Genomic DNA, 57,048 nt, shown 5'->3' on the forward strand with positions numbered 1-57,048 from the left:
CGTGGAGACGCTGATCGACGAGGCGATGAAGATCGCGGAGCAGATGGAGAAGGACGGCATCGCCTCGGGCGAGCCGCAGGTGTCGGTGGCGGGCTGAATTCCCCCACCCCACCCCACCCCGCCCCTTCCCGAAACCCTCCGGGGGGTCGTGCGGGAGGGGCGGATCTTTGTCGGCTGCGGGCTGGGGGGTGGCCGGTCGCTCCCCCAAGTTCTCGGCTTCGCTCGAACAGGGGGGACCCCCATCGGGGCGGGGCCGCACATGTCACAGCCCCGCGCCCCTGGCAGGGCCGAGCATTTTCAGCCCGTCATGGGGGTCCCCCGTGGCCCTTGAGGCCTTGGGGGAGTTTGAGGACGAGCCCCGCTCAGGCGCGATGGGGGTCCGGGGCGCAGCCCCAGGCAGCCCCCCGCCCCCCACCGGCGGAGTCAGGGTCTGGGGGCGGCCGCGGCAGGGTGGCAGGTACAGTGCGGAGATCAGCAGACCGTACCGTGAGGCCCCCTCGTGTTGATGCAGACCACCACCCGGGTCCTCGAACCCGGCGACCTCGGCGCGGCGCTCGCCATCCTGGAGAGCGACCCGGTAGCCAACGCGTTCGTGACTTCGCGCGTACAGATCGCCGGCCTCGACCCCTGGCGCCTCGGCGGCGAGATGTGGGGCTGGTACGCCGACGGCCACCTGCGCTCCCTCTGCTACTCCGGCGCCAACCTCGTACCGATCTGCGCGACGCCCGAGGCGGTACGTTCCTTCGCCGACCGCGCCCGCCGCACCGGCCGCCGCTGCTCCTCGATCGTCGGCCCCGCCGAACCTACCGCCCAGCTCTGGCGCCTCCTCGAACCGCACTGGGGCCCCGCCCGCGACGTACGCCCGCATCAGCCGCTGATGGTCGCCGAGAAGATGCCCGAGGACATCGCGCCGGACCCGTACGTCCGCCGGATCCGCAAGGACGAGATGGACGTGATCATGCCGGCCTGTGTCGCCATGTTCACCGAGGAGGTCGGCGTCTCCCCGCTCGCGGGCGACGGCGGACTGCTCTACCAGGCCCGCGTCGCCGAACTCGTGGGTTCTGGGCGCTCGTTCGCCCGTATCGAGGACGGCAAGGTCGTCTTCAAGGCCGAGATCGGCGCCGCCACCAGCCAGGCCTGCCAGATCCAGGGCGTCTGGGTCGCCCCCGAACATCGGGGCAAGGGCCTGTCGGCCACCGGCATGGCCGCAGTCCTGCGCTACGCGCTCGCGGACGTCGCCCCCGTCGTGAGCCTGTACGTGAACGACTTCAACGCCCCCGCCCGCGCCTGCTACCGCCGGGTCGGCTTCCGTGAGACCGGGGCGTTCATGAGCGTCCTGTTCTGAGAGCCCGGGTCTGAGGTTAGGGTGCGCCCATGCCTGCTGACTCTGACGTACTGGTCGGACCGCTCGACCTCGCGGCCCGCGTGGACGAGGCCCTCGCCGTACAGGCGGTCGCCTTCGGACTCAGTGCCGAAGAGGTCGGGGTGCGCCGCCACATCGTGCTGCGGCACCTGTCCTACCCAGGCGCCAGGGCGCTCGGCGCCACGACCGTCGACGGGCGCCTCGCGGGCTTCGTGTACGGGATGCCCAACGACCGGGCCCACTGGTGGTCCACCGTCGTCGAACCGTATCTGCGCAACAACGGCGCCGAGTGGTGGCTCGACGACTCCTTCGTGATCACCGAGCTGCACGTCCACCCCGCCTTCCAGGGCCGGGGCCTGGGCCGCGCGCTCATCACCACCATCACCGACACCGCCACCGAGCCCCGCTCGATCCTCTCCGCGATCGACACGGAGAGCCCCGCCCGCGCCCTGTACCGAGGGCTCGGTTACGTCGATCTGGCCGGCCAGGTGCACTTCCCGAGCGCGGCCCGGCCGTACGCCGTGATGGGCGCGCCTCTCCCCTTGCTGAGGCACGGCCAAACGGAATTCCGCTAAACGGATTTCCGCGCACTCGGGCCGCCCGGCTAACCTCCAGGCATCACCCCGTGCACGTACAGGAGAGAAATCCATGGCAGCCGCCCAGGTTCAGCGCATGTCCCGTCTGATGGCCAAGACATTGCGCGACGACCCGGCGGACGCCGAGACGCTCAGCCACAAGCTCCTGGTCCGCGCCGGATACGTGCGCCGCAACGCCGCCGGCATCTGGACCTGGCTGCCGCTCGGCAAGAAGGTCCTGGACAACATCACCACCGTCGTACGCGAGGAAATGGACGCCATCGGCGCGCAGGAGGTCCTGCTGCCCGCGCTGCTGCCCAAGGACGCGTACGAGGCGAGCGGCCGCTGGGAGGAGTACGGCGACCTGCTGTTCCGCCTCAAGGACCGCAAGGGCGGCGAGTACCTGCTCGGCCCGACGCACGAAGAGATCTTCACGCAGACGGTCAAGGACCAGTGCACGTCCTACAAGGACCTGCCGGTGATGCTCTACCAGATCCAGACCAAGTACCGCGACGAGGCCCGCCCGCGCTCCGGCGTGCTGCGCGGCCGCGAGTTCCAGATGAAGGACTCGTACTCCTTCGACACCACCGACGAGGGCCTCGCCGAGTCGTACGCGCTGCACCGCGCCGCCTACCAGAAGATCTTCGCGCGCCTGGGCCTGGACTACCGCATCGTGTCCGCCGTCTCCGGCGCCATGGGCGGCTCCGCGTCCGAGGAGTTCCTGGCCCCGGCCGCCGCGGGCGAGGACACCTTCGTGGACTGCCCGGCCTGCGAGTACGCGGCCAACACCGAGGCCGTGACGTTCGTCGCCGCCCCGGTCGACGGCTCCGCGCACGGGCCCGTCGAGGAGCTCGACACCCCCGACACCCCCACCATCGAGACCCTCGCCGCGCACCTGGGCGTCCCGGCCTCGGCCACCCTGAAGAACCTCCTGGTCAAGGTGGACGGCGAGATCGTCGCCGTCGGCGTGCCCGGCGACCGCGAGGTGGACCTCGGCAAGCTCGGCGAGCACCTGGCGCCCGCCGTGGTGGAGCTCGTGACCGCCGAGGACTTCGCGGACCGCCCCGACCTCGTACGCGGCTACGTCGGCCCGCAGGGCCTGGAGAAGGTCCGCTACATCGCCGACCCGCGGGTGGCGAACGGCACGGCCTGGGTCACCGGCGCCAACAAGGCCGACACCCACGCCCGCAACGTGGTCTGCGGCCGTGACTTCGAGGTCGACGACTACCTCGACGTCGTCGTGGTCGAGGAGGGCGACCCCTGCCCGTCCTGCGGCGCTGGCCTGAAGCTCGACCGCGCGATCGAGATCGGCCACATCTTCCAGCTCGGCCGCAAGTACGCCGACACCTTCCAGCTCGACGTCCTCGGCAAGGAGGGCAAGCCGGTGCGGGTCACGATGGGCTCGTACGGCATCGGTGTCTCGCGCGCGGTCGCGGCCCTCGCCGAGCAGAGCGCGGACGACAAGGGGCTGTGCTGGCCCGCCGAGATCGCCCCGGCCGATGTGCACGTCGTCGCGGCGGGCAAGGCGGTGCAGACCGAGGCGGCCCTGGACGCGGCCGAGCAGCTGCGTGCCGCGGGGTTGCGGGTTCTGGTCGACGATCGGGCCGGGGTTTCGCCGGGCGTGAAGTTCACGGACGCGGAGCTGATCGGGGTGCCGAAGATCCTGGTGGCGGGGCGTCGTGTGGGTGAGGGCGTCTTCGAGCTGAAGGACCGCCGGACGGGGGAGCGCGAGGAACTCCCCCTGGCCGAGGCAATCACCCGCCTGACCGCGTGACGGCCTGACCCTCCCCCTCCGGGGGTGCGGTGCGGTTCGAGCGGGGGTGCGCCGGGGCCTCGCCCCGCCGCACCCCCGCCGCCGGGCGGGGCGGTTACAGCCAGCCCGCGAATTCCAGGAGGAGTTCCGCGTCCCGGTCGCGGCCCGCCGCACGGGCGCGCAAGCCCGATTCCACCGCCCGGAACAGCGTCCAGCCGTGCAGCCGCGCAGGGTCGACATCCAGCGAGTCGGCGAGCCTGTTGACGCGGCGGCGGGCCGAGGACGCCCCGCTCGGCGCCGCGATCAGGTCCTCGACGCGGTCGCGCACCAACCGGGCCAGGTCATAGGCCCGTTCGCCGACCAGCGGCTCGGGCCCCACCGTCAGCCACGGCGCCCGCTCGCCCGAAAGCACCTTGCTCTGGCGGAAGTTGCCGTGCAGCAACACCAACTCCGGTGCGGACGCGGTCAGTTCGTCGCGGGCGGCCAGCGCGGCCGTCACGAGCGGAGCGAGGTCGGCGTCCTGCTGGGCCCGCATCGGCACGCTCTGCCGCTCCGTGCGGTCGGCCACCGTTTCGAAGGCGTGGCCGGCCGGTGGCTCGACCCACAGGCGCCGCACCGTACCGGCCGCTTCGAGCAGGGCCTTCGCCTCGGGCAGCGAGCGCAGCGACACCTCGGGGTGCAGCCGCTCCAGGAGCAGCGCGTCGTCGACGGCCTCGTCCTCCAGCAGCTGGGCCGCGCCCCAGCCGTTCCAGTGCGACAGGGCCGCGCGCTCCAGGTCCGGCCGGGCGAAGGCGGGGGCGACCTTGAGGGCGGCCGGGGTGCCGTCCGGACGGCGTACGAGGGCGACCAGACTGGAGCGGCCGCCCGGCGCCTGCACCCGGTCGACGGCGAGCCCGCGCCGGGCCGCCGACTCCTCGGCCAGCTCCGGCAACCGGTCGAGCCAGGGCCCGGCCAGCGTGTCCCCGTACGTCTCGCCGAGCGCGCGTACCAGCCGCTCAGGCGGTTCGAAAGCCATGCGTGTATTGCCCCTTGCTCAGGTACTAGCCGGTGGAACTCAGGTACTGGCCGGTGGAACCGGTGCGCTCGGGCGTTCCGCGAGCCCAGGAAAGGCTACGCTGCCGCCCCGCCAGCGAACGGCCCGCACCGCTGCCTCCCGCAGGGCGCCGGCCGCCTCCTGGCGCAGCGGGCCCGCTGCGGCCCGTACGAGGTCCGAGTAGACGCCGGCGACCCGGTCCTCCAGGTCCGCCGCGAGCCGCAGCGCCGAGGCGGCGTCCGGCACGGCGAACGGCAGGGCGTAAGCAGCGGCCGCCGCCACCGGCGATCCGCCCAGGTCACGCACCGTACGGGCCAGGGAGTCGCGGCGGGAGCGGTGCGCGGTGTAGGCCTCGCGAGCCTCGGCGGCGCGGGCATCGGAGAGCCGGCCGCCGAGCACCCCGTACCCGTACACCGCCGCGTGTTCGGCGGCCAGCGCGGCCTGCGCCGCCTCCAGGGTCTTGGCCATCACTCACCCCCGCCGAGGAGGAAGGCGTGTCCCGCGTTGGACGCCGCGACCGAGGCGAGCAACCGGGCGAGCTCGGGCGGCGCCGTCGCGAGGGCCGCCAACTGGGCGTCGGAGGTGCGCCGTTCGGCGTCCGCGAGCTGCTTGAGGGCCTCGTCGGCGTCGGACGCGACCGTCGAGACCCCCGCCGGGGCTGCGGGCGAGGCCGTGGTCGAGGGCCTGGGGGAAGGGGTGGTGGCCGAAGCCGGTGCGAGGGCCGACGTGTGCTGGGCGGCCTGATCGCGCAGCGGCGCGAGCCGGGGCCGCAGGGTCGGATGCATCGCGAGAACCGCGTCGTACTGGGTGACGAGCGCCCGGCTCGTGGCCGAGGTCCGGGCGCGCAGTGCCGCCTCCGCGCGGGCGGCCGCCTCGCGCGCCCCGGTCTCGGAAGCGCGCCGACCGGCGCCGGAGCCCTCGCCCGAGCAGCCGGTCAGCAGGCCTGTGGCCGCCGCTCCCGTCACGGCCAGCACACGCCTTCGCGTGGTCCCCGGGTGCCCCACGTGTCTCTCCCTGCGTGCCAGGTCCGCCGGTGACCGAGTGATCACCGCAGGCGAGCGTACCCGCGGGCCCCGGGCCGTGGACGGCAACACCCTCCGGGACCGGATACCCTTTGATCTGACGGCGGCGGTCCGATGACGGCCGCCGTACGCGACGACGATCCCCACAACAGCAGACGCGGCCGAGGAGTCACCCGGATGAGCACGACCCAGAGCGACAGGCTGCGCGGTCTCCTTGAACCGCTCGTCAGCGCGAAGGATCTGGACCTCGAGGAGATCGAGGTGTCCCGGGCGGGCCGCCGGCGCGTGCTGCGGATCGTGGTCGACTCCGACGAGGGCGTGGAGCTGGACGCCTGTGCCGAGCTGAGCCGGGCCGTCTCCGAGCTGCTCGACGAAAGCGACGCGATGGGCGAGGAGGAGTACGTCCTCGAAGTGACGTCTCCCGGCGCCGAGCGCCCGCTCACCGAGCTCCGCCACTACCTGCGCGCCACCGGCCGGCTCGCCCGGCTCCAGCTGCACGACGGCGGTGAGCTGGTCGCGCGGATCATCGAGGCCGACGAAGAAGGCATCGACGCCGAGATCCCGGGTGTGAAGGGGCGCAGGCCCACCGCCCGCCGGATCGCGTTCACCGAGATCGCCAAGGCGCGGGTCGAGATCGAGTTCAGCCGCAAGGACGGCAAGAACGAGATCGCCGAAGACAACAAGAACGACATCCTGAACGACATTCGACACGAAGAGGAGGCGTAGCCGTGGACATCGACATGAGTGCCCTGCGGGGTCTGGTCCGGGAGAAGGAGATCTCCTTCGACCTGCTGGTCGAGGCGATCGAGTCGGCGCTCCTCATCGCCTACCACCGCACCGAGGGCAGCTTCCGGCGTGCGCGCGTGAAGCTCGACCGTGAGAACGGTCATGTCACGGTGTGGGCGAAGGAAGACCCGGCCGACCTCGAAGAGGGCCAGGAGGCCAAGGAGTTCGACGACACCCCGTCGGACTTCGGCCGCATCGCGGCGAGCACCGCCAAGCAGGTCATCCTGCAGCGGCTGCGCGACGCGGAGGACGACATCACGTTCGGCGAGTTCGCCGGCCGCGAGGGCGACGTCATCACCGGCGTCGTCCAGCAGGGCAAGGACCCGAAGAACGTACTGGTCGACATCGGCAAGATGGAGGCCATGCTGCCGGTGCAGGAGCAGGTGCCGGGCGAGGAGTACACGCACGGACTGCGCCTTCGTACGTACGTCGTACGGGTGGCGAAGGGTGTGCGCGGTCCCTCGGTGACCCTGTCGCGCACCCATCCGAACCTGGTCAAGAAGCTGTTCGCGCTCGAGGTCCCGGAGATCGCCGACGGTTCGGTGGAGATCTCGGCGATCGCCCGCGAGGCCGGTCACCGTACGAAGATCGCGGTGCGCTCGACGCGCAGTGGCCTCAACGCCAAGGGCGCCTGCATCGGCCCGATGGGCGGCCGGGTGCGCAACGTCATGGCCGAGCTGCACGGCGAGAAGATCGACATCGTCGACTGGTCGGACGACCCGGCCGAGATGGTGGCCAACGCGCTCTCCCCGGCCCGGGTCTCCAAGGTCGAGGTCGTGGACCTCGCGGCCCGCTCCGCCCGGGTGACCGTGCCGGACTACCAGCTCTCGCTCGCCATCGGCAAGGAAGGGCAGAACGCCCGCCTCGCCGCCCGCCTCACCGGCTGGCGCATCGACATCCGCCCGGACACCGAGCAGCCGGCCGAGGACTGACCGGCCCCACGGGAATAACAAGTGGCCCTGCCCCTGTTCTGGGGGGCAGGGTGAGCTTTCTGGACAACAACCGTTCGATTTTTGCCCCAAAGGGGTGAGGTCGGTGCGGGGAGGTAGACTTAAACGTGTCTGGCCGGACGCACGCCCGCGCCTGCCCTGAGCGAACCTGCGTGGGATGCCGGGAGCGAGCGGCCAAGAACGAACTGCTGCGCATCGTGGCGGTCGAGGGTGCTTGCGCCCCTGATCCTCGCGGTACGCTGCCCGGCCGGGGTGCGTATGTACACCCCGCCTCGGTCTGTCTCGACCAGGCGGTCCGCCGCCGGGCGTTCTCCAGGGCCTTCAAGGTCAAGGAAGCGCTCGACACCGCGGCACTGCGGGATTACGTCGAGCAGGCAGCAACGTAAGAAGAAGTACGGCACGGAATCCCGTGCGGTCAGGTACCTCGCGAGTTGGAAGTAGGTCGAGATTGCGATGAGCACTCGATGAGTACGCGATGAGTACGCCCATGAAGTAGCGACGGTCCGGCGGTAACCCGGACCTAAAAGGAGCGAAGTGGCTAAGGTCCGGGTATACGAACTCGCCAAGGAGTTCGGGGTTGAGAGCAAGGTCGTCATGGCCAAGCTCCAAGAACTCGGTGAATTCGTCCGTTCGGCGTCCTCGACGATCGAGGCGCCGGTTGTACGCAAGTTGACTGACGCACTGCAGGGGCCCGGCGGCAACGCCGGCAAGTCCGCTGCCAAGCCCGGCGCGCCCCGCAAGGCCGCGCCCGCCAAGCCCGCGGCGCCCTCCCCGGCCGCTGCGGCACGTCCCGCTGCCCCGAAGCCCGGCGCCCCGGCCCCCAAGCCGGCTCCCGCCGCGCCTGCGGCTCCGGCCGCCCCGGTGAGCAGCACCCCCTCCCAGGCTCCGGCCGCCTCGGGCCCGCGCCCGGGTCCGAAGCCCGCCCCGGCCAAGCCGGCCCCGGTCACCCCGGTGCCCGCCGCCGAGTTCTCGGCTCCGGCTCCGGCCCAGCCCGCGGCGCCCCAGGCCCCGCGTCCCGCCGGTGCCACCCCCGGCCCGCGTCCCGCCCGTCCGGCCCCGGCCGGTCAGCGTGACGGTGGCCAGCGCGATGGCGGCCAGCGTGGCGGCGACCGTCCGGCCCGTCCCGCGGGTCAGGGTGCCCCCCGTCCGGGCGGTGCCCGTCCGGCCGGTCCGCGCCCCGGTAACAACCCCTTCACCTCGGGTGGCTCCACCGGCATGGCGCGGCCGCAGTCGCCCCGTCCCGGTGGCGGCGCTCCGCGTCCCGGCGGTGCCGGTGCCCCCGGTGGTGCCCCGCGTCCGCAGGGCGGCCCCGGCGGCGCTCCGCGTCCGCAGGGTCAGGGCGGCGCCCGTCCGAGCCCGGGCGGCATGCCCCGTCCGCAGGGCGGCGCCTCGCGCCCGGGTGGTGCTCCGGGCGGTAACCGTCCGAACCCCGGCATGATGCCGCAGCGTCCGGCCGCGAGCCCGCGTCCCGGCGGTGGCCCCGGTGGCCGTGGTCCCGGTGGCCCCGGCGGTCGTCCGGGTGGCGGCGGCGGTGCCGGTCGTCCCGGTGGCGGCGGCGGCTTCGCCGGCCGTCCGGCGGGTCCCGGTGGCGGCGGTCGTCCCGGTGGCGGCGGCGGCTTCGGCGGCCCCCGTCCGGGTGGCGGCGCTCCCGGTGGTGGCGGCGGCTTCGGCGGTCGTCCCGGCTTCCAGGGCCGTCCCGGTGGCCCGGGTGGCCGCGGTGGCACACAGGGTGCCTTCGGCCGTCCCGGCGGGCCCGCCCGTCGTGGTCGCAAGTCGAAGCGTCAGAGGCGCCAGGAGTACGAGGCCATGCAGGCCCCGTCGGTGGGCGGCGTCATGCTGCCCCGCGGCAACGGACAGTCCGTCCGCCTGTCGCGCGGTGCTTCGCTGACCGACTTCGCCGAGAAGATCGGCGCCAACCCGGCGTCGCTCGTCGGCGTGATGATGAACCTCGGCGAGATGGTCACCGCCACGCAGTCGGTCTCCGACGAGACGCTGAAGCTCCTCGCGGACGAGATGAACTTCGTCCTCGAGATCGTCAGCCCGGAGGAGGAGGACCGCGAGCTGCTCGAGTCCTTCGACATCGAGTTCGGCGAGGACGAGGGTGGCGAGGAGTTCCTCGTCGCGCGTCCGCCGGTCGTGACCGTCATGGGTCACGTCGACCACGGTAAGACCCGCCTTCTGGACGCGATCCGCAAGACGAACGTCGTTGCGGGCGAGGCCGGTGGCATCACGCAGCACATCGGTGCGTACCAGGTCGCCACCGAGGTCAACGGTGATGAGCGCAAGATCACCTTCATCGACACCCCGGGTCACGAGGCGTTCACCGCCATGCGTGCCCGTGGTGCGAAGTCGACCGACATCGCGATCCTCGTGGTGGCGGCCAACGACGGTGTGATGCCCCAGACGATCGAGGCGCTGAACCACGCCAAGGCGGCCGACGTGCCGATCGTGGTCGCGGTCAACAAGATCGACGTCGAGGGCGCGGACCCGACCAAGGTGCGCGGTCAGCTCACCGAGTTCGGTCTGGTGGCCGAGGAGTACGGCGGCGACACGATGTTCGTCGACATCTCCGCCAAGCAGGGCCTCAACATCGAGTCCCTCCTGGAGGCCGTCGTCCTCACCGCCGACGCCTCGCTCGACCTGCGGGCCAACCCGGAGCAGGACGCGCAGGGCATCGCGATCGAGTCGCACCTCGACCGCGGCCGCGGCGCCGTCGCGACCGTCCTGGTCCAGCGAGGCACCCTGCGGGTCGGCGACACGATGGTGGTCGGCGACGCGTACGGCCGAGTCCGCGCGATGCTCGACGACAAGGGCGAGAACGTGGAAGAGGCGGGTCCCTCGACTCCGGTCCTCGTCCTCGGTCTCACCAACGTCCCGGGCGCCGGCGACAACTTCCTGGTCGTCGACGAGGACCGTACGGCCCGTCAGATCGCCGAGAAGCGTGCCGCCCGTGAGCGCAACGTCCGCTTCGCCCGCAAGGGTGTGCGGTTCTCCCTGGAGAACCTGGACGAGGCCCTCAAGGCCGGTCTGGTGCAGGAACTCAACCTCATCATCAAGGGCGACGCGTCCGGTTCGGTGGAGGCTCTCGAGTCCTCGCTGCTCCAGCTCGACGTCGGCGAAGAGGTCGACATCCGCGTCCTGCACCGCGGCGTGGGTGCGGTCACCGAGTCGGACATCGACCTGGCGACCGGCTCCGACGCGATCGTCATCGGCTTCAACGTCCGCGCTGCCGGGCGTGCCCAGCAGATGGCGGAGCGCGAAGGCGTCGACGTCCGGTACTACTCGGTCATCTACCAGGCGATCGAAGAGATCGAAGCGGCCCTCAAGGGCATGCTCAAGCCGGAGTACGAAGAGGTCGAGCTCGGCACGGCGGAGATCCGCGAGATCTTCCGCTCGTCCAAGCTGGGCAACATCGCCGGTGTCCTGGTCCGGTCGGGCGAGGTCAAGCGCAACACCAAGGCGCGCCTGCTCCGCGATGGCAAGGTCATCGCAGAGAACCTCAACATCTCGGGGCTCCGTCGCTTCAAGGACGACGTCACCGAGATCCGCGAAGGCTTCGAGGGCGGTATCAACCTCGGAAACTTCAACGACATCAAGATCGACGACGTCATCGCGACGTACGAGATGCGCGAGAAGCCGCGCGGCTAGTCCGTGCAGCCGATCCGTACCCCCGGAGGCGGTGCCTCCTGAGGAACGCAGTGTCGGGGCCGATCGGCGGGAAGATATTTCCGTCGATCGGCCCCGGCCGTTCCGGTACGGTTCTTGATGTCCCTGCCAAGGCTTTGGCGGGGTCCTCTAACCCGTACCGGCGGGACATCCGGACATACATGTATGTGGGGACGCTGTCCTTCGACCTGCTCCTCGGCGACGTACGGTCGCTGAAGGAGAAACGCTCCGTCGTCCGGCCGATCGTCGCCGAACTCCAGCGCAAGTACGCGGTGAGTGCGGCCGAAGTGGGCGACCAGGATCTGCACCGCAGGGCCGAGATCGGCCTGGCGGTGGTGTCCGGGGACACGGGGCACCTCACAGACGTACTCGACCGGTGCGAGCGGCTCGTCGCCGGCCGGCCCGAGGTGGAGCTGCTCTCGGTGAGACGCAGGCTCCACAGCGACGAAGACTGAACACTGAGCAAGGCTTGAGAAGGAGAAGGACCAGTGGCCGACAACGCGCGGGCGAAGAAGCTGGCGGACCTCATCCGGGAGGTGGTGGCCGAGAAGCTGCTGCGTGGCGTCAAGGACCCGCGCCTCGGAACGCACGTCACCATCACGGACACCCGGGTCACCGGCGACCTGCGGGAGGCCACGGTCTTCTACACGGTGTACGGGGACGACGAGGAGCGGGCCGCCGCCGCGGCGGGCCTGGAGAGCGCCAAGGGCATCCTGCGCTCCGCGGTCGGCTCCGCCGCCGGCACCAAGTTCACGCCCACCCTGACGTTCATCGCGGACGCGCTCCCCGAGAACGCCAAGACCATCGAGGACCTCCTCGACAAGGCACGGGCCTCGGACGCCGCGGTGCGCGAGGTGTCCTCGGGCGCCCAGTTCGCCGGTGACGCCGACCCGTACAAGAAGCCCGGCGACGAGGACGACGCCTCCGCATGAGCACCGCAGCAAAGACGCCCGACGGACTTGTCATTGTCGACAAGCCGTCGGGCTTCACTTCGCACGACGTCGTGGCCAAGATGCGCGGCATCGCCAAGACCCGCCGGGTCGGCCACGCCGGAACCCTCGACCCGATGGCGACCGGCGTGCTGGTCCTGGGCGTCGAGCGGGCCACCAAGCTCCTCGGCCACCTCGCCCTCACCGAGAAGGAGTACCTCGGTACGATCCGGCTCGGCCAGGACACCATCACCGACGACGCCGAGGGCGAGATCATCTCGTCCACCGACGCGTCCAAGGTGACCCGCGAGGGCATCGACGCGGGGGTCGCGGAGCTGACCGGCGCCATCATGCAGGTGCCGTCCAAGGTCTCCGCCATCAAGATCGACGGCAAGCGGTCGTACGCGCGGGTGCGCGGCGGCGAGGAGTTCGACATCCCGGCCCGCCCGGTCACCGTCTCCTCGTTCCGCGTCTACGACGTCCGCGAGGCCGTCGCCGAGGACGGCACGCCGGTCGTCGACCTGGTCGTCTCCGTCGTCTGCTCGTCGGGCACCTACATCCGCGCGCTCGCCCGTGACCTCGGGGCCGGACTCGGCGTCGGCGGCCACCTCACCGCGCTGCGCCGCACCCGCGTCGGCCCGTACGGCCTGGACGCGGCCCGGACCCTGGACCAGCTCCAGGAGTCGCTCACCGTGATGCCGGTGGCCGAGGCCGCGGCCGCGGCGTTCGCCCGCTGGGACGTCGATGCCCGGCGCGGTTCGCTCCTGCTCAACGGCGTACGCCTGGACATGCCGGACGAGTACGAGACCGGGAAGGCGGTCGGCGTCTTCGGACCCGACGGGAAGTTCCTCGCGCTGGTCGAGAGCCAGAAGGGCAAGGCCAAGAGCCTCGCCGTGTTCGGCTGAGACACCGGCTCCGACACCCACCGTGGAGCGGGCGGGACGGCCCGCTCCACGATCCCCCTCGCAAGGGGTCTATCCGTCGCGCCTGGAGGATTCACCCCTACGAGCAGGCGCTCGGAGTGAACCACGGGAGCACAGGGGGGCGCTTTCCCTCGACATTCTTCTCGGGCGGATCATCCCAGAACTACCGTTTCGGACATGGGACGCGGGGCTGGGGGAGAGGCCGGGGAGACGCTCGTACGGATCTGTGATCTGGCCGGGCGGACCCGGGGGACGGGGTTCGTCGCGGACGACCGGGGGACCGTCGTCACCAGTCACGAAGCCGTCGACGGGCTGACCAGAGTGGTGCTGCACGCACCCGGCGAGCGCACCTGGCTCGCCGAGGCCGACGACCTCACCTTCCTGCCCGAGGCGGGCCTCGCCCTGGTGCGCACCGACGGGCTCGGGGCGCGCCCGCTGCCCATCTCCGCGCGCACCGACATCCGTACGGGCACCTATGTGCGGGTCGCCGCGCACGGTTGGCGCGAAGCACGCGTGCTCGGCACCTCTCCCGTCACCTACACCGCCACCGACCGATTCCATCTCCTGGGCGGCGTACTGGAGTTGGCGATCGGGACGGCCGGCAGCGAGGCCATGCGGCTCGGCGGCGAGGCCAGCGGCGGGCCCGTGGTGGACACCGTCACCGGGGCCGTCCTCGGCGTGGTCGGGACCGCGCTGCACGCGGCCCACCAGGCCTCCGGCTTCGCGGTGCCGCTGCACGCCTCGCACGGACCGCTCGCCGAGCTGCTGCGGCGCAACGCCGCCACCGTGCCCGCCTACGGCCGCGATCTGAACCTGGCCGGGGCGCTCCAGCTCACCGCGCTCTCCGTCGGCCCCGTCGGCGGCCCCGGCATGGGGCAGGAGCCGGTCGAACGGCGGTCCACGCTCAAGGAGTTCGGGGCCTTCGCCTCCGGCGACGCCCTCGTGCTGGGGCTCGTCGGGGACCCCGGGACCGGGCGCACCACCGAACTCGCCGCGTTCGCCGGCCGCCGGTCGCGCGGCGACGAGCCCGCGCCCACGCTCTGGCTGCGCGGCGCCGACCTGTGGGCCGACGACGCCTCGGTCGCCGACGCGGTCGCCCGTGCGCTGGCCCAGGCGGCCCGGATCGTCGCCGCCTCCCCGCAGGAGGGCCAGGAGGCGGCCACCCCCGACCGCGTGGCACGGCTGGCCCGCGAGGCCGGACGGCCCCTGCTCGTGCTGCTCGACGGGCCGGAGGAGATGTCGCCCGTGCTCGCCCACCGGCTGGCCGAATGGACCGCCGGGACCGTGGACTGGCTCGGGGCGGCCGGGGTGCGCATGGTCGTCGCCTGCCGGCCCGAGCACTGGGAGCAGGCCGGTGCGCACTACCCCGAGGGTGCTCTGCACCCGGCCCCGCTGCCCCGCCTGCCGGACGCCGTGCGCATCGGTGACCTCGGGTGCAAGGAGGCCGCGCGGGCCCGCGAGCAGTACGGCGTCCCCGAAGGCGCGCTCGCCGAGCGCGACGCCCGCCACCCGCTCACGCTGCGGCTGCTGGCCGAGGTGCGGGCGGCCCTGCCCGGCGAGGTCGAGGGAAGGCCGGACCGCGAGGAGGTCTTCTCCGCGCACCTGGACCTGATGTGCCTGCGGATCGCGGTGCGCGTCGCGGCCTCGGCCCGCCCGCCGGTGCGCGGCAGCGAGGTGCGCAGGCTCGCGGCCCGCGTCGCCGGGCAGGCGCACGAGGCGGCCCGGCGCTGCCTCGGCCCCGGCCAGGGCGAGCTGGACCGGGAGTCGTTCGAGGAGATCTTCCCGTGGCGTACGGGATCGGCCTCCGCGGTGCTCACCGAAGGCCTGCTCGTGCCTGCCGGGGCCGGCTACCGCTTCGCGCACGAGGAGCTCGCCGACTGGGTGCAGGCGGCCCACCTCGACCTGGACGCGGCCCTCTACGCGCTGGTGCACCGCTGGTACGACGAGAGCGACCCGCAGACCGTCGTACGCCTCCCCTCGCGCCCCGCCATCAGCGCCGTGCCGCACGGCCACGTGCCGCCCCCGCCGGGCTCGGGGCCCACCCCCGCCGGGCGCCCCCTGCCGGTGCCCCGGCACCGCATCGGGCCCGTCCTGGAGGCCATGCTGCTGCTCGGCAGCCAGCAGGGCTCCACTCAACTCGCCCTGAAACTCAAGGGGTTGGTGGACGCCCTGGACCGCACCCCGGCGGCCGGTGCGGGCCACGCCCGGTTCGCGGACGCCCAGTGGTGGGCGGTCCGCCTTCTCACCGAGACGCTGCTGAGGGTTCCGGACGTACGCCCCTACCAGGAGGTGCTGCGCCTGCTCGCGGACCGGATCAGCCGCCGCTCCGTACGCGAAGGGGGACCCGCGAACCTGGGCGCGCTCGGTGAGTTCGGGCCCTGGTTCTGGATGCGGCTGCGGCTCAGCGACGACCGGCGGCTCGAACTGCTGCGCCGCCTGGTGCCCGCCGACGGAGTGCCGGGGGCTTCGCCCGGATGGGAGCGCTACCTGGACGCGGTCGACCGGCGGCTCGCCGTCGAGCCCAGGACCGTACAGCCGCTGCTCTGCCGCTGGTTCACCGACGAGCGGCCGCTGCCGGTGGCGCCCGGGACCGAGGTGCGGCCCACCGTCGCGCGGGCGGCACAGGCCCTGCTGTACGCGCGGCGGGCGCTGGCCGTCGACGACCTCACCGAGGCGCTCGTGGCGACCGTCCATGCCCGCGCCGGGGAACTCCTCACCCAGCTCGCCGAGGACGAGCCGTCCGCGCTCTGCCGGGCCGTGGACCGCTGGGCCCACGACGACCGGCCGGAGCGGCGCGCCGCGGCCGCCACCTACGGGCCGCGCGTTGCCCTCGGCATCCGCACCGCCGCCGACCGCGAGCTGCTCCGCTACGCGGCTCTCGCCCTGCTCGCGCGCCCGGCGGACACCGCGCTGCACGGCGCCGCCCTCGCCCTGCTGGTCCGCGATCCGCTGACCCGCGGGCGCTACCTCGACGAGGCGCTCGCCGTGTACACAGCGGGCGACCCCAGGTTCCCCGCCTCCGCGCTCGCCGCCGCCCTCACCACCCACCCCGAGCCCGTCCTCGCCGCCTTCCAGGCGCGGCTGCACGAGCCCGGGGCCGGGGCGGCCGACGTCCTCGACGCGCTCGCGGAGATCAACACCCCGGCCCTGGCCCGGCGGGCCGCGGCCCTGGTCCAGGACCACGTCGAGCGCCACCCCGAGGCGGCCGGGCACGCGGCGGACTTCGTGGACCGGCGCCTCGAATACGGCCCCGCCGCCCGCGCGGTGCTCTTCCCCATGGTCACCAGCCTGCTGCGCGGCTGCGCCCACCCCGTCCGGCGCGCGCTCGCCCCCGTCCTCGCGGCCCCCGGCACCCGGTCCTCGCGCCCGCTGCGCTCCGAGCTGCTCGACGCGCTCCTCGAATTCGAGCGGTACGAACCCCGGGACCCGACCGTCCTTGACGCGCTGCTCGACGCCGCGGCGAGGGGTTCGGCGGAGCGGGCCGAGGCGCGCACCCGCGACCTCGTGCACCGCACCGGGCTCCTTTTCGTCCGGACGCCCGAGGGCGCGGCCTGTTTCGACCGGCGCCTGGTCGAGCTGTGCCAGGAGGTCCCGGGCTTCGCCGCGCAGGTCGCCGGATGGCTCCTGCAGGCGCCGCACGAGTGGGCCGCGGTGGTCGGTCCGAGCGCCCGCCGGGCGGTGGAGACGCTGGGCTCTCCCATGCCGATGCGATCCCGGGCCGCCGGGCATGGCAGTCTTAGACCTGCATAACGCGTAAGGGTCAACGACGTACACGGGTTCGAGGAGCGGTCACAGTGCAGCGCTGGCGTGGCTTGGAGGACATCCCCCAGGACTGGGGACGCAGCGTCGTCACCATCGGCTCCTACGACGGGGTGCACCGCGGACACCAGCTGATCATCGGGCGGGCCGTGGAGCGCGCCCGCGAGCTCGGCGTGCTGTCCGTCGTCGTCACCTTCGACCCGCACCCCAGCGAGGTCGTGCGCCCCGGCAGCCACCCGCCGCTGCTCGCCCCGCACCACCGCCGTGCCGAACTGATGGCGCACCTGGGTGTGGACGCGGTCCTCATCCTTCCCTTCACCAGCGAGTTCTCGAAGCTCTCGGCTGCCGACTTCGTGGTGAAGGTCCTGGTCGACAAGCTGCACGCCAAGCTGGTCGTCGAAGGCCCGAACTTCCGCTTCGGCCACAAGGCCGCGGGCAACGTCGAGGTCCTGGCCGAGCTCGGCCGCACCTACGACTACGAGGTCGAGGTCATCGACCTGCGCGTGCGCGGCGAGGCGGGCGGCGGCGAGCCGTTCTCCTCCACCCTGACCCGCCGCCTGGTCACCGAGGGCGACATCGAGGGCGCCGCCGAGATCCTCGGCCGCCCGCACCGCGTCGAGGGCGTCGTCGTGCGCGGCGCCCAGCGCGGCCGCGAGCTCGGCTACCCGACCGCGAACGTCGAGACGCTGCCGCACACCGCGATCCCCGCGGACGGGGTGTACGCGGGCTGGCTGACGGCCGACGGCGAGCGGATGCCCGCGGCGATCTCGGTGGGCACCAACCCGCAGTTCGACGGCACCGAGCGCACGGTCGAGGCGTACGCCATCGACCGCGTCGGCCTCGACCTGTACGGGCTGCACGTGGCCGTCGACTTCCTCGCCTATGTGCGGGGCATGGCCAAGTTCGACTCCATCGAGGACCTGCTGGAAGCGATCGGCAACGACGTGAAGCGGTCCACCGAGCTGATCGAGGCGTACGAGTCCCGGCGGGACTGACCTCCTTTCGGCCGACGCCACTTGATCCGGTCAAACCCTGGTCAAGCAGTGGCCTGAAACCGTCCAAGTCCTCGCATCGACTGCGTATCGAGCGCGGGGTATGGGCGGTTTTTGGCGTACAAGGGGCGCTGCGCTGCGCGTAGGTTGAACGGCGATTCAGCCATATCCCGCAAGGGGGAAACGCGTGGGCGAGAAGCCCGTGTCCCGCCTCCTCGGCCTGGTCGGCGACGTGCCGGCGCAGGGCGCGCAGCAAGGCGTACCGCCGTACCACACCCCGGTGTTCATCCCGGCCCATCCGCGCTATCCCGGCGGCGGAGCCGCGCCCCACGTCGACTACGAACTCTTCAAGGGCCCCTCGGGGCCGCCCGTCCCGGTCGCGTTCACCGGCCTGCGCGGACTCGTCGAGGCGCTCGGACCGGCCCAGCCCTGGGTAGCGGTCTCGCTCGGCCCGTTCGCCGAGGCGATGCAGCGGGCCGGTCTGCCCAAGGTGCGGCTCGACCCGGTGATCGACCCCGGCGGCCGCAGATGGCGGGCCGAGGATCTGGAACGGGCGTACGGCGGCCAGGAGGGCACCCGATGAGCGTGGACCTGAAGCTGGTCCTGGCGGACCTGAACACGATGGCGGGCACCTTCCACAAGGAGGCCGACAACTACCGCAAGATGCACCAGAACGTGAAGCCGGCGATCGCCGGCTCCGGGGACGCCGGATGCGACGCGGCGATCAAGGCGGTGGCCGACCTGATAGCGGGCCTGCACGACAAGCTGTCGGACCGCCTGGACGACCGCGGCGACAAGGTGAAGTACGCGCACGACTCGATGGCGCGCCACGACATCGACGTACACGGCCTGTTCGACGACCTGATGAAGGACCGCACATGACGGACAGCTGGGTCGGCGGCGACATCGGCGGGCTTCGCGCCATGGGGGAGGCCTACAAGAAGGCCAGGACCGATCTCGAATCCATCGTGAAGCCGCTGAGCACGAGCGTCGACGCGCTCGCGAAGGACACCGGTTGGCAGGGCGAGTCGGCGGAGTCGTTCCGGGCCAAGTGGACCGAGGACTCCATGACGGCGGGCGCCTTCGCCGCACTGGTCCAGGCGGCGGGCCAGATCCTCACCGACCTCGCCGACCACCTCGGCCAGGCGGAGGCCGCGCTCCAGAACGCGGAGGACGTCGCGGTGCGGGCCGGGGTGCCGATGCATCCCATGGGCGTACCGGGCGAGTTGATGACCAATACGCCGTCCAACCAGAGCGATGCCGAGAAGAAGGCCATCAAGGCCCTCAACGACTACGGCACCGTACGCAACGAGATCCTGCACACCGCCCAGCAGGCCCGCCTGGACGCGGCGGAGGCCCTTCAGAAGCTCTACGCGGACGACACCAGCGCGGCGGTCTCGCCCGGCGACAAGATCACCGTCGCGGACTATCTGCGCGGGCTTTACGCGTACGACTCCGAGCGGACCCGGGTCAAGGGCCACGACGCCGCCGACGCGCTCGACGACGCGAAGAAGCAGGCCGACGACGCGAAGAAGGATCTGCGCGCCGAACGCAAGGCGTGGCAGAAGGAGGGCAGGACCCTCCCCAAGGACGCCGAGGCCCGCGTCGCGTACAAGGACGCGCTGAGCAAGCTCGACAGCCTGGAGACGGACATCGCCCGCGGTGAACACGGCAGTTCGAAGCTCCCCTACGACCACGTCCTCAACACCAAGATCGCGGACGTGGCGGACACCCTGCGGGCCGGCAAGAGCCTGGAGAGCCTTCCGGAGTTCCTGAAGGAGATCCCGGTGGTCGACGTCGCGGCGGCCGCCGCCTGCGGGCTCCTCGAAGCCAAGGACGACCACGAGAAGGGGTGGTCGTGGACGCACTCCGTGGTGGTCGACGGAGGCGCCGCGCTCGGCGGACTCGCCGTCGGCGCGGCCGCCACGGCGGGCGGCGTGGCGCTGGCCGCGAGCGCGGAGATCACCGTGCCGGTGGCCGTGGTCGCCGGGGTCGGCGGCGCGGTCGTCATCGGGGCGACCGACCTGCTCGACGAGGGCTTCCACGAGCACTGGAGCGAGGACATCCACGACCACGGCGTCCTGGGCGGCATCTGGCACGGCAGCGGCAACGTGCTCTCCAACACCGGAGACGACCTGAAGCGGCTCGGCGACGACGCGGCGGGTCTGGGGAAGAAGGCGTGGAATGGGTTCAAGGGTCTCTTCTGAGGGCGCGGGCCCCGCGAAACTCCCCATCGTGGGCACCACTTGGTACCGCCGGGGCCCCTCCTACTGGCTGCGCCGCACCTCGTTCGTCGTGTTCCTGCTGATCGTGACGGGCCTGATGTTCGGGGTGACGCTGAACATGTTCCTCAGTACCGTCGGTGGGCTGAGCGATGGCTGGCGGCACATCAGCTACACCCTTCAGGCGGTCGCCTCCACCGGTGCCGCAGGTTGGGGCTGGGCCTACTATCGCCGCAAGGCGCGAGAGGCCAAGGCGAGGGCCGCAAGCCCCGCGGAGACCTGGCGCAGCCACGACAGCGCACAGCGTCGGGCGCCGGGCCTGGCCAGCGCGGGCCGGCTGCCCGCGCTGCTCCTGCTGCCCTTCATGGCGCCGGTATTCGCGTGGGTCCTGGGCATGCTCCTCGCCATGGCCAGCCTTCGCGAGCTCCCCTCCGAAGCAGGCGCCCGCAAGGCCCTCAACCAGGCCTGACCGCCGCGGCCCAGTGGCAGGCGACCTGCGGCGCCGTGCCGCCCGCCAGGACCGGCAGGTCCTCGGTGCGGCAGCGGTCCGCCACGCCCGCCCGGTCCGCCTCGCCCGAGGCGAGCACCTGGCAGCGGGCGTGGAAGCGGCAGCCGGGCGGGATGCGGGACGGGTCCGGGGGCTCGCCGGTGAGCACCACCGGGTCGCCGGGGGACTCCGGCAGGACCGACAACAGGGCCTGGGTGTAAGGGTGTTGAGGGTTCGTCAGGACGTCCTCGACCGGACCGGTCTCCACGATGCGGCCCAGGTACATCACCGCCACCCGGTCCGCGATGTTCCAGGCGAGGCCCAGGTCGTGGGTCACGACGAGCGCGGACAGGCCGAGCTCGTCCCGCAGGCGAAGCAGCAGCGCCAGGATCTCGCCGCGTACGGAGGCGTCGAGGGAGGCCACCGGCTCGTCGGCGACGATCAGTTCGGGGTCCAGGACGAGCGCGCCCGCGATCACCACGCGCTGGCGCTGGCCGCCGGACAGCTCGTGCGGGTAGCGCAGGAAGAACCGCTCGGGCGGCCGCAGACCCGCCCGGGACAGCGCCCGGGCCACCAACTCCCGCTCGTCGTCCGGGGAGCCGTGGATGCGCAGGCCCTCGGCGACCGCGTCGTACACCGTGTGCCGGGGGTTGAGCGAGCCGCTCGGGTCCTGGAGGACCAGCTGGACGCGCTTGCGGTACGCCTTGAGTGCGCGGGCGTGGTGGCCGAGCGGGCTGCCGTCGAAGGCGACCGTGCCGGCGGTCGGGGTGAGAAGGCCGAGCAGGGTGCGGGCGAGCGTCGTCTTGCCGCAGCCCGACTCGCCGACCAGGGCGACGATCTCGCCCGCGCCGACGGTGAGTTCCACGCCGTCGACCGCCCGGGCGGGCGGGGCGCCGCGCCGCCCGGGGAAGGTGACGCGCAGGCCGGCGGCGCTGAGGAGGGGGGCCGTGGTGGTGGTCATGCGGTGCTCCTCGACAGGGTCCCGGCGTGCACACAGGCCGCCCGGTGGTCCGGGCCCGCGTCGCGCAGCGGCTGGTCGTCGAAGGCGCAGACGTCGATCGCGACCGGGCAGCGTGGATGGAAGGCGCAGCCCGCCGGCAGCGCGGACGGGTCGGGCGGATCGCCCGGCAGGCCCCGGGGCGCCCGGCGCGAAGCGGGGTCGCCGATGCGGGGGAAGGCGGCTGACAGCGCCTGGCCGTACGGGTGCCGGGCCGCCGCGTGGACCGCGCGCGCCGGGCCCTCCTCGACGATGCGGCCCGCGTACATCACCGCGAGCCGGTCGCAGGTGTCGGCGAGGACCGCCAGATCGTGGCTGATCATCAGCAGGCTGATGCCCTGGTCGGCGACGAGCCGCTCGATCAGCCGCAGGATCTGGGCCTGGATCATCACATCGAGGGCGGTCGTCGGCTCGTCCGCGACGATCAGGTCCGGCGCGCAGGCCAGAGCCATCGCGATCATCACGCGCTGGCGCTGGCCGCCGGACAGTTCGTGCGGGTGGGCGTCCGCGCGGGCGGCGGGCAGGCCGACCTGTTCGAGGAGTTCGCCGACCCGGGCGCGGGCCCCGGCCGGGGTGGCGAGGCCGTGCAGCAGGATCGGCTCGGCGATCTGGTCGCCGATGCGGTGCACCGCATTCAGCGAGTGCATCGCCCCCTGGAACACGATGGACGCGCCCGCCCAGCGCACCGCCCGCAGCCGCCCCCACTTCATGGTGAGGACGTCCTCGCCGTCGAGCAGCACCGACCCCGTCAGCCTGGCCGACGAGGGCAGCAGCCTCAGCAGCGCCATCGCCAGGGTCGACTTCCCGCACCCCGACTCGCCCGCGATGCCTAGCTTCTGGCCGGGCGCGATGGTCAGGTCGACCCCGCGTACGGCGGCTGCGCCGGTCCCGTACGTGACGTACAGGTCCCTGATCTCAAGGAGGCTCATCGGGCTCCCAGCTTCGGGTTCAGGACGGCCTCGACGGCGCGGCCGCACAGCGTGAAGGAGAGCGCGACCAGGGCGATCGCGATGCCGGGCGGGGCGAGATACCACCAGTGCCCGGAGGAGACCGCGCCCGCCTCGCGGGCGTCCTGGAGCATCCCGCCCCAGGACACCACCGTCGGGTCACCGAGGCCGAGGAACGCGAGGGTGGCCTCGGTCAGGATGGCGTTGGAGATGCCCAGGGTGGTCTGCGCGAGGACCAGCGGCATCACGTTCGGCAGCACGTGCCGCGACATGATGTGGCCGTGGCCGCCGCCGAGCGCGCGGGCCCGTTCGATGTACGGGCGCGACTCGACCGCGATGGTCTGCGCCCGCACGAGCCGCGCCGTCGTCGGCCAGGACGTCACGCCGATGGCCAGGATCACCGTCCAGAGGCTGTGCGACATGACCGTCGCCAGGACGATCGCGAGGACCAGCGTCGGCATCACCAGGAACCAGTCGGTGATCCGCATCAGGGCCGTGGAGAGCCAGCCGCCGTAGTGCCCGGCGAGGATCCCGACCAGCGTGCCGATCGCCACGCTCAGCGCGGCGGCGAGCAGCCCGACCGCGAGCGAGATCCGGGCACCCCAGATCAGCAGGCCGAGCAGGGAACGGCCGAACTGGTCGGTGCCGAGCGGGAATTGACCGCTCGGCGACTCCAGGGCGGTGCCGGGCGCGCTGGTCACGCTCTGGACGTCCTCGCCGACGGTGAGGGGCGCGGTGAGCGCGATCAGCGCGATGACGGCGAGGCCCGCGAGCCCGTACAGGCCGGCCCGGTGGGTGCGGTAGGAGCGCCAGAAGCGGGCGAGCGAGTCGCGGCGGCGGGCCCAGGCGAGCGAGCCCGCCTTGTCGGGGACGGTGGTCGTGGTCATCGGGCCGCCCCGTTCGCGTACGCGGTCGTCGGCATCGGGCGGCCCGGCTCGTACGTGGTCGTCGTCATCGCCCCACCCTGGGATCGAGAAGCGGATAGAGCAGGTCGGCCAGCAGGTTCATCAGGATCATCGCGCCGGCGAAGACCACGAACAGGCCCTGCACCAGCGGGAGATCGGGCACACTCAGCGCCTGGTAGAAGAGCCCGCCCAGGCCCGGCCACGAGAACACCGTCTCCACCAGGATCGAACCGGCCGCCACATGGCCCAGATTGATGAACAGCATCGTGACCGTGGGCAGCAGGGCGTTCGGCACCGCGTGGTGGCGGCGCACCGCGTCGTCGCGCAGGCCCTTCGCGCGCGCCGTCGTCAGGTAGTCGCCGCCCATCTCGTCGATCAGCGAGGACCGCATGACGAGCAGGGTCTGCGCGTACTGCACCGCGACCAGGGTCAGCACCGGCAGCACCATGTGGTGCGCCACGTCCAGGACGTGACCGAAGCCCGTCGTGTCGCCCGACTCCATGCCGCCGGTCGGGAACAGGCCCGGGACCGGGCCCGCGCCCACCGAGAACGCGATGATGAGCAGCAGCCCCAGCCAGAACGAGGGCACCGACCACAGCGTCAGCGCGAGCCCCGTGTTGAAGCGGTCGCCGAGCCCGCCGCGGCGCCAGGCCGAGCGGGTGCCCAGCCAGATGCCGAGCGCCGAGTAGATCACGACGGCCGTACCGGTCAGGAGCAGCGTCGCCGGGAGCTTCTCGGCGATGAGCGAGCCGACCGGCGCGTGGAACTGGTACGAGGTGCCCAGGTCCCCGGTCAGCGCCTTGCCGCAGTAGTCCGTGAACTGCTGCCACATCGGCAGGTCGAGCCCGAACTGGCCGCGCAGTGCGGCGAGTTGCTCGACGGAGACCTGGCGGCCGTGGGTCATCGTGCGGACCGGGTCACCGGGGATGATCCGGAACAGGAAGAAGCTGGTGACGAGGACGGCGAACAGCGAGACCACCGCCCCCGCCAGCTTGCCGCCCACATAGCGCAGATAGGTGAGCACCGGGCCCGCGGCCGCGAAGCGGCGGCCGCGCGGCTCGGTGCGCGCCTCGGCGACCACCGCGGGGGTGTCGGCCGAACTCGCTGTCGTCATGGCCTACTCGCGGTCGTCGGCGCCGGCGCGGCGGCGAAGGACGAGGAAGGAGCCGATGCCGGCGAGCACGATCACGCCCGCGACGATGCCGAGGACGACGACCGCCGAGGAGCCGCTGCCCGACTTCGCCGACGAGCCGGCCGCGGGAACCGCCGACCACCAGCTCCAGTAGCCGTCCTGGCCGTAGATGTTGCCCGCGGCCTCGGGCATCGTCGTGATCGACGCGATCTGGTCGGTGCGGTACGCCTCGACCGCGTTGGGGTACGCCATGACGTTGATGTACCCGGTGTCGTACAGCCGCGACTCCATCTGTTTGATCAGGTCCGCCCGCTTGGCGGTGTCGTACTCGGCCAACTGCTTCGCGTACAGCTCGTCGAACTGCTTGTCGCAGACGAAGTTGTCGGTCTGGCCGGTCGCCTTGGGGGTCGCGGGCAGCGCGGCGCAGGTGTGGATGGACAGGACGTAGTCCGGGTCGGGGCTGACCGAGTAGCCGTCCAGGGCCAGGTCGTACTCGCCGGCCGTCCACGGGTCGGTGACGTTGTCGACGCAGTCCACCGTCAGGCCGATGCCGAGCTTGCCCCACCACTCCTGGAGGTACTTGCTGACCGCCTTGTCGTTGGGGTCGATGGCGTGGCAGAGCAGCCGCAGGCCGAGCGGCTTGCCGTCCTTGCCGAGCCGCTTCCCGTCGGCACCGGTCTTGTAGCCCGCCTCGTCGAGCAGCGAGGCCGCCTTCGCCGGGTCGTACGCGATCTTCTGGTCCGGGGCCGGCTTCCAGAAGTAGTCGGCGAACCGGGGCGGGATGTAGCCCTCGCCTTCGACGGCGTGGCCCTGGAACACCTTGTCCACGAGCGTCTTGCGGTCGACGGCCGCGAACAGCGCCCGGCGCACCGCCGGGTCGAGCACCGCCGGGTTGCCGTTGCCGAACTTCTGGCCGTCCTTGGACTGCGCGCCGGGGTTGGTGGCGAGCGCGAAGAAGCGCCTGCCGGGGGCGTCGTTGACCTTGATGTCCGGCGTCGAACTCAGTGAACTCGCCTGTGCGGGCGTCAGGTTGGAGACGAAGGACACCTCGCCCTTGCGGAGCGCCGCGACCGCCGCGTCATTGTCCTTGTAGTACTTGAAGACCAGCTCGTCGAACTTGGGCGCCCCCCGCCAGAAGCTCTTGTTCGGCTTCAGCTTGATGTACTGGTCGACCTTGTAGTCGGTCAGGACGAACGGCCCGTTGCCGACGACGGGGAACTGCTTGTCGTTGTTGAACTTGGTGAAGTCGCCGACCTTCTCCCACACGTGCTGGGGCACGATCGGGACGTCCAGCGCGGTCATCGTGGCCTGGGGCTGCTTCAGTTCGACGACGAGCGTCGCCGGGTCGGGGGCGCTGACCTTCCTGAAGTTCGCGACGTAGCTGCCGTTGGCGGTCGCCGCGCCCCTGTCGGTCATCATCTTGTTGAACGTCCAGGCCGCGTCGCCCGCCGTGACCTGCTGCCCGTCCGACCACTTCGAGTCCTTGCGGATCGTGTACGTCCACGTCAGCTTGTCCGGCGACGTCTTCCAGGCGGTGGCCAGTCCCGGGATCGCGTGGCCGTCCTTGGCGTCGTAGTTCGTCAGGTACTCGTACATCAGGCGGTGCACGCTGGTGCTGATCAGCCGCTGGGCGAGGAAGGGGCTCAGGGAGTCGACGCTCTGGGAGACGGCGACGGTGAGGACCTTCTCGCCGCCCTTGGCGTCGTCGGCCGCCGCGCCCTGGGCGGGGAGTGCGGCCGAGGCCGTCAGCGCCAGGGCGGCGGCTCCTATGGCCAGCGGGCGGCGGGGCCCGGTCGGTCGCAGGGTCTTGCGCGATGGAACTGTTCTTGCCATGGGACGGTGACCTCGCGTCATCACTCGCACGGAAAAGCAGGGCTGATCGCAGGGAGAGCGCCGGTTGAACAGGAGGTGGCGGCCGGTGTGGGCGCAGGTCTACCAGCGGTGGTCTAGACGTGTCAACGGCGCATCGCAGGCCATTTGGTCTGCGAAAACGCCAAAGGGCCCGCACCGTTGGAACGGTGCGGGCCCTCATTGGTCCAGTCCTCTGACGCCTTACTGCTGAGGGGCTGACGGCGGCTGCGGAGCGTGTCCGCCACCCTCCTGGCCGGGCCACTGGGCGGGCGGCCCGGGCTGGGCAGGCGGGAGCTGACCCGGCTGGCCGGGCTGACCCCCGTACGGCTGCCCCGGGAAGGGCTGACCGGGCTGTGGCTGAGCCGGGAAGGGCTGTGCCTGGTTCGGGAACGGCTGGCCGGGCTGCGGCTGGGCCTGAGGTTGCGCCTGGTTCGGGTAGGGCTGCCCGGGGGCGGGCTGACCCTGCGCCGGGTAGGGCTGCCCCGGGTGCGGCTGGCCGGGGTAGGGCTGACCGGGCTGCGGCGGGGCCTGGCCGGGGAACGGCTGGGCGGGGGCGCCCTGCTGACCCGGCATCGGCGGGGCCTGGACGGGCGGCGGGTTGAGGCCGTCGCCCGTCCACAGCCCTTGCTGCTGCTGTGCCCGTACGAAGTCCTCGGCCACCAGCGCCGAGAGGTTGAAGTACGCCTCCCGGGTCTTGGGCCGCATCATGTCGAGGTCCACCTCGGCGCCCGCCGACAGGTGCTCGTCGAACGGCACCACGACCACCCCGCGGCAGCGGGTCTGGAAGTGCTGCACGATGTCGTCCACCTTGATCATCTTGCCGGTCTCGCGGACGCCGGAGATGACGGTGATCGAACGCTGCACGAGCTCGGCGTAGCCGTGCGCCGAGAGCCAGTCGAGCGTGGTCGAGGCGCTGGACGCACCGTCCACGGACGGCGTCGAGATGATGATCAACTGGTCGGCGAGGTCGAGCACGCCGCGCATCGCGGAGTACAGCAGGCCCGTACCCGAGTCGGTCAGGATGATCGGGTACTGCTTGCCAAGGACGTCGATCGCGCGCCGGTAGTCCTCGTCGTTGAACGTCGTGGACACGGCCGGGTCGACGTCGTTCGCGATGATTTCGAGCCCGGACGGCGCCTGCGAGGTGAACCGGCGGATGTCCATGTACGAGTTGAGGTACGGGATCGCCTGGACCAGGTCGCGGATGGTGGCCCCGGTCTCGCGGCGCACCCGGCGGCCGAGCGTGCCGGCGTCCGGGTTGGCGTCGATCGCCAGGATCTTGTCCTGCCGCTCGGTGGCCAGGGTCGCGCCGAGCGCGGTCGTCGTGGTCGTCTTGCCGACGCCGCCCTTGAGCGAGATGACCGCGATCCGGTAGCAGGACAGGACCGGCGTGCGGATGAGGTTGAGCTTGTGCTGCCGCGCCGCCTCTTCCTTCTTGGCGCCGGGTTTGAAGCGCGAGGCCCCGCCGGCCGGGCCGCGGCTGCTCTTCGCCTTCGGCTTGTTGTTGCGAAGAAGCCGGTCGGAGGAGAGCTCGACGGCGGCGGTGTACCCGAGGGGAGCCCCGGGCATGGACCGCTCCCGCTGGTCGTGCGTCACCGGCGAGGGCCAGGCGGCACCGGCCCGCGGGTCGACGGGGGGTGCGGGCTGGGCCTGCGGGTTGGCCGGGTCCTGCGCGAAGGGCTGCGCCTGCTGGGGGAAGCCGCCTTGGGCGGGGTTCGGCAGCGGTTGCGGCAGGGGCTGGGCCTGCGGTGCGGCCGGAGGGGTGGCGGCGGGGTGCGGGAACCCGTAACCGCCTTGCTGATCAGGGGAGTTGGGTGCGCCGAAGGGCGCGGGAGCCTGCGGGGCGGGCAGGTTCGGCGCGGCCGGCGGGTTGGCTCCCTGCTGGGGGAAGCCGTAGCCGCCCTGCTGGGCGGGGGCGTTCGGGGCGTCGCTCGGGGCGGCGCCCTGGTGCGGGAATCCGTAGCCACCCTGCGGGGCCGGGGGCTCGCTCGGCGCGGCTCCCTGGTGCGGGAAGCCGTAACTTCCTTGCGGAACAGGAGAGTTGGGGGCAGACGGAGTGGGGCCTTGCGGGGGCTGCTGACCCTGCTGGGGGAAGCCGTAGCCGTTCTGCGGCTGGGGCGGCTGCGGCTGCTGGGGCCACGCGGGAGCCTGCGCGGCCTGCGCGGCCGGATCCGGGAACGGGCCCGGCATCGGCTGCGGCTGGACCGGCCACTGGGGCGCCGCGGTGGGTGCGGCGGGCTGGAACGCGGGCGGCAGCGGAGGCAGCCCGGGCTGCGCACCTGCGGACGCGGCCCAGGGCTGGTCGGCGGGAGGTGCGTCCTGGGGCTCCGGGGCGGAGGTGTCCGACGGCACGGCGTCGGCGATCGGCTCGGCATCCGCGACGGGCACGGCATCCGGCACGGGTGCGGCGTCCGCGAAGGGCGAGGGGTGCGCGGCCGGAACGGGTCCGGGCTGGGCGGGCTCGGGGGGCGCGGTGCTGGGAGCCGATTCGGCTGCGGGGACGGCGTCGGCCGGAGCGGCGTCGACGGGCGTGGGTGCGGGAGCGGATGCCGACGCGGTACCGGTCGACTCGGCGTCCTGGGGCGCGGAGGCGGCCTCCTCGCCGGGCGGGATCCCGGGTGCCTCGGCGGCCTCGGGAGCTTCCTCGGCACTGGCCGACGTCACCGACGTACCGCCGAAGTGCTTGTCGGCGGAGTTGGCGTCGGAGCCTGCGTCGGAGCCGGAGGCATCGGCGGATCCGCTGGATTCGTCGGAGTCGGCCGAGTCCGCCGGGTCCGTGGAGTCCAGAGCCTCCGGGGTGTCAGCGGTGTCGGCGGCCTCGGGGGCTGCCTCGTCGGCGCGCCGGACGGCCGTCGCGTCGACCGCCTCGCTCTCGGCGCCCTCCGTCGAGGAGGGCGCTTCCGCGTCGGCGGCCGGGGCTGCGACTGACGGTTCGTCAGAAGCCGTACCCTGTGCCGCATCCTGCACCGGCGGCGCCGCGGACTCGCCGCGCGCCGCGGCCGCCGCCGCTTCGAGCTGCTCGAACTCCCGCTTCAGCGCGGAGGGCGAGAACCGCATCGTCGCGCCGCTCTCGATGTCGCCGCCGCCGAAGGCCTGGCCCTCGTCGGTGGGGCGGGCGGGCGCGGGCGCCGGAGGTGCGGGCGGAGGTGTGGCCGATGCGCTGGGTGCCGGGGCCGGGGCCGGGCCCGGGGGCGGCGGCGTGGGGCTCCAGTTCGGCTGGAAGCCGCCGGACTGTGGCAGCCCGGGCATGTTGAGGGGCTGGCCGTGCGGCGGGGGCGGCGGAACCCCGGGGCCGCCGTTCTGCTCACCGGCCGGGGGTGCGGGCGGGGCCGGAGCCGGGGCGGCCGGGGTGTCCTGCGCGCCCTGGGTGTACCAGGCGGGCGGGGTGTAGTCGATGGTGAACTCACCCGTGGTCTCGGGATCGGCGTCGGACCGATTCTCGTCGCGCGCGTTCCCGCCGGTGCGGAACTGGTCCTGGTCGCTGTTCACCGGTTTCCTTTCGTTCGCCTGTGACCGGGTGTAGGCCGTGGGGTTCATTGGCATGTGCGGGCCGGGATGGGGCAGCCCCTGTGCGGTGGGCGCGCGGTCGTGCGCGGTCGCCCGCCCCTGTCCGCCGCGAGCGCCGCGGCATCCGGAACGTACGGACGACGCAACCTCGCCGTGGAGTCCCTGCCCCCGGTCCGTCCCACCCTAATCGTCGTCAATACCGCCGGGGCAGGCCCGGTCGCCCCGATCGCCTGTCCCTTTCGTCACCCTCGCCTCACGAGTGACGTCGAAGTGATCGGCCAGGGGCGGAGTGTGCAGGGCGAATCGGTCAGATCAGGTCAACTTTCGCCACTGCCCCGTTGTTCAGTCGACGCGTCGGGCGCTCCCCAACAATCCGGTCTCGGTGTCCGTCGCCTGTGTCATCGCGAAGGAGCGGTCGCGCTCGTTGCACCAGAGCGTGACTCCGTCGGCAAGCGTCGAGAGACCTTCCTGTTCCGTCCGCGGCAGGTTCATGATGCGCCCTATCTGCGCGGCCTCGTCCGGCGAGACCCGCTGCACACCGACGAGCCGCGCCTGCCGGATCAGCCGCGGTGCGACCGGGCTGACGTAGGGGAGCAGCGTGAGCACCGCCTGCCAGGGCGCCGACACCACACGGCCGCGCGGCGGACGCATCCCGCAGTCCCGCACCACGAGCACCGGTTCACCGGCCGAGGCGCCCAGTGGCGGCACCCGGCCCACGTCGTGCACGGTCATGCCGCTCTGGCTGGCGATCGCGTGCACCAGCTGTGCCCAGGCCTGCGGCCGGCCGGTCTCCACCGCGACCCGTATGCCCGTCGCGGCCGCCCGCAGCGCGAGCACCTGCGCCGTCCACAACCCGCCGATGAGCACGATGTCGTACGCGGTCGGCCTGCTCACCCCGAGCACCGCGGGCCGGCCCCCGGCATCCACCCCGACGACCACGCCGTCGTCCCCGATGGGCAGTGCCAGGGTGTCCAACTGCCCGGTGGACAGGGTGTGACGGCGGTGCCGCGGGCCGATGAGGCCGAAGCCGGTGCGCGGCTCGCGGCGCGGGCCCGAAGTCGTGGTGGCCATCAGCGGGCGCCTCCGAACGGCAGGGTGGCGAGCATGCCCGGCAGCTGCTCGTGGTCCAGCGGCACGATCTGGGCCTTCGCCTCGCGCGCGGAGCGCTCCAACGCCTGGCGGGCCGTGGTCAGTTCGGCCTCGCTGCGGCCCGTCACCCGGAGATGGCCGCTGATGCTGCTCTCCTGGGCGCCGACAGGGGCAATGGTGAGGCTGAAGGTGGTCGCGAGCGCGGGAACCGCGGTAAGCAGCGCCACGAGCTGCGGCAGCCCGCCGGTCCCGGACCCCGCGTCGATCCTCGGCCAGCGCCGCACCCAGTACGTGGTGTGGCGGCGGTTGTCGCAGCGCCAGGAACGGGCCGACTCCTCGGTGCGCCGCTGGGGCGTCTCCGTGCGGCCCGCCTGCGCGGTCACCAGCGGGTTGGCACAGGCCGAGGTGGCCACGGCGTCCGCCAGCTCCTCCTCGGTCAGGACCGTGGTGTTCAGGCCCGCCCCGGTCAGCCGGCTCGCCAGGTGCAGCGCGGTGCGTGCCGCGCACTTCTGCGCGCCCTCCAGGCCGCCGCCCCGCGCGGCCACCGCCTCCGGGCACAGCTCCGGGTTCAGCTTCAGGGCGATCCAGGTGATGCGGACCGCGGGCGAGGTGGTCTGGGCGTGCAGCGGCGCGTAGTTGGTGACGGCCACCGACTGCTGGGGCAGCCGCAGCGCGGGCGCCGGCTGGGTGTGCAGCACGATCTGCGCCGATTCGAGCCGGATGTCGTCAACCTCAAGCGCGTCGCGCACCAGCCCCAGGGGGAGCGGGCGTTGACCCCGCTCGGCCCGCAGCGCCGTCGCGTCCGACTCCACCTGGAGGACGACCGTGAGGAAGCCGCCGTCGCCGATCATCCCGATCGGCCGCTGGTCCCGGTCGCCGTGGCTGTAGGTGCGCAGCGTGGGATCGCACTCCACGGCCGGGGCCAGTCCCGGCAGCGTGCCCGGCGGCACAACGGCGTTGCTCGCACGCTTCAGCCGCGCCCTCAGCGCCCAGGCGGTGCCCAGCCATTCGGGAAGCGAGCGCCCCCGGCGGCGTATCACCGCGAGCAGCACGAGGGCCACCGCGACGACGCCGGCGGGCACCAGCGCCATCGTGTCGACGACCCACGCGGCGAGCAGCAGGGCGGCAGCCGACTCGACCAGGATTAGCTGTTGCAGACGAAACGAACCAAAGCGTCCGGAACGGGACTTGAGGTAGGGCGTCACCGGCCCGACGGCCGCGGGCGCCGCCGCCCGGCGGACCGGAGGGGACAGCTCCGTACGCACTCCGGGGCGGGAGCCCGCACCGCTCGGCGCACCGGATCGTTCACGGGAGCGCGACCGCGTCCCAGTCGACGAAACCATCCCTGAACCCCCCGAACTCCTCGAAAACCCCTGGCCAGTAGGGCCCTTGAGGACCCGTCCACCCTACCCGCCCCAGGCGTACGATCACGTAACAGGCATAGTAGGGGGCCGGTCTGACAACGGCGGGCGGGGGACGGGCTCCCTGGGGCTCCGCACGGGGACAACGGAGAAACACGGACACTCATGGCATCACGCCGGGACGAGCTCAACGCGTACACCTTCGCGAAGCGTCGCACGCTCGCGTCGTTCATCCAGCCCTCTCCGACGGGCTCGGAAGAGGGGGCGCCGCGCCCGCTGAGGGCCGTGCTGCCGGGCGGCATCATGGCGGTGGTGCTGCTCGCGGCGTTCGGGGCATGGGGGATGTTCAAACCCACCGCGCCGCCCGGCTGGGACACCCCGGGTGAGAAGGTGATCATCGCCAGCAAGTCCACGACCCGCTACGTCGTGCTGACCACCGACGGCAAGAAGGAGCTGCACCCGGTCCTCAACATGGCGTCCGCCAAGCTCCTGCTCGACCCGGACAAGGGCCAGGTCGTCAACGTGGACGAGTCCGTCCTGGACAAGGGCTCCCTGCCGCACGGCGCCACCCTCGGCATCCCGTACGCACCCGACCGGCTGCCCTCCCCCGAGGAGGCCGGGTCCGCCAAGCGCTGGGCGGTGTGCGAGCGTCCGGGCGACGGCGGCCGCGCCATCCAGAAGGCCGCGTTCGTCTTCGCCGACCGGGACAAGAAGCGTACGGACGGCTCGGAGCGGCTGACCGGCGGCGAGCTGATGTACGTCGTGGGGCCCGACAACAAGACCCGCTACGTCGTGGACGCGCAGGGCACCAAGTACCAGGTCGGCTCCGACGAACTGCTGCTGCGCGCCCTGGTCGGCTCGGGACGCGAGCCCGAGCGGGTGTCCAAGGAGTGGCTGGAGACCCTTCGTTCGGGTGATCCGGTCACCTTCCCCAAGGTGGGCGGGAAGATCGGCAGCCCCGCCTCGGTGCCCGGCACCCTGGCCCCCGAGGCCAACCGGATCGGCATGATCCTCAAGGCGCCCAACGGCGCGGGCACCCAGTACTACCTGGTCCAGCAGGGCAAGGTCGCGCCGGTCTCCGACTTCACCGCGAAGCTGCTCCTCAACAGCCATGAGCTCGGCAAGCTCATGGACACCGGCCACGCGACCGAGACCAACGCCGCCGCCTTCACGCCCGAGGCCACCCAGTTCGAGGGCAAGAAGAACTGGCCGCGCCAGATGCCGGTGGCCGTCAACGACGCGGGCACCGCGAACGGCAGCCGCAATACGGTGTGCAACGTGCTGCGTGACGTCAACAAGGACAACGGCGAGACCACCATGAGCACATGGGCCGGCACCGACTTCCCGGCGCCGCTGCCCACCGGTTCGAGCAGCGCGTACGTGACGCCCGGCTCCGGCCAGCTCTTCCGCCAGATCCAGGGCTCCGAAACCAAGGCGGGCGGAGTCTTCCTGGTGACCGACACGGGGCTGCGCTACGCGATGCAGTCCAACAGCGACAGCGCCGACGGGGACGCGGCCACGGGCCTGACGGCCGATCAGCGCAAGCAGGCCGACCAGGAGGCCCAGCAGGCCCAGACGCGGCTCGGCTACGCCAAGTCCGAGCCGGCCCCGATCCCGATCAGCTGGTCCACGTTCCTGCCGACCGGCCCCCGCCTGTCCACCGGGGCGGCCCGCCAGCCCCAGGGTTCCTGAGAGGCGGCACCACCATGGCGTACCCACTCAAGGCGCTGGCCCTGTCGACCGCGGCGACCCTCACGGTGCTCGCGACCCCGGCGGCCGCTGCCCCCTCCGGCGACGGGGGCAGCGACCAGTGCACCTTCCCGTCCAAGCCGTACGCGGGCCGCCCCTGGGCGCTCCAGCGCGTGCTCCTGGACGAACTGTGGCGCCAGTCGACCGGCAAGGGCATGAAGGTCGCCGTGATCGACACGGGCGTCGACATCAAGAATCCCCAGCTGAAGGCTGCGGTGGACGCGTCCAAGGGCAAAAACCTCCTCGACAGGGGTCTCAAGGATCCGAACGGCCAGCCGCTCCCGCGCGGCGCGGAGAACGGCACGACGGACACCGTCGGCCACGGCACGAAGGTCGCCGGCATCATCGCGGCCCGCCCCGCCAAGGGAACGGGCTTCGTGGGCCTCGCCCCCGACGCCACGATCATCCCCGTCGAGCAGAACGACGCCGACGGCCACGGCACCGCGCAGACCCTGGCGGACGCCATCCGCTACGCGATCGGCGCGGGCGCCGATGTCATCAACATCTCCCAGGACACGGCGAACGCGGTCGAACCGGCGGCCGCCCTGAAGCAGGCGGTGGACACGGCCCTCGCCCAGAACATCGTGGTCGTCGCCTCGGCCGGCAACGACGGCCTGGGCGGCAACGTCAAGCAGACGTACCCGGCTTCGTACCCCGGCGTCCTCGCGGTCGCGGCCTCGGACCGCAACAACGAGCGGGCGGCCTTCTCGCAGTCCGGCGAGTTCGTGGGCGTGGCCGCGCCCGGCGTCGACATGGTCTCCACGGTGCCCGGCGGCGGCCACTGCGCCGACAGCGGTACGAGCTTCTCGGCCCCGTACGTCGCGGGCGTGGCGGCGCTCATCAAGGCCAAGCACCCCAAATGGACCCAGCGCGAGGTCGTCGCCCAGATCGAACAGACCGCGGAACGCTCGGTGTCCGGCCACGACCGCCTGGTCGGCTGGGGCGTGATCGACCCGGTCCGCGCCCTCACGGAGGACGACCACGCGATCGAAACCCCGGTGGCCCACGAGGGCATCACCCCGGCGAAGGCCCCGACCCCCGCGGCACTGCACCTCGGCGAGACGGACGAACAACGCACGCAACGCCTTGCCACGTACGTGGCGGTCGGGGTGGCGGTCCTCGCGGCGGTGCTGGGCGGGGCGGCAGTGACGATCCGGGATGCGCGGCGGCGGCGCCGGAGGGTGACCGGGGCGGAGTGAATGCGAGGGGTTCGTGCAGAACGGGTCAAGAGCGTTCCAGGTCTGTTCTGCCTGGGCTGGCAGGTGACTGATGCTGATGAAGAAATGATCAGAAGTGAGTAGACGTACTCATGCGGCGTGAGGTGAGCCCTCGTAGTGTCGGGGCGGCCGGGGCAACTCGGCCCCGCGGAATGCCTGTTGGGCAGGCGACGGGGGATGGCTAGAGTGACCGCGGTGCGATAAGCGGTGTCAATAGCGCGGAACGCGACGCGGGTGAGCAGCAATGGTTTTGGTGTACGGGGAGGGTGTCATGGGGCGTCGTGCCTACACGGGCGGAGGCGGCGGCTATGGGCGATGACCTCAGGAAGGGTCTGGAGGCGCTGACGACCTTCAAGAAGAAGGTGGACGGGGTACTCACCACCCTTGAAGGCTCGCATGCCAGCCCCACGAAGCTGGCGGCCCAGCAGATCTCCCGCACATCCTTCAGCGCCGGGAGCGCCGCGTTCCCCGAGGCGGACGGCCTGTTCACCCAGTACCACCGCGTACACGAGCGTTTGATGTCGCTGTCGAAGTCACTGGCCCACCAGATCGAGGCGATGGGGATCGCCGCGCATGGGGCGGATATTGGGTTCGACAACCTGGATGAGGAGATGCGGCTGCGTTTCAAACAGATCCAGGACGCGACTGGCTACGAAGCCGAGCAGGCGCAGTGGGAGAGGGACGGCAAGCAGAAACCGCAGCGCACCGACGACAAGTCCTCCGGGACGGGGTGGTAGCGATGACCGACAAGAAGCCTCAGCCCTCGCCGCCTCCTGCACCGCTGACGGACAAGCAGCGCGTGAGTCAGCAGGTGGGCACCACCGACCTGACCACCACCGCCGCGGAGGCGCTTTCGGCCATGTTCCCCTTCGGGGGGAAGGTCCGCTTCTTCGGAAAGACCGACTTCGAGGGCCACCAGCTCAACGCCATGATCGACCTGGTCCACGACGCGAATCCGGACCACCTGATCAACGCCGGCGATGCGCTCTTCGATGCCAAAGAGGCGATCCATGCGGCGGCGACCGAACTCGACGGGCACATCGGCGGTGTCGATTGGGAGGGCGAGTCCGGCGAGGCCTTCCGTACCTGGGGCAAGAACCTCGTCGGGCACGCCAGGAAGCTGGCCGATTTCGCCGAAACGGCGGGTGTTCAGATCAGCGCGGCGGGCGAGGGCCTCGTGTCCGTGAAGAGCGCGATGCCGCAGCGGGACCAGCGCGCTGAGCCCGTGAAGGTCGCTGACATCCCGCCGACGAAGAGGATTGCGGGGAACGCGGAGTACGAGGCCGCGGTGAAGGTGGAGAAGGACCGCCAAGAGGCGATCAACCAGATGAACCGCCTGTCGTCCTTCTACTCGGTCTCGGAACAGACCCTGGCCGCGCAGCAGCCGCCTGTGTTCGAGGCCATGCCTCCGGTGGGGGTGCCTCAGCCTGTGCCGGGTACTGGCGATCCCGTAATCCCGGTCAGGGCGGCGGAGCCGGGGACGTCAACTCGGTTCCACCCGGAAAATGGAGGGAGTACATCTCACCGAGCCGTTGCAGAATCGGTTTCGACTCCTGGCCAGTTGGACGCCAATGGCAACCCGCATGAGCAGTCGGTGGTCGGTTCGCTGCCTTCCCCGGACCCTTCCCTGGATCGCAATACTGGCACGGAACTCAACAGCACTACTCCACTTCCCGGGCCGACAGTGGGACAAGTGGCAACGCCCTCTCCGCTCGCCAACTCAACTACCCCTGGCATTGGGCCTGTTCCTCCCATTTCGGGTGGCCCCCGGAGCCCGACTGCCGACGGCGTGGCCAGAGCTAGTCGAGCGGTGGGCAGGATCGCCGAACCGACGCAGTTCCAGACGGGAGTACGCCAAGGAGTTCCGGGGGCGGGTAGTGCGGGGCAATCAACTTCGAATCCGGTAGGGCGTCCTGCCAATCCAGCTCAGGGAATGGGCAGAGGTTCTGCCTCCCCAACTGGACAATCCCCGATGGGGCGAGGTGTCTCAGGTGGGACGCCGCGTGTCGCAGAGGCGGGTTCCTCGCGTTCTGGATCGGCAGGAACTGCAGGGCGCAGCAACGGAATCGTCGGAGGGAGGCCGAACGCCGCAGCGCCTAACTCCGCCGGTTCCCGGACGCGGCGGAGTGCTGTGGTCGGCGGCGAGGGGCCGACAGGAAACTCCAAGTCAAGTGTCGGTCCTGGTCAGCGTGGTGTTGTTGGAGCCAGCGGTCCAACTACTTCCGGAGCGGCTCAGAAGAGCCGACGTCTCATGGGTAATCCGGACGGCGTGGTCGGCTCCCCGAAGGGGCGGTCGTCTGGCGGTCGTGCAGGGCGTAATGCGTTTACCAAGGGTGGCGAAGGCCTTGTGCGGGAGCGGCCTTCAGATTCAGGGGACGAAGAACTCTCTGAACCTGAGGGCTGATTGGCCGAAGGCGACGAAGCGCCCTTTACGGTTGCCGAGGCGCTTACTACCACCGATTCGATCAGGGACAGGCGAGGACGTAAGACGCATGAAGCCATCAATGAGCCGACGTAAGCAGTGCAGCCCGACGTTTGGGGTGCGTGCTGGAAGACGGGCGGCTTCTGTGAGCGCAGCACTCGCTGCCTGGGCTGTCGCGTCTGCGGGATTGGCTCCCCACGCCATCGCTGATGACGCCCCGCTCAAGCAGTGGTACCTGGACGCCATGCACGCCGAAGACCTGTGGAAGGTCAGTACCGGCGTGGGCATCAAAGTCGCCGTTGTGGATACCGGCGTCAATGCGGACACCCCTTCCCTGAAGGGGCAGGTGCTCAGTCAGGAAGTCCCGGCAGCCGCTGCATACGGGGCAACCAAGGACTATGACGGTCACGGTACGACAATGGCGGAGATGATCGCCGGAACCGGTCGGGGCGGAGGGATTAAAGGGTTGGCTCCGGGGGCTAAGGTCATCCCTCTGAGGATTACCCTGAGCACCTTGAAGGATCCTGCGGAGTTGAAGCTGACGAAACTTCCAGCAGAGGCAATTCGGGCAGCTGCAGATTCAGGCGCCAAGATCATCAACATGTCTTTCGCGGCACATACGAAAGATCCAGGTCTGGAGGACGCCGTTAAGTATGCGGTGTCAAAAGGTAAGTTGATGTTTGCTGGAACTGGCAACGACGGCGAGGAGGACAATGGCCTGCTCGAATTTCCTGCCGCGTTGCCCGGTGTCGTAGGCGTTGCGGCTGCGGATGCCAAGGGAGCTGTTGGAAAGTTCTCCCACTCAGGCGACTCTGTTGATCTGGCAGCGCCAGGCCTGAATGTTTCACGATGGTGCAACGCCGAGTTTCAGGCCTACTGCACTGCCGACGGCACCAGCGCCGCCTCCGCAATCGCCTCCGCCTCAGCCGCCCTGATCTGGTCCGCCCACCCCACCTGGACCGCCGACCAGGTGCTCCGCACGATGATCGATACCGCCGGGCGGTCCTGGGACAAGAACACGCCCAGCAAATACCTCGGCTACGGCCTGATCCGGCCCCGGCTCGTTCTGGAGAAGGCCGACATCAACCCCGGCCCCGCCGACGTCGACCCGCTTGCGCAGGAGAACGGGGGGAGCAGCGCGCCCCCAGCCACCCCCGCCGCGCCCAGCTCCTCGCCGCCCGCGAAGGGCGACGCGGCAGCCAAGGGCGAAGACACGGGCGGCGGCAAGGATGGCGGAAGTACGCCATGGGTCGTCGGCGGCGTCCTCGCCGGGCTCGTCGTGATCGGGGGCGGCGCGTTCGCCGTGCTCAGGACGCGGCGCCGCGGCGTCTGAGCGCGGGGCGCCGGCACTGGCACACCTCGGCGCTCGGCCGACGTACGGCCAGTTGCACTCAGCCATCCGCACCACCACATTCACCACCACGAAGGGAAGGCCTGGCATGACTCAGGACCAGCGGGTAACAGACAGCGAGATGATCAAGCTGGAGGGCGAGATCCTCCGCCGGTTCGACTCGGTGAAGGGCCAGCTCAATCAGCTTCAGAACGTGATCAACAGCCTCGAAGGGGCCTGGGAAGGCATCGGCGCCCACGCGTTCGACCGGAAGCAGACCCACATCAACAACGGGATGGTCCACATCGGGGGGCTGCTCCTGGACTTCCTGGAGGCGATGAAGGCGACCCGCACCATCAAGGGCAACACCGACGAAGAGGTCCGCAAGGCCCTCATGGGCATCGACGTCGTGGACGGCTACAGCGGTGACGCGGGGGCCACGAACGCGATCACCTCGAACCTCAGCACGTACTAGTCGCGCCGGGTTCGCACGCATCGCGGCGTCAGCCCACAACCACCGTATTCATCACAGAGATTGGGGAAGCCATGCCCGACAACAGCGGCGATGTCCTCGGAGTCCACTACGGCAGCCTGGACCAGGCGGCCGAGGCCATCAGGCACCAGGCCGGCAAGCTTCGGCAGGACCTCGATGACATCAATGCCCTGGTCAAGAGGGCCGCCCAGAACTGGTCGGGCCAGGCCCACGAGGCGTTCGCCACCAAGCAGCGGGACTGGGACAAGACCGCCGAGGGCATCCATACCTCCCTGACGCAGATCGCCAACGCCGTAGCCGAAGCCGGCCCGACCTACCGCGCCGGCGACCACAAGGCGGCCGGCTACTTCCAGTAGGGAGTGCCGGGACACGGCGAACGGGGTGGGCACGCGCGGGAGGTGCCCACCCCGTTCTGTGTCCGCGAATGGTGACTACGGCGCCTCAAGGCCGCCGTTGCGCACCGACGGCTCCAGGTCGAACTCCCCGTCCCGTGCGCCCAGTACGAACGCCTGCCACTCCGCCTCGGTGTAGCGCAGCACCGTCCCGGGGTCCACGGAGGACCGCATCGCCACGGCGCCGGCCGGCAGATAGGCGATCTCGACGCGCTCCTCGTCCTCGGACGTGCCCGGGGCGCTGTGCCACTCGACCCCCGAGATGTCGAGGGCGTACAGCTCGTTCTTCTCGCGCTCCTTGCGCTCCTGGAGTTCCCTGTCCTGTTCCTCGGTCATGACGGAGCGATTCCTTCCAGACGTGCCGACCCGGACGTGCCAAGCGCAGCCATACGTACACCAACCAGCTGTCGGCTCAGCCTACTTGGCACCGCCCGACGTGCAGGGTGACCGAGGAGGATTCACGGGTACGGGGGAGGGGGCGCCCGATTTCCTCGCGGGCGCTCCCTCCCGCCACGCGGCCCTACTCCATCAAGCCGGTCTGCACCAGCGGCTTCCCCCGCTTGCGGGAGACGAACGTGCCGCGGCCCGTCGGCATCGGGCGGGGGCGGACGCCCGCCAGGATGTCGCCCTCTCCCGGGTCGCCGGCCAGGACCACGCCCTGGGCGCCCAGTTCCTTCATGCGCTGGATGAAGGGCTCGTACGAGGCCCGGCCCGCGCCTGCCGTGGAGCGGGCGATGATGAAGCGGACGCCCACGTCGCGGGCGAAGGGCAGGAGCTCGGTCAGTTTGCCGAGGGGATTGCCGCTCGACGTCGACACCAGGTCGTAGTCGTCGACCACCACGTACACCGTGGGGCCGCGCCACCAGCTGCGGTCGCGCAGCTGCTGCGCGGTCACGTCCGCGCTGGGTGCGCGGCGCTGCATCAGGTCGGCCAGCGCGTCCATGTGGTGGTCCATGGCGTTGGACATGGGGATGTACTCGGCCAGGTGGGACGGCGGGGTCACATCCAGCAGGGCGCGCCTGTTGTCCACCACGAACAGCTTGCAGACGTCACCCTCGTACCGCTGCGTGAGCTGGGTGATCAGGAGGCGCAGCAGGTTCGACTTGCCGGACTCGCCCTCGCCGAAGATGAGGAAGAACGGGTCCTGCTCGAAGTCGACGAACACCGGCTCCAGGTTGTTCTCGTCCAGCGCGAAGGCGATGCCGCGGTCGGGTGAGGCGTAGCCCGGCGGGAGCTGGGACGCCGGGAGTTCGCGCGGCAACAGGCGTACCGCCGGCGCTCCCGGGGCCGTCCAGTGACGGGAGACCTCCGTGGCCAGGGCGGCCGTCGCCTCGGCGAGGTCGGTGTCGGACTGGAGGCCGTCGATGCGCGGCACGGCCGCCATGAAGTGCTGCTTCTGCGGCGACTGGCCGCGGCCGGGCACGCCGACGGGGACGTTGGCGGCGACCTTGCGGTCGAACTCCGAGTCCATGGTGTCGCCGAGCCGCAGCTCCAGGCGGTTCATGAGGTGGTCCTTGAGGTTGGCCCGGACCTCCATCGAGCGTGACGCGGTCAGCACCAGGTGGATGCCGTAGCCGAGGCCGCGCGCCGCGATGTCCAGGACGGCCGGCTCCAGACCCTCGTACTCGGTACGGAAGTTGCCCCAGCCGTCGATGACGAGGAACACGTCGCCCCACGGCTGGTCGGCGACCGAGATGGTGCCGCGGGCCCGGCGGGCCCGGAAGTCGGCGATCGAGGCGATGCCGGCCGAGCGGAAGTACTCCTCGCGGCGGGTCAGCACGCCGTACACCTCGGCGACCGTACGGCGCACGCGCTCGGGGTCCAGGCGCGAGGCGACGCCGCCGACGTGCGGCAGACCGGAGACCGCGGCCATGCCGCCACCGCCGAAGTCGAGCCCGTAGAACTGGACTTCCTGCGGGGTGTGGGTGAGCGCGAACGACGCGACCAGGGTGCGCACCAGCGTCGACTTGCCGGACTGCGGGCCGCCCAGGATCTGCAGATGGCCGCCCGCGCCGGAGAAGTCGCACCACAGCGGATCGCGGCGCTGCTCGTACGGCTTGTCGACAAGACCGAGCGGCACCACAAGCCGCCCCGCGCCCTCGTAGCCGGGTTGTGTGAGCCCGCGGCCCTGCACCGGCGCGAGGCCGGGCAGCAGCGAGTCGAGCGCCGGCGGGCTGTCGAGCGGCGGCAGCCACACCTGGTGGGCGGCCGGGCCGCGCGCTTCGAGGCGGCGCACGATGACGTCGAGCACCGTGTCGGCGAGCGCGTCGTCGGTGCGCGGGCCGGTCTCGGCGCGCGGGCCCGGCACGGTCTGCGGGGCGTACGTCACCGGCACTTCGGCCGCGGTGAACAGCACCGGCCGGCGGTCGACGGGCACCGGGCCGCCGAGCGCGGCCGACCGGTCGGCGCCCGTGCGGTACACGCCGGAGACGTACGCCGCCTTGAAGCGGGTCATCTCGTCGGTGCCGAACTTGAGGTAGCCGGAGCCCGGGACGCTCGGCAGGTGGTAGGCGTCGGGGACGCCGAGGGCCGCGCGCGACTCGGCGGCGGAGAAGGTGCGCAGACCGATCCGGTAGGAGAGGTAGGTCTCCAGACCGCGCAGCCGGCCCTCCTCCAGACGCTGCGAGGCGAGCAGCAGATGCACGCCGAGGGACCGGCCGATGCGGCCGATCTGCACGAACATCTCGATGAAGTCCGGCTTGGCGGTGAGCAGTTCGCTGAACTCGTCGATGACCAGGACGAGCGAGGGCACGGGCTGGAGCGGGGCGCCGGCGAGGCGGGCCCGCTCGTAGTCGTGGATGTTGGCGTAGTTGCCCGCGTCGCGCAGCATTTCCTGGCGACGGTTGAGTTCGCCGCGGATCGAGTCGCCCATGCGGTCGACCAGGGTGAGATCGTCGGCCAGGTTGGTGATGACGGCCGCGACGTGCGGCATCTGCGCCATACCGGCGAAGGTCGCGCCACCCTTGAAGTCGGCGAGGACGAAGTTCAGGGTCTCGGAGGAGTGGGTCACGGCGAGGCCGAGGACCAGGGTGCGAAGGAGCTCCGACTTGCCGGACCCGGTCGCGCCGACGCACAGGCCGTGCGGACCCATGCCGTCCTGCGCGGCCTCCTTCAGGTCGAGCATGACGGGCCGGCCGTCCTCGCCCACACCGATCGGCACCCGCAGGCGTTCGGAGGCGGAACGGGGCCGCCAGGTGCGGGCGGTGTCCACCGAGTCCGCGTCGCCGAGGCTCAGCAGGTCGGTGAACTCCAGGTTGGCGAGCAGCGGTTCGTCGTCATCGCCCCCGGAGGCCATGCGCAGCGGGGCGAGCTGACGGGCCAGCGCGTCGGCGGACTCATAGGAGAGGAGGTCGGGCGTGCCCTCGTACACGAGGCCGTGGCCCGACTCCAGGCGCAGCGTCCGCGGATGCACGACGACCGCCAAGTCGCCCCGTGCGCCGGTCAGTTCACCCGGGACGACCTCGACGACCGTGACGCCCTGGAGGCCCTCGGCGGAGGCGAGCACCGACATCGGGGGCGGCGAAACCCCGTCGAGCACGATGACGATGTGCGGCTCCTCCGGCAGCGGCGCGCCCTCCGGGTGGAAGCGGGGGCGGCCGGTGAGGCGGGCGGCAAGCAGTTCTTCGAGTTCGGCCGCGCTGCGGCTGATCAGGCGCCGGCTGCCCGCGCCGTCACTGAGGCCGGGGGCCTGGGTGTGCGGCAGCCACTTCGTCCACTCCCAGTGCGCCGAGGCGGACGGGGACGCGGCGACCGCGATCACCAGGTCCTCGGGGGAGTGCAGGGAGGCGAGCGAGGCGGTCAGGGCGCGGGCCGAAGCGCGTACCGTCTGCGGTTCCCCACTGACCGTCATGTGGTAGAAGGCGCGCAGCGAGACCGCCATCGGCAGGTCCTCCACCGTCTGGTGGGTGGCCAGAAATCGCTGCATGGCGCCCGCGGTCAGCGGCTCCAGCTGGTCGACCGGCGCGGTCTGCGGAGGCACCAGCGGGGTGGCGAGGGCCTGTGGGCCGAGCCCGATGCGCACCTGCCCGAAGTCCTCGTCCCCCGCCCGGCGTTCCCACACCCGGCTGCCCTCGGCGACCAGCGCCCACAGCTGCTCGGGGGAGGGGTGCAGGTAGTACTGCGCATCGCGCTGCTTGCGCGCGGCCTCGGCTGCCGAGCGCCGGGTCTGGCCGAGATAGCGCAGGTAGTCACGGCGCAGGTCCGCCAACTGGCCCTGGGAACCCTTGCGGTAACGCACGATCATCGCCACCGACATGGCCACCGTCGAGGCGACCATCACCATGCCCATGATCTTCATGAACGGCTGCGAATTCGGCATGAAGAAGAACACCACGGAGCCGCCCATGCCCAGCATGGGCAGGAGTTGCATCAGCGCACCCTCCTGCTGTCCGCGTGGCAGCTCAGGCGGTGGCTGGAGAGCGACCTCCTCCGTGGGCACCTCGGACGGCAGAGCCCGTGGTGGGCGCTTGACAATGATTTGGCTCACAACGCACCAATTCTCTTGGCGGTCGAAGAAGTTCAGCCCGCCGCCCCCTGTCCGGCGAACGCCGACCGCGGTGGGATCCTACTGACATCCGATGTGATCGGCTGGCGATAGGGTGCCGTCTGTTCGCGTAAGCACCCGCGAACAGAGCGAAGAAAACCGGGCAATTGACGCGACGGGCGGACGGCCCGGCACCGGGCGACCAGGCACCGCGAGCGCAACCAGTGAAGCCAGCCAAGGGGGAGCCGAGGGTGAGCACGACGACCACCGCGACGACGGCCGCCGAGCCGAACCGGCCCGGCCAGACAACCGGGGCGGGCCTCGGCTTCTGCCGGGTGACGATCGTCGCGCCGGACGGCCGCATCGACGTGGCGCTGCCCGACGACATCCCGGTCGCCGACATCTACCCCGAGATCCTGCGGCTCTCCCAGCAGAGCCCCGAGGAGGGCGCCCCGGTCGGCTACTCGCTGGTGCGCCGCGACGGCACCGTCCTCGACAGCGCCCGCTCGTTCGCCGCCCAGTCGATCCTCGACGGCGAGCTGCTCACCCTGCGCCCCTTCTCCGAGTCGCTGCCCCCCGCCGTCTTCGACGACGTGTCCGAGGCCGTCGCCTCCGCGGTCACCCAGGACCGCACCCTGTGGAACACCGAGCTGACCAGCGCCGCAGGCCTCATCGGCGGCGGCGTGCTGCCCGCGCTGCTCGCCTTCGCGGCCTGGACCGGCGACCCGCGCCACGACATGCACGGCCTGCCCGGCATCCTCGCCGCCGTCGCCGGTGTGCTCCTGCTCACCCTCGCGGCCGTACGCGCCCGGATCTACGACGACCAGCCCTCCGCCGTCGCCCTCGGCCTCGGCTCGCTGCCCAACATCGCGGTGGCCGGCTCCGGGCTGCTCCCGCTCGCCGCCCACCACGGCACCGGCCGGCTCCAGATGCTGCTCGCCTGTGCCGCCGTCCTGATCGCCTCCCTGGTGCTCACCCTGCTCTCGCCCCGCGGCGACGGGCCCTTCGTCGCCTTCGTGCTCGCCTCCGCAGTGGGCGCGCTCGTCGTGTTCGTCTCGATCCTGACCGGCATGACGCCCACCGAGACCGCAGCGGTCTGCACCCAGCTCGCCGTCGGCGCGCTCGCCTTCCTGCCCGGCCTTTCCATGCGCTTCGCCCGGCTGCCCATCGGCTTCGACGCGCCGCACTCCTCCCAGCGCGACCTCGGCGAGGACGTGGACCCGCAGCCCGTCGACGCCGAGCGCATCGCCGCCCAGGCCCGGCGCGGCCACGAACTGCTCGTCGGTCTCGTCGGCGGCTGCGCCCTGCTCGCCGTCGCGGGCTCCGCGGTGCTCGGCTTCACCGACAACCACTGGGGCCGCCTGCTCGCCCTGGCCACCGGCGTCGCCCTGCTGATGCGCGCCCACCTCTTCCGCTACACCGCCCAGGTCGCCGCCACCCTGACCGCCGGTCTCGGCGCGCTCGTTCTGCTCGGCCTCGGCCTGTGCATCCACGCGCCGCGCGGCCTGATGGCGGACGCCCTCAAGGGCGACACCGCGGCCCTGGACATCCGCACCCTGTGGCTGGTCGCCGCGATCGCCGCCGCCGGCGCGCTGGTCACCGCCATCGCGCTGATCGTGCCGAACCGGGGCGTCACCCCGTTCTGGGGCCGCTTCCTGGAGATCGCCGAGGGATTCGTCCTGCTCACGCTGCTGCCGCTGACCCTGGCCGTCTTCGACGTGTACGCCCGGGCCCGCGCCCTGACCAGCTGAGGCCGCCCCCGCTCACCGCGGGTCAACCGCCACCCGGGGTACTGGTACGCTGTGTGACGGCCGTTTGTGTACGCGTTTCCGGAGCATCTGGAAGCTGCGCTCATCGGACCTTCGCCTCCGAGTCACGGAAGCTCCCCAGAGATCAAGACCTGGGGCACTCGTGGGCGCATCGAACAATACTGAGGAGTAAGCGTGCCGCTCGACGCCGCTACGAAGAAGCAGATCATGTCCGAGTTCGGTCAGAAGGAGGGCGACACCGGCTCCCCCGAGGTCCAGGTCGCCATGCTCTCGCGCCGCATCTCGGACCTGACGGAGCACCTCAAGACGCACAAGCACGACCACCACTCCCGCCGTGGTCTGCTGATCCTCGTCGGCCAGCGCCGCCGCCTTCTGCAGTACCTGGCCAAGAAGGACATCCAGCGCTTCCGTACGCTGGTCGACCGCCTGGGCATCCGCCGCGGTGCGGCCGGCGGCGCCAAGTAAGCATGCTGTCGAGGGAGCGGTTCCCACCTATTAGGGGGCCGCTCCCTTTGCTGTACATGCGAGACGTACCGAACGCTCAGTAGTCTGGTACGCACAACAGAACAAGCTTCACCGAAGACGCTTCACCGCGACGAGCGAACAGAAGCCCTCCTCCCCGCCGCCGGTCCTCGGTAGTGGCCCCCGGAACGCAAGGAAGACCGGGTGCTTCGATCGAAGACCGGCCCGCCCTCAGGAGCGCTTCTCCGCCGTCACCCCACCGTCCCCGCGCCACACGGGCCCGGGGGCGAAAAGACGACAAGCAAATGGAGAAAACGCTAGTGGAGAACGAGACCCACTACGCCGAGGCCGTCATCGACAACGGCTCCTTCGGCACCCGCACCATCCGCTTCGAGACGGGCCGCCTGGCCAAGCAGGCCGCCGGCTCCGCCGTGGCGTACCTGGACGACGACACGATGGTCCTCTCGGCCACGTCCGCGTCCAAGAACCCCAAGGACCAGCTCGACTTCTTCCCCCTCACGGTGGACGTCGAGGAGCGGATGTACGCGGCCGGCAAGATCCCCGGCTCCTTCTTCCGCCGCGAGGGCCGGCCCTCCGAGGACGCGATCCTCACCTGCCGCCTCATCGACCGCCCGCTGCGCCCGTCCTTCAAGAAGGGCCTGCGCAACGAGATCCAGGTCGTCGCGACGATCATGGCGCTCAACCCCGACCACCTGTACGACGTCGTCGCGATCAACGCCGCGTCCGCGTCCACCCAGCTGGCCGGCCTGCCCTTCTCCGGCCCGATCGGCGGCGTCCGCGTCGCGCTGATCAACGGCCAGTGGGTCGCGTTCCCGACGCACACCGAGCTCGAGGACGCCGTCTTCGACATGGTGGTCGCCGGCCGCGTCCTGGAGGACGGCGACGTCGCGATCATGATGGTCGAGGCCGAGGCCACCGAGAAGACCATCCAGCTGGTCAAGGGCGGCGCCGAGGCGCCGACCGAGGAGATCGTCGCCTCCGGTCTGGACGCCGCGAAGCCCTTCATCAAGGTGCTCTGCAAGGCCCAGTCCGACCTGGCCGCCAAGGCTGCCAAGCCGACCGGCGAGTTCCCGATCTTCCTCGACTACCAGGACGACGTCCTGGAGGCGCTCACCGCCGCCGTCAAGGGCGAGCTCGCCCAGGCGCTGACGATCGCCGGCAAGCAGGACCGCGAGGCCGAGCTGGACCGCGTCAAGGGTCTGGCCGCCGAGAAGCTCCTCCCGCAGTTCGAGGGCCGCGAGAAGGAGATCTCCGCCGCGTACCGCGCGCTGACCAAGAAGCTGGTCCGCGAGCGCGTCATCACGGACAAGGTCCGCATCGACGGCCGTGGCATCACGGACATCCGTACGCTGGCCGCCGAGGTCGAGGCCATCCCGCGCGTGCACGGCTCGGCGCTGTTCGAGCGTGGCGAGACCCAGATCCTGGGCGTCACCACCCTCAACATGCTCCGCATGGAGCAGCAGCTGGACACCCTTTCCCCGGTGACCCGCAAGCGCTACATGCACAACTACAACTTCCCGCCGTACTCGGTCGGCGAGACCGGCCGCGTGGGCTCGCCCAAGCGCCGCGAGATCGGCCACGGTGCGCTCGCCGAGCGCGCCATCGTGCCGGTCCTGCCGACGCGCGAGGAGTTCCCCTACGCGATCCGTCAGGTGTCCGAGGCCCTCGGCTCCAACGGCTCGACGTCCATGGGCTCGGTCTGCGCCTCCACCATGTCGCTCCTGAACGCCGGTGTGCCGCTCAAGGCTCCCGTCGCCGGTATCGCCATGGGTCTGATCTCCCAGGAGATCGACGGCAAGACGCACTACGTCGCCCTCACCGACATCCTCGGTGCCGAGGACGCGTTCGGCGACATGGACTTCAAGGTCGCCGGTACGAAGGAGTTCGTCACCGCGCTCCAGCTCGACACCAAGCTCGACGGCATCCCGGCCTCCGTCCTGGCCGCCGCCCTCAAGCAGGCCCGCGACGCCCGCCTCCACATCCTCGACGTGATGATGGAAGCGATCGACACGCCGGACGAGATGTCCCCCAACGCCCCGCGGATCATCACCGTCAAGATCCCCGTGGACAAGATCGGTGAGGTCATCGGCCCCAAGGGCAAGATGATCAACCAGATCCAGGAGGACACCGGCGCCGAGATCACGATCGAGGACGACGGCACCATCTACATCGGTGCCGCCGACGGCCCGGCCGCCGAGGCCGCCCGCGCCACGATCAACGGCATCGCCAACCCGACCATGCCGGAGGTCGGCGAGCGCTACCTGGGTACGGTCGTCAAGACCACCACCTTCGGTGCCTTCGTCTCCCTGCTGCCGGGCAAGGACGGGCTGCTGCACATCTCGCAGATCCGCAAGCTCGCCGGTGGCAAGCGGGTGGAGAACGTCGAGGACGTCCTGGCCGTGGGCTCCAAGGTCCAGGTCGAGATCGCCGAGATCGACTCCCGCGGCAAGCTCTCCCTGATCCCCGTGGTCGAGGGCGAAGGCGCCGACGACGCCGAGAAGGACGACGCTGCCAAGTGACGTCCCGTAGTTCCGCGACGACGGCCCGCCCCTCTTCGGAGGGGCGGGCCGTCGCCCGTACCCAAACGCTTCTGAAGGGTCACAACGGCATCGGCACGGTCCGCCGTACGACCCTCCCCGGCGGCCTCAGGGTCGTCACCGAAACCCTTCCCTCCGTACGGTCCGCGACCTTCGGCATCTGGGTCCAGGTGGGTTCGCGCGACGAGACGCCGACACTGAACGGCGCGACGCACTACCTGGAGCACCTCCTCTTCAAGGGCACCAAGAAGCGCAGTGCCCTCGACATCTCCTCCGCGCTCGACGCGGTCGGCGGGGAGATGAACGCCTTCACGGCGAAGGAGTACACCTGCTACTACGCGCGGGTGCTCGACACCGATCTGCCGCTGGCGATCGACGTCGTGTGCGACATGCTGACGGACTCGCTGATCCTCGCCGAGGACGTCGACGCCGAGCGCGGCGTGATCCTCGAAGAGATCGCGATGACCGAGGACGACCCGGGCGACTGCGTGCACGACCTGTTCGCGCACACCATGCTCGGCGACACCCCCCTCGGCCGCCCGGTCCTGGGCACCGTGGACACGATCAACGCCCTGACGCAGCCGCAGATCTCGCGCTTCTACAAGAAGCACTACGACCCGCGCCACCTGGTCGTCGCGGCCGCGGGCAATGTGGATCACGCCACCGTAGTACGCCAGGTCCGCAAGGCCTTCGAGAAGGCCGGCGCGCTGTCCCGCACGGACGCCGTCCCCCTCACCCCGCGCAGCGGATCCCGCACCCTGAAGGCCGCCGGCCGGATGGAACTGCTGAACCGCCGCACGGAACAGGCCCATGTCGTCCTCGGCATGCCGGGCCTGGCCCGTACCGACGAGCGCCGCTGGGCGCTCGGCGTCCTGAACACGGCACTGGGCGGCGGAATGTCGTCCCGGCTGTTCCAGGAGGTCCGCGAGAAGCGGGGCCTCGCCTACAGCGTGTACTCGTACACCTCGGGCTTCGCCGACTGCGGCCTGTTCGGTGTCTACGCGGGCTGCCGCCCGAGCCAGGTCCACGACGTCCTCAAGATCTGCCGGGACGAACTGGACCGGGTCGCGGGCGAGGGCCTCTCGGACGACGAGATCGGCCGCGCGGTGGGCCAGCTCTCCGGTTCCACGGTTCTGGGCCTGGAGGACACCGGCGCGCTGATGAACCGCATCGGCAAGAGCGAGCTGTGCTGGGGCGAGCAGATGTCGGTCGACGACATGCTGACCCGGATAGCCGAGGTCACCCCGGACGACGTCCGTGAGGTGGCACGTGATGTCCTGGGGCAGCGTCCCTCGCTGTCCGTCATCGGCCCGCTGAAGGACAAGCAGGCCGACCGCCTCCACGAAGCGGTCTCGTAACCCCTAAGGAATCAAGCGAATGAGCAAGCTGCGCGTGGCGGTCCTCGGCGCCAAGGGCCGGATCGGCTCCGAAGCGGTACGAGCCGTGGAAGCCGCCGAGGACATGGAGCTGGTCGCGGCCCTGGGCCGCGGCGACAAGCTGGAGACGCTCGCCGAGACGGGCGCCCAGGTAGCGGTCGAACTGACCACCCCCGCCTCGGTGATGGACAACCTGGAGTTCTGTGTACGCCACGGAATCCACGCCGTCGTCGGCACCACGGGCTGGACCGAGGACCGCCTCGCGCAGCTGAACGGCTGGCTCTCCGCATCGCCGGAGACCGGCGTGCTCATCGCCCCGAACTTCTCCATCGGCGCCGTCCTGACCATGAAGTTCGCGCAGCTCGCGGCCCCGTACTTCGAGTCGGTCGAGGTCGTCGAGCTGCACCACCCCAACAAGGTCGACGCCCCTTCCGGCACCGCGACCCGCACCGCCCAGCTGATCGCGGCGGCCCGCGCCGAGGCCGGGGTCGGCCCCGCGCCGGACGCCACGACCACCGCCCTGGAAGGCGCCCGCGGCGCCGACGTGGACGGCATCCCGGTGCACGCCGTCCGGCTGCGCGGCCTCCTGGCCCACCAGGAAGTGCTGCTCGGCGCGGAGGGCGAGACCCTGACCGTGCGCCACGACTCCCTGCACCACAGCAGCTTCATGCCGGGCATCCTGCTCGGCGCCCGCCGCGTGGTGACCACTCCGGGCCTCACCTTCGGCCTGGAACACTTCCTCGACCTCAACTGAGCGGCACCGTCGGCCTCATGCGCGCAAAAATCACCTATCTCGTCACGGCCGCCGTCCTGGTCTTCTACTTCGTCCTGGCCGGCAGCCGCGGCGTGCTCCTCCTCGAACAGGGCACCTGGATCACCGTCACCATGGGCGTGGCCGTGCTGATCCTGCCGTTGATCGGCATCTGGTTCCTATGGGCGAACACCCGCTTCGTGACCAGGGCCAACAAGCTTGCGGCCGAGCTGGACGCCGAAGGCGGTCTGCCCGTCGACGAGTTGGTCCGCGGCGCGGGCGGCCGCATCGACCGCGACTCGGCCGACGCCGTCTTCGCCCGCCGCAAGGAGGAGACGGAGGACGCGCCGGACGACTGGCGCTGCTGGTTCCGCCTCGCCATCGCGTACCAGGACGCCCGTGACACCCCGCGGGCCCGCAAGGCGATGCAGCGCGCGATCGCCCTGCACGAGAACAAGCCCGCCGGGGTCTAGCCCGGCGGGGGCGCCGCAGCTCAGCCGCGGCGGTACTCGTCGCCCCAGGCCTCCACCAGATCGGCGGCCCGGTCGAAGGCCTCGCCGCGCCCCAGGAAGTCCGCGTTGTGGTCGGTGAGCAGCGCGGGCAGCGCCTGGCCGCCCTGCGGGTCGGCGATCAGCGCCTGCCCCTGGACGGTCCGCGGCAGCCCGAGCCAGCGCACCGGCTGCTGCGCCTTCCGTACGCCCCGGATCCGCGGCCACGCCACGGTGGTGGTGGTGAAGAAGGCGACCCGGCGCAGCCCGGCCCGGCTGACCCAGACGCCGACCCGCAGCAGCCGCAGCGACGAGGCGATCACGAGTACGGCGATGAACAGGACGACGAGCGCGCCCGTCGGTTCCCCGGCAGCGGCGATGATCACGGCGGCAAGCAGCACGAACGAGGCGAGAAGCAGCAGCACGGCCGCGGCCCCGACCCGCCACGGGCCCGGCCGGTAGGGCCGCCGCCAGCGGTCGTGGTCGTCGAAGGGCAGCGCGACCTCGTCGGAGAACTCACCGGATGCGTCGATGGCGCGGTCGGCCGTCAGGAAGGGCAGGGGCACGACTGATCCTCACTCACAAGCACGCTCGATTGGGCTGTGCGGGGTGAGGCTACCCAGCAGGTCACCGCGCGGCCACATCCGGGGGTCCGGACGCGCGTCGCCGCGTTGTGCGCGGATCAGCGGCCGTTGGAGGCCTCGGACTGCTGGCTGTGCGCGGGGGACTGGGGGCTCTCCATGGCGGGCAGCCCGAAGAGCAGCGCGCCGGTGAGCCCGGCTATGACGGTGAGCCCGACCAGCGTCCGCCCGACGAGCTGACCTGCGCTCGCACGCTCGCGAGGCGGCGGCTCGACATTGCTGCGGTAGCGGTCGGCCTCGGCGACGAAGGCGAACGGAACGGGCTCACGCCGGCGGAACATGGGGGCACATCTCCTGGGAAACTCGAGGGGCTGTCGAACTGATTGCTGCTTACTGGTACAGACGCACAGCCGTGCCGATTGGTGCCCGAATTCCCCGAATTGGCCGAAGAATATGGTGACGACCCGTCAGAGACGGAGTTGTCAGTGCCGGGCCGTAGAGTGGGCGCCGCCCGAGCGACGCAATTTGGAAGGACCCGCCGGTGACCGACACCCCCGCCCCAGACCTCAAGCCCAGCTTCCGCAGCGACGTCACCGTCGAGCTCGTGAAGCACTCGGCGTCCGACTCGGACGTGCTGTGGGCAGCCCGCGTCTCCACGGCGGGCGAGCAGTCCCTCGAGGAGCTCCAGAAGGACCCCGAGCGCTCCAAGGGCCTGATCAACTACCTGATGCGGGATCGGCACGGCAGCCCCTTCGAGCACAACTCGATGACCTTCTTCATCAGCGCCCCGATCTTCGTCTTCCGCGAGTTCATGCGGCACCGCGTGGGCTGGTCGTACAACGAGGAGTCGGGCCGGTACAGGGAGCTCCAGCCGGTCTTCTACGTCCCGGGCGCCGAGCGCAAGCTGGTCCAGCAGGGCCGCCCCGGCAAGTACGAGTTCGTCGACGGTTCGGCGGAGCAGCAGGAGCTGACCTCCCGCGTCATGGAGGACTCCTACCGCCGCTCCTACGAGGCGTACCAGGAGATGCTGGCGGCCGGCGTGGCCCGTGAAGTCGCCCGTGCCACGCTCCCGGTCGGCCTGTTCTCCTCGATGTACGCGACGTGCAACGCACGTTCGCTGATGCACTTCCTCGGCCTGCGCACTCAGCACGAGCTGGCGAAGGTCCCGTCCTTCCCGCAGCGGGAGATCGAGATGGTCGGCGAGAAGATGGAAGAGGAGTGGGCCCGCCTGATGCCCCTCACCTACGCGGCCTTCAACACCAACGGCAGGGTGGCCCCGTAACCGCGCCGACCGGCCGAGCTTCGCGCCCATACCGGCACAGATGTGCGGATAGGCCCCGCAAAGCGTCCGTATTGCGGCGTTTCGTGAAGTTCATCTAGGCTGATCAAACGGACCCGGCACTGCTTGAACCCCCGAGCAGGCAGTGCCGGGCTCCTCAGCCACCGGCCCCCGAGGGGGCACCCGGCGCTGAGCAGCGAGTAGCGTGTTACCCATGGCTCCGATCTCCACTCCGCAGACCCCCTTCGGGCGGGTCCTCACCGCCATGATCACGCCCTTCACGGCGGACGGCGCACTCGACCTCGACGGCGCCCAGCGACTGGCGGCCCATCTGGTCGACGCAGGCAACGACGGACTGATCGTCAACGGCACCACCGGCGAGTCCCCGACCACCAGCGACGCGGAGAAAGACCAGCTCGTACGGGCCGTACTGGAGGCCGTCGGAGACCGTGCCCACGTCGTGGCCGGAATCGGCACCAACGACACGCGCCACACCCTCGAACTCGCCCGTACGGCCGAACGCTCCGGCGCACACGGCCTGCTCGCCGTCACGCCGTACTACAACAAGCCCCCACAAGAGGGCCTGTTCCGGCACTTCTCGGCCATCGCCGACGCCACCGAACTCCCGGTGATGCTGTACGACATCCCCGGCCGCAGCGGCGTCCCGATCGACACCGAGACCCTCGTCCGGCTCGCCGAGCATCCCCGGATCGTCGCCAACAAGGACGCCAAGGGCGACCTCGGCCGCGCCAGCTGGGCCATCGCCCGCTCCGGCCTCGCCTGGTACTCCGGCGACGACATGCTCAACCTGCCGCTGCTCTCCGTCGGCGCCTGCGGCTTCGTCTCCGTGGTCGGCCACCTCGTCACCCCCGAGCTGCGCGCCCTCCTGGAGGCCTACCTCGCGGGCGAGGTGCGCAAGGCCACCGAGATCCACCAGCAGCTGCTCCCCGTCTACACGGGCATGTTCCGCACCCAGGGCGTCATCACCACCAAGGCGGCCCTGGCCCTCCAGGGCCTCCCCGCCGGGCCGCTGCGCCTGCCCCTGGTCGAGCTCACGCCGGAAGAATCCAGCCAGCTGGCGCTCGATCTGGCAGCCGGTGGGGTACAGCTCTAACCACAGACTTCACAACTGAATACGCGCCGGACAAACGCGCGAAAACCCATACACAACAGCAAGTGCACGAATGACATACGCGCCACGTGCCCTACAGGTACGTGGCGCGTGTGGTGAGGAGAGTCTTTTGAGTCATCCGCATCCTGAACTCGGCACCCCGCCGAAGCTTCCCAAGAACGGCCTGCGCGTCACACCGCTCGGCGGTCTCGGCGAAATCGGCCGGAACATGACCGTCTTCGAGTTCGGCGGCCGCCTGCTCATCGTCGACTGCGGCGTCCTCTTCCCCGAGGAGGAGCAGCCCGGCATCGACCTGATCCTGCCGGACTTCAGCTCGATCCGGGACCGCCTCGACGACATCGAGGGCATCGTCCTGACGCACGGCCACGAGGACCACATCGGCGGCGTGCCCTACCTGCTTCGCGAGAAGCCGGACATCCCGCTGATCGGCTCCAAGCTGACCCTCGCCCTGATCGAGGCCAAGCTCCAGGAGCACCGCATCCGCCCGTACACGCTGGAGGTCGCCGAGGGCGACCGCGAGCGCCTGGGCCCCTTCGACTGCGAGTTCGTCGCGGTCAACCACTCCATCCCGGACGCCCTGGCGGTCGCCATCCGCACCCCCGCGGGCATGGCGGTCGCCACCGGCGACTTCAAGATGGACCAGCTTCCGCTGGACGGCCGCCTCACCGACCTGCACGCCTTCGCCCGGCTGAGCGAGGAGGGCATCGACCTCCTCCTCTCCGACTCGACGAACGCCGAGGTCCCCGGGTTCGTGCCGCCGGAGCGGGACATCTCCAACGTCCTGCGCAACGTCTTCGCGAACGCCGACAAGCGCATCATCGTGGCCAGCTTCGCCAGCCATGTGCACCGCATCCAGCAGATCCTGGACGCGGCCCACGAGTACGGCCGCCGGGTCGCCTTCGTCGGCCGCTCCATGGTCCGCAACATGGGCATCGCGCGAGACCTCGGCTACCTGAAGGTCCCGGCCGGCCTCGTCGTCGACGTGAAGACGCTGGACGACCTGCCGGACGACGAGGTCGTACTGGTCTGCACGGGTTCGCAGGGCGAGCCGATGGCCGCGCTGTCCCGCATGGCCAACCGCGACCACCAGATCCGGATCGTCCAGGGCGACACCGTGATCCTCGCGTCGTCGCTCATCCCGGGCAACGAGAACGCGGTCTACCGCGTCATCAACGGCCTGACCCGCTGGGGCGCCAACGTCGTCCACAAGGGCAACGCCAAGGTGCACGTCTCGGGCCACGCCTCGGCCGGCGAGCTGTTGTACTTCTACAACATCTGCAAGCCGAAGAACCTGATGCCGGTCCACGGCGAATGGCGCCACCTGCGGGCGAACGCGGAGCTCGGAGCGCTCACCGGCGTCCCGAAGAACCACATCGTCATCGCCGAGGACGGCGTGGTCGTCGACCTGGTCGACGGCACCGCGCGCATCGTCGGCAAGGTCCAGGCGGGTTACGTCTACGTGGACGGCCTCTCGGTCGGCGACGTGACGGAGTCCTCCCTGAAGGACCGCCGCATTCTCGGTGACGAGGGCATCATCTCGGTGTACGTGGTGGTGGACTCCAGCAGCGGCAAGATCACCAGCGGCCCGCACATCCAGGCGCGCGGTTCCGGCATCGACGACTCGGCGTTCACTCCGGTGGTGTCGAAGATCGAGGAAGCACTGAACCGGTCCGCCCAGGACGGCGTCGTCGAGCCGCACCAGCTCCAGCAGCTGATCCGCCGTTCGGTCGGCAAGTGGGTCTCGGACACCTACCGCAGGCGTCCGATGATCCTTCCCGTGGTCGTCGAGGTCTGACGACCCCAGGACGTACACCCGGAGCGGGGCGCCTCGATTTGCATCGGGGCGCCCCGCTCCAGTAGGTTTACGTCTCCGCCTGAGGGGAACCCGGCACACTCGTGTGCCACACGGGAGACCCGATCGGGTCGGGAATCCGGCTTCAGAATCTCTGATAAAGTCGGGTCACGCCGAAAGGGAAACGCGAAAGCGAAAACCTCAAAGCAACCCCAATTCCGACGGGGAATCGGACACGAAAGAGTCTGATAGAGTCGGGAACACGAAATACTGAAGGGAAGCGCCCGGAGGAAAGCCCGAGAGGGTGAGTACGAAGGAAGCGTCCGTTCCTTGAGAACTCAACAGCGTGCCAAAAGTCAACGCCAGATTGACAACCCTGTCTCCACTTCGGTGGGACGAGGTTCCTTTGAAAAGTCCTGCCGGTCCTTGTGACGGGTAGGCAACAACACAGCGAGGACGCTGTGGATGGGCCGCCTTATTCCGGTGGTTCCGTCCCGCTCTTACGTGTGTGTGGACCCGATTACG

At 71.1% G+C, this 57,048-nt stretch carries 47 protein-coding genes; 32 read left to right on the top strand and 15 right to left on the bottom strand.

Annotated elements, in window-relative coordinates; all coding sequences use genetic code 11:
- Positions 1-499 precede the first annotated feature (499 nt).
- The 3 genes from IE206_RS38160 to IE206_RS38170 all read left to right on the top strand — a co-directional run bounded on the left by IE206_RS38160 (position 500) and on the right by IE206_RS38170 (position 3,712).
- Positions 500-1,345, top strand: a complete 846-nt coding sequence (locus IE206_RS38160; protein ID WP_226599808.1) for a GNAT family N-acetyltransferase — start codon at positions 500-502, stop codon at positions 1,343-1,345.
- A gap of 29 nt (positions 1,346-1,374) precedes the next feature.
- Entirely contained in the window at positions 1,375-1,938 is a 564-nt protein-coding gene (locus IE206_RS38165) for a GNAT family N-acetyltransferase (RefSeq protein ID WP_189970660.1), read from the top strand.
- A gap of 73 nt (positions 1,939-2,011) precedes the next feature.
- Positions 2,012-3,712: a proline--tRNA ligase gene (locus IE206_RS38170; protein ID WP_189970662.1), complete on the top strand. Its 1,701-nt coding sequence runs from the start codon at positions 2,012-2,014 to the stop codon at positions 3,710-3,712.
- Between the two features lie 94 nt (positions 3,713-3,806).
- Here IE206_RS38170 and IE206_RS38175 read toward each other — a convergent pair whose 3' ends face one another.
- Genes IE206_RS38175 through IE206_RS38185 form a run of 3 tightly spaced genes read right to left on the bottom strand, consistent with a single transcriptional unit; the run spans position 3,807 to position 5,689 of the window.
- Entirely contained in the window at positions 3,807-4,706 is a 900-nt protein-coding gene (locus tag IE206_RS38175; RefSeq protein ID WP_189970664.1) for an aminoglycoside phosphotransferase family protein, read from the bottom strand.
- A 39-nt stretch (positions 4,707-4,745) separates the two neighbouring features.
- Positions 4,746-5,192 (bottom strand): ferritin-like domain-containing protein, encoded by a 447-nt coding sequence (locus tag IE206_RS38180; protein WP_189970666.1) that lies wholly within the window; start codon positions 5,190-5,192, stop codon positions 4,746-4,748.
- Complete coding sequence (locus IE206_RS38185) at positions 5,192-5,689, bottom strand: hypothetical protein (RefSeq protein ID WP_226599806.1); 498 nt, start codon at positions 5,687-5,689, stop codon at positions 5,192-5,194. Before IE206_RS38185 ends, IE206_RS38180 begins: the two co-directional genes overlap by 1 nt.
- A 234-nt stretch (positions 5,690-5,923) precedes the next feature.
- On the opposite strand from IE206_RS38185, the gene rimP reads away from it, so the two are divergent.
- The 13 genes from rimP to IE206_RS38250 all read left to right on the top strand — a co-directional run bounded on the left by rimP (position 5,924) and on the right by IE206_RS38250 (position 20,442).
- Positions 5,924-6,472 (top strand): ribosome maturation factor RimP, encoded by a 549-nt coding sequence (gene rimP, locus IE206_RS38190; protein ID WP_189970670.1) that lies wholly within the window; start codon positions 5,924-5,926, stop codon positions 6,470-6,472.
- A gap of 2 nt (positions 6,473-6,474) precedes the next feature.
- On the top strand, positions 6,475-7,464 hold the full coding sequence (gene nusA / locus IE206_RS38195; RefSeq protein ID WP_114041267.1) for a transcription termination factor NusA: 990 nt from the start codon (positions 6,475-6,477) through the stop codon (positions 7,462-7,464).
- 125 nt (positions 7,465-7,589) lie between these two features.
- Complete coding sequence (locus IE206_RS38200) at positions 7,590-7,868, top strand: YlxR family protein (RefSeq protein ID WP_189970672.1); 279 nt, start codon at positions 7,590-7,592, stop codon at positions 7,866-7,868.
- 148 nt (positions 7,869-8,016) lie between these two features.
- Positions 8,017-11,130 (top strand): translation initiation factor IF-2, encoded by a 3,114-nt coding sequence (gene infB / locus IE206_RS38205; RefSeq protein ID WP_189970673.1) that lies wholly within the window; start codon positions 8,017-8,019, stop codon positions 11,128-11,130.
- Between the two features lie 179 nt (positions 11,131-11,309).
- The gene (locus tag IE206_RS38210; RefSeq protein WP_114041264.1) at positions 11,310-11,603 is read left to right on the top strand and encodes a DUF503 domain-containing protein; all 294 of its coding nucleotides are present in this window, start codon (positions 11,310-11,312) and stop codon (positions 11,601-11,603) included.
- Positions 11,604-11,636: 33 nt separating this feature from the next.
- Positions 11,637-12,080, top strand: coding sequence for a 30S ribosome-binding factor RbfA (gene rbfA, locus IE206_RS38215; RefSeq protein ID WP_114041263.1), 444 nt, complete (start codon positions 11,637-11,639; stop codon positions 12,078-12,080).
- Complete coding sequence (gene truB, locus IE206_RS38220; RefSeq protein WP_189970675.1) at positions 12,077-12,982, top strand: tRNA pseudouridine(55) synthase TruB; 906 nt, start codon at positions 12,077-12,079, stop codon at positions 12,980-12,982. The genes rbfA and truB overlap by 4 nt, the downstream gene beginning before the upstream one ends.
- Before the next feature lie 195 nt (positions 12,983-13,177).
- On the top strand, positions 13,178-16,750 hold the full coding sequence (locus tag IE206_RS38225) for a S1 family peptidase (RefSeq protein ID WP_189970677.1): 3,573 nt from the start codon (positions 13,178-13,180) through the stop codon (positions 16,748-16,750).
- Between the two features lie 44 nt (positions 16,751-16,794).
- Positions 16,795-17,754, top strand: a complete 960-nt coding sequence (locus IE206_RS38230; RefSeq protein ID WP_189970679.1) for a bifunctional riboflavin kinase/FAD synthetase — start codon at positions 16,795-16,797, stop codon at positions 17,752-17,754.
- 184 nt (positions 17,755-17,938) lie between these two features.
- Positions 17,939-18,334: an SAV_915 family protein gene (locus IE206_RS38235; RefSeq protein WP_189970681.1), complete on the top strand. Its 396-nt coding sequence runs from the start codon at positions 17,939-17,941 to the stop codon at positions 18,332-18,334.
- The gene (locus IE206_RS38240) at positions 18,331-18,633 is read left to right on the top strand and encodes a DUF6317 family protein (protein ID WP_189970683.1); all 303 of its coding nucleotides are present in this window, start codon (positions 18,331-18,333) and stop codon (positions 18,631-18,633) included. Before IE206_RS38235 ends, IE206_RS38240 begins: the two co-directional genes overlap by 4 nt.
- On the top strand, positions 18,630-19,958 hold the full coding sequence (locus IE206_RS38245; protein ID WP_189970685.1) for a WXG100 family type VII secretion target: 1,329 nt from the start codon (positions 18,630-18,632) through the stop codon (positions 19,956-19,958). Before IE206_RS38240 ends, IE206_RS38245 begins: the two co-directional genes overlap by 4 nt.
- A 28-nt stretch (positions 19,959-19,986) precedes the next feature.
- On the top strand, positions 19,987-20,442 hold the full coding sequence (locus IE206_RS38250) for a hypothetical protein (protein WP_189970687.1): 456 nt from the start codon (positions 19,987-19,989) through the stop codon (positions 20,440-20,442).
- Here the strand turns inward: IE206_RS38250 and IE206_RS38255 are convergent.
- The 8 genes from IE206_RS38255 to eccE all read right to left on the bottom strand — a co-directional run bounded on the left by IE206_RS38255 (position 20,429) and on the right by eccE (position 32,231).
- A complete protein-coding gene (locus IE206_RS38255) occupies positions 20,429-21,421 on the bottom strand; it encodes an oligopeptide/dipeptide ABC transporter ATP-binding protein (RefSeq protein WP_189970689.1) in 993 nt (330 codons plus the stop codon). The genes IE206_RS38250 and IE206_RS38255 overlap by 14 nt on opposite strands.
- Positions 21,418-22,386 (bottom strand): ABC transporter ATP-binding protein, encoded by a 969-nt coding sequence (locus IE206_RS38260; RefSeq protein WP_189970691.1) that lies wholly within the window; start codon positions 22,384-22,386, stop codon positions 21,418-21,420. Before IE206_RS38260 ends, IE206_RS38255 begins: the two co-directional genes overlap by 4 nt.
- Positions 22,383-23,291, bottom strand: coding sequence for an ABC transporter permease (locus IE206_RS38265; RefSeq protein ID WP_189970693.1), 909 nt, complete (start codon positions 23,289-23,291; stop codon positions 22,383-22,385). The genes IE206_RS38260 and IE206_RS38265 overlap by 4 nt, the downstream gene beginning before the upstream one ends.
- A 64-nt stretch (positions 23,292-23,355) precedes the next feature.
- Positions 23,356-24,423 carry an ABC transporter permease gene (locus IE206_RS38270; RefSeq protein WP_189970695.1) on the bottom strand — a complete coding sequence of 356 codons (1,068 nt, stop codon included), beginning with the start codon at positions 24,421-24,423 and terminating at the stop codon, positions 23,356-23,358.
- Between the two features lie 3 nt (positions 24,424-24,426).
- Positions 24,427-26,274 (bottom strand): ABC transporter substrate-binding protein, encoded by a 1,848-nt coding sequence (locus IE206_RS38275; RefSeq protein ID WP_189970696.1) that lies wholly within the window; start codon positions 26,272-26,274, stop codon positions 24,427-24,429.
- 219 nt (positions 26,275-26,493) lie between these two features.
- The gene (locus IE206_RS38280) at positions 26,494-29,781 is read right to left on the bottom strand and encodes an SCO5717 family growth-regulating ATPase (protein ID WP_189970698.1); all 3,288 of its coding nucleotides are present in this window, start codon (positions 29,779-29,781) and stop codon (positions 26,494-26,496) included.
- Between the two features lie 360 nt (positions 29,782-30,141).
- The gene (locus tag IE206_RS38285; protein WP_189970700.1) at positions 30,142-30,870 is read right to left on the bottom strand and encodes a hypothetical protein; all 729 of its coding nucleotides are present in this window, start codon (positions 30,868-30,870) and stop codon (positions 30,142-30,144) included.
- Complete coding sequence (eccE, locus tag IE206_RS38290) at positions 30,870-32,231, bottom strand: type VII secretion protein EccE (protein ID WP_189970702.1); 1,362 nt, start codon at positions 32,229-32,231, stop codon at positions 30,870-30,872. Before eccE ends, IE206_RS38285 begins: the two co-directional genes overlap by 1 nt.
- Before the next feature lie 183 nt (positions 32,232-32,414).
- Between eccE and eccB the strand changes: the two genes are divergently transcribed.
- The 7 genes from eccB (at position 32,415) to IE206_RS38325 (ending at position 39,816) form a co-directional block, all read left to right on the top strand.
- The gene (gene eccB, locus IE206_RS38295) at positions 32,415-33,941 is read left to right on the top strand and encodes a type VII secretion protein EccB (RefSeq protein WP_189970704.1); all 1,527 of its coding nucleotides are present in this window, start codon (positions 32,415-32,417) and stop codon (positions 33,939-33,941) included.
- A 14-nt stretch (positions 33,942-33,955) separates the two neighbouring features.
- Positions 33,956-35,197 carry a type VII secretion-associated serine protease mycosin gene (gene mycP / locus IE206_RS38300; RefSeq protein ID WP_189970706.1) on the top strand — a complete coding sequence of 414 codons (1,242 nt, stop codon included), beginning with the start codon at positions 33,956-33,958 and terminating at the stop codon, positions 35,195-35,197.
- A 326-nt stretch (positions 35,198-35,523) separates the two neighbouring features.
- A complete protein-coding gene (locus IE206_RS38305) occupies positions 35,524-35,952 on the top strand; it encodes a DUF2563 family protein (RefSeq protein ID WP_226599804.1) in 429 nt (142 codons plus the stop codon).
- 2 nt (positions 35,953-35,954) lie between these two features.
- Positions 35,955-37,619 (top strand): WXG100 family type VII secretion target, encoded by a 1,665-nt coding sequence (locus tag IE206_RS38310; RefSeq protein ID WP_189970708.1) that lies wholly within the window; start codon positions 35,955-35,957, stop codon positions 37,617-37,619.
- Between the two features lie 163 nt (positions 37,620-37,782).
- Complete coding sequence (locus IE206_RS38315; protein WP_226599802.1) at positions 37,783-38,970, top strand: S8 family serine peptidase; 1,188 nt, start codon at positions 37,783-37,785, stop codon at positions 38,968-38,970.
- A 106-nt stretch (positions 38,971-39,076) separates the two neighbouring features.
- Complete coding sequence (locus tag IE206_RS38320; RefSeq protein ID WP_189970712.1) at positions 39,077-39,442, top strand: WXG100 family type VII secretion target; 366 nt, start codon at positions 39,077-39,079, stop codon at positions 39,440-39,442.
- 71 nt (positions 39,443-39,513) lie between these two features.
- Complete coding sequence (locus IE206_RS38325; RefSeq protein WP_189970713.1) at positions 39,514-39,816, top strand: WXG100 family type VII secretion target; 303 nt, start codon at positions 39,514-39,516, stop codon at positions 39,814-39,816.
- A gap of 75 nt (positions 39,817-39,891) precedes the next feature.
- On the opposite strand, the gene IE206_RS38330 is transcribed toward IE206_RS38325, so the two are convergent.
- Together IE206_RS38330 and eccCa are read right to left on the bottom strand one after the other, a co-directional pair.
- Positions 39,892-40,188: a DUF397 domain-containing protein gene (locus IE206_RS38330; RefSeq protein WP_189970715.1), complete on the bottom strand. Its 297-nt coding sequence runs from the start codon at positions 40,186-40,188 to the stop codon at positions 39,892-39,894.
- Positions 40,189-40,372: 184 nt separating this feature from the next.
- Entirely contained in the window at positions 40,373-44,338 is a 3,966-nt protein-coding gene (gene eccCa, locus IE206_RS38335) for a type VII secretion protein EccCa (RefSeq protein ID WP_189970717.1), read from the bottom strand.
- Positions 44,339-44,586: 248 nt separating this feature from the next.
- On the opposite strand from eccCa, the gene eccD reads away from it, so the two are divergent.
- From eccD to IE206_RS38365, 6 genes are all read left to right on the top strand, one after another.
- A complete protein-coding gene (gene eccD / locus IE206_RS38340; RefSeq protein WP_189970718.1) occupies positions 44,587-46,086 on the top strand; it encodes a type VII secretion integral membrane protein EccD in 1,500 nt (499 codons plus the stop codon).
- A 192-nt stretch (positions 46,087-46,278) separates the two neighbouring features.
- A complete protein-coding gene (rpsO, locus tag IE206_RS38345; protein WP_053728973.1) occupies positions 46,279-46,569 on the top strand; it encodes a 30S ribosomal protein S15 in 291 nt (96 codons plus the stop codon).
- A gap of 317 nt (positions 46,570-46,886) precedes the next feature.
- The gene (locus IE206_RS38350; RefSeq protein WP_189970736.1) at positions 46,887-49,106 is read left to right on the top strand and encodes a polyribonucleotide nucleotidyltransferase; all 2,220 of its coding nucleotides are present in this window, start codon (positions 46,887-46,889) and stop codon (positions 49,104-49,106) included.
- Entirely contained in the window at positions 49,103-50,482 is a 1,380-nt protein-coding gene (locus IE206_RS38355; protein WP_189970721.1) for a M16 family metallopeptidase, read from the top strand. The genes IE206_RS38350 and IE206_RS38355 overlap by 4 nt, the downstream gene beginning before the upstream one ends.
- Positions 50,483-50,501: 19 nt before the next feature.
- A complete protein-coding gene (dapB, locus tag IE206_RS38360; RefSeq protein WP_189970723.1) occupies positions 50,502-51,254 on the top strand; it encodes a 4-hydroxy-tetrahydrodipicolinate reductase in 753 nt (250 codons plus the stop codon).
- Between the two features lie 17 nt (positions 51,255-51,271).
- On the top strand, positions 51,272-51,724 hold the full coding sequence (locus tag IE206_RS38365; protein WP_189970725.1) for a tetratricopeptide repeat protein: 453 nt from the start codon (positions 51,272-51,274) through the stop codon (positions 51,722-51,724).
- Positions 51,725-51,744: 20 nt separating this feature from the next.
- Here IE206_RS38365 and IE206_RS38370 read toward each other — a convergent pair whose 3' ends face one another.
- Together IE206_RS38370 and IE206_RS38375 are read right to left on the bottom strand one after the other, a co-directional pair.
- A complete protein-coding gene (locus IE206_RS38370) occupies positions 51,745-52,305 on the bottom strand; it encodes an SCO5741 family PH domain-containing membrane protein (protein ID WP_189970727.1) in 561 nt (186 codons plus the stop codon).
- 116 nt (positions 52,306-52,421) lie between these two features.
- On the bottom strand, positions 52,422-52,661 hold the full coding sequence (locus IE206_RS38375; protein ID WP_053728979.1) for a hypothetical protein: 240 nt from the start codon (positions 52,659-52,661) through the stop codon (positions 52,422-52,424).
- 200 nt (positions 52,662-52,861) lie between these two features.
- Here IE206_RS38375 and thyX point away from each other — a divergent pair, with 200 nt between their 5' ends.
- The 3 genes from thyX (at position 52,862) to IE206_RS38390 (ending at position 56,526) form a co-directional block, all read left to right on the top strand.
- Positions 52,862-53,602, top strand: coding sequence for an FAD-dependent thymidylate synthase (gene thyX / locus IE206_RS38380; RefSeq protein ID WP_189970729.1), 741 nt, complete (start codon positions 52,862-52,864; stop codon positions 53,600-53,602).
- 211 nt (positions 53,603-53,813) lie between these two features.
- Complete coding sequence (dapA, locus tag IE206_RS38385) at positions 53,814-54,713, top strand: 4-hydroxy-tetrahydrodipicolinate synthase (protein ID WP_189970731.1); 900 nt, start codon at positions 53,814-53,816, stop codon at positions 54,711-54,713.
- 127 nt (positions 54,714-54,840) lie between these two features.
- Positions 54,841-56,526: a ribonuclease J gene (locus IE206_RS38390; protein ID WP_189970733.1), complete on the top strand. Its 1,686-nt coding sequence runs from the start codon at positions 54,841-54,843 to the stop codon at positions 56,524-56,526.
- Positions 56,527-57,048: the final 522 nt, after the last annotated feature.

This window comes from Streptomyces violascens, assembly GCF_014649955.1.
Lineage (GTDB): Bacteria > Actinomycetota > Actinomycetes > Streptomycetales > Streptomycetaceae > Streptomyces > Streptomyces violascens.

Bases quoted from the DNA above. Each gene is read 5' to 3' on its own strand.
- IE206_RS38165 (WP_189970660.1), top strand. From the start codon at position 1,375: ATGCCTGCTGACTCTGACGTACTGGTCGGACCGCTCGACCTCGCGGCC.
- IE206_RS38170 (WP_189970662.1), top strand. From the start codon at position 2,012: ATGGCAGCCGCCCAGGTTCAGCGCATGTCCCGTCTGATGGCCAAGACA.
- IE206_RS38175 (WP_189970664.1), bottom strand. From the start codon at position 4,706: ATGGCTTTCGAACCGCCTGAGCGGCTGGTACGCGCGCTCGGCGAGACG.
- IE206_RS38180 (WP_189970666.1), bottom strand. From the start codon at position 5,192: ATGGCCAAGACCCTGGAGGCGGCGCAGGCCGCGCTGGCCGCCGAACAC.
- rimP (WP_189970670.1), top strand. From the start codon at position 5,924: ATGAGCACGACCCAGAGCGACAGGCTGCGCGGTCTCCTTGAACCGCTC.
- IE206_RS38210 (WP_114041264.1), top strand. From the start codon at position 11,310: ATGTATGTGGGGACGCTGTCCTTCGACCTGCTCCTCGGCGACGTACGG.
- truB (WP_189970675.1), top strand. From the start codon at position 12,077: ATGAGCACCGCAGCAAAGACGCCCGACGGACTTGTCATTGTCGACAAG.
- IE206_RS38225 (WP_189970677.1), top strand. From the start codon at position 13,178: ATGGGACGCGGGGCTGGGGGAGAGGCCGGGGAGACGCTCGTACGGATC.
- IE206_RS38240 (WP_189970683.1), top strand. From the start codon at position 18,331: ATGAGCGTGGACCTGAAGCTGGTCCTGGCGGACCTGAACACGATGGCG.
- IE206_RS38245 (WP_189970685.1), top strand. From the start codon at position 18,630: ATGACGGACAGCTGGGTCGGCGGCGACATCGGCGGGCTTCGCGCCATG.
- IE206_RS38255 (WP_189970689.1), bottom strand. From the start codon at position 21,421: ATGACCACCACCACGGCCCCCCTCCTCAGCGCCGCCGGCCTGCGCGTC.
- IE206_RS38260 (WP_189970691.1), bottom strand. From the start codon at position 22,386: ATGAGCCTCCTTGAGATCAGGGACCTGTACGTCACGTACGGGACCGGC.
- IE206_RS38265 (WP_189970693.1), bottom strand. From the start codon at position 23,291: ATGACCACGACCACCGTCCCCGACAAGGCGGGCTCGCTCGCCTGGGCC.
- IE206_RS38270 (WP_189970695.1), bottom strand. From the start codon at position 24,423: ATGACGACAGCGAGTTCGGCCGACACCCCCGCGGTGGTCGCCGAGGCG.
- IE206_RS38275 (WP_189970696.1), bottom strand. From the start codon at position 26,274: ATGGCAAGAACAGTTCCATCGCGCAAGACCCTGCGACCGACCGGGCCC.
- IE206_RS38285 (WP_189970700.1), bottom strand. From the start codon at position 30,870: ATGGCCACCACGACTTCGGGCCCGCGCCGCGAGCCGCGCACCGGCTTC.
- eccE (WP_189970702.1), bottom strand. From the start codon at position 32,231: ATGGTTTCGTCGACTGGGACGCGGTCGCGCTCCCGTGAACGATCCGGT.
- eccB (WP_189970704.1), top strand. From the start codon at position 32,415: ATGGCATCACGCCGGGACGAGCTCAACGCGTACACCTTCGCGAAGCGT.
- mycP (WP_189970706.1), top strand. From the start codon at position 33,956: ATGGCGTACCCACTCAAGGCGCTGGCCCTGTCGACCGCGGCGACCCTC.
- IE206_RS38305 (WP_226599804.1), top strand. From the start codon at position 35,524: ATGGGCGATGACCTCAGGAAGGGTCTGGAGGCGCTGACGACCTTCAAG.
- IE206_RS38310 (WP_189970708.1), top strand. From the start codon at position 35,955: ATGACCGACAAGAAGCCTCAGCCCTCGCCGCCTCCTGCACCGCTGACG.
- IE206_RS38320 (WP_189970712.1), top strand. From the start codon at position 39,077: ATGACTCAGGACCAGCGGGTAACAGACAGCGAGATGATCAAGCTGGAG.
- IE206_RS38325 (WP_189970713.1), top strand. From the start codon at position 39,514: ATGCCCGACAACAGCGGCGATGTCCTCGGAGTCCACTACGGCAGCCTG.
- IE206_RS38330 (WP_189970715.1), bottom strand. From the start codon at position 40,188: ATGACCGAGGAACAGGACAGGGAACTCCAGGAGCGCAAGGAGCGCGAG.
- dapB (WP_189970723.1), top strand. From the start codon at position 50,502: ATGAGCAAGCTGCGCGTGGCGGTCCTCGGCGCCAAGGGCCGGATCGGC.
- IE206_RS38365 (WP_189970725.1), top strand. From the start codon at position 51,272: ATGCGCGCAAAAATCACCTATCTCGTCACGGCCGCCGTCCTGGTCTTC.
- IE206_RS38375 (WP_053728979.1), bottom strand. From the start codon at position 52,661: ATGTTCCGCCGGCGTGAGCCCGTTCCGTTCGCCTTCGTCGCCGAGGCC.
- dapA (WP_189970731.1), top strand. From the start codon at position 53,814: ATGGCTCCGATCTCCACTCCGCAGACCCCCTTCGGGCGGGTCCTCACC.